The sequence below is a fragment of the Sorangium sp. So ce1504 genome, assembly GCF_051521635.1.
GTDB lineage: Bacteria > Myxococcota_A > Polyangia > Polyangiales > Polyangiaceae > Sorangium > Sorangium cellulosum_B.
Genome location: NZ_CP150365.1, coordinates 10274872 through 10332542, shown reverse-complemented (window position 1 = coordinate 10332542; position 57671 = coordinate 10274872). Strand labels below are relative to the sequence as shown.

26 protein-coding genes (2 of these 26 only partly in view) are annotated in these 57671 nt (G+C 70.6%); 14 read left to right on the top strand and 12 right to left on the bottom strand.

What is annotated here, in order from left to right; all coding sequences use genetic code 11:
* The 5 genes from WMF39_RS38830 to WMF39_RS38810 form a co-directional block, all read left to right on the top strand.
* Positions 1-153 carry the 3' end of an HlyD family secretion protein gene (locus WMF39_RS38830; protein ID WP_437741513.1) on the top strand. 1017 nt of this gene lie to the left of the window's left edge, so 153 of the gene's 1170 nt are visible here — the last part of the coding sequence; its start codon lies off the left edge, out of view; it ends in the stop codon at positions 151-153.
* Positions 154-281: 128 nt separating this feature from the next.
* Positions 282-3131, top strand: a complete 2850-nt coding sequence (locus WMF39_RS38825) for an ATP-binding cassette domain-containing protein (RefSeq protein WP_437741512.1) — start codon at positions 282-284, stop codon at positions 3129-3131.
* A complete protein-coding gene (locus WMF39_RS38820; RefSeq protein ID WP_437741511.1) occupies positions 3128-5386 on the top strand; it encodes an ATP-binding cassette domain-containing protein in 2259 nt (752 codons plus the stop codon). The genes WMF39_RS38825 and WMF39_RS38820 overlap by 4 nt, the downstream gene beginning before the upstream one ends.
* Positions 5387-5734: 348 nt before the next feature.
* Positions 5735-7681: a malto-oligosyltrehalose trehalohydrolase gene (gene treZ / locus WMF39_RS38815; RefSeq protein ID WP_437741510.1), complete on the top strand. Its 1947-nt coding sequence runs from the start codon at positions 5735-5737 to the stop codon at positions 7679-7681.
* Positions 7671-9743, top strand: coding sequence for an amylo-alpha-1,6-glucosidase (locus tag WMF39_RS38810; protein WP_437741509.1), 2073 nt, complete (start codon positions 7671-7673; stop codon positions 9741-9743). Before treZ ends, WMF39_RS38810 begins: the two co-directional genes overlap by 11 nt.
* Positions 9744-9774: 31 nt before the next feature.
* Here WMF39_RS38810 and WMF39_RS38805 read toward each other — a convergent pair whose 3' ends face one another.
* From WMF39_RS38805 to WMF39_RS38790, 4 genes are all read right to left on the bottom strand, one after another.
* Positions 9775-10395, bottom strand: coding sequence for a Uma2 family endonuclease (locus WMF39_RS38805; RefSeq protein WP_437741508.1), 621 nt, complete (start codon positions 10393-10395; stop codon positions 9775-9777).
* Positions 10396-10624: 229 nt separating this feature from the next.
* The gene (locus WMF39_RS38800) at positions 10625-11842 is read right to left on the bottom strand and encodes a cytochrome P450 family protein (RefSeq protein ID WP_437741507.1); all 1218 of its coding nucleotides are present in this window, start codon (positions 11840-11842) and stop codon (positions 10625-10627) included.
* Positions 11843-12011: 169 nt separating this feature from the next.
* Positions 12012-13271 (bottom strand): metallophosphoesterase family protein, encoded by a 1260-nt coding sequence (locus WMF39_RS38795; protein ID WP_437741506.1) that lies wholly within the window; start codon positions 13269-13271, stop codon positions 12012-12014.
* Between the two features lie 146 nt (positions 13272-13417).
* Positions 13418-33529 carry a hypothetical protein gene (locus WMF39_RS38790; protein WP_437741505.1) on the bottom strand — a complete coding sequence of 6704 codons (20112 nt, stop codon included), beginning with the start codon at positions 33527-33529 and terminating at the stop codon, positions 13418-13420.
* An 808-nt stretch (positions 33530-34337) separates the two neighbouring features.
* Between WMF39_RS38790 and WMF39_RS38785 the strand changes: the two genes are divergently transcribed.
* Together WMF39_RS38785 and WMF39_RS38780 are read left to right on the top strand one after the other, a co-directional pair.
* Positions 34338-34763, top strand: coding sequence for a hypothetical protein (locus WMF39_RS38785; RefSeq protein WP_437741504.1), 426 nt, complete (start codon positions 34338-34340; stop codon positions 34761-34763).
* A gap of 510 nt (positions 34764-35273) precedes the next feature.
* Positions 35274-36395 (top strand): DUF4419 domain-containing protein, encoded by a 1122-nt coding sequence (locus WMF39_RS38780; RefSeq protein ID WP_437741503.1) that lies wholly within the window; start codon positions 35274-35276, stop codon positions 36393-36395.
* A gap of 50 nt (positions 36396-36445) precedes the next feature.
* Here WMF39_RS38780 and WMF39_RS38775 read toward each other — a convergent pair whose 3' ends face one another.
* Complete coding sequence (locus WMF39_RS38775; protein ID WP_437741502.1) at positions 36446-38782, bottom strand: AAA family ATPase; 2337 nt, start codon at positions 38780-38782, stop codon at positions 36446-36448.
* 462 nt (positions 38783-39244) lie between these two features.
* Here WMF39_RS38775 and WMF39_RS38770 point away from each other — a divergent pair, with 462 nt between their 5' ends.
* On the top strand, positions 39245-40966 hold the full coding sequence (locus tag WMF39_RS38770; protein WP_437741501.1) for a hypothetical protein: 1722 nt from the start codon (positions 39245-39247) through the stop codon (positions 40964-40966).
* 29 nt (positions 40967-40995) lie between these two features.
* On the opposite strand, the gene WMF39_RS38765 is transcribed toward WMF39_RS38770, so the two are convergent.
* Positions 40996-41541: a hypothetical protein gene (locus WMF39_RS38765; protein WP_437741500.1), complete on the bottom strand. Its 546-nt coding sequence runs from the start codon at positions 41539-41541 to the stop codon at positions 40996-40998.
* A 256-nt stretch (positions 41542-41797) separates the two neighbouring features.
* On the opposite strand from WMF39_RS38765, the gene WMF39_RS38760 reads away from it, so the two are divergent.
* Positions 41798-44308: a PAS domain-containing protein gene (locus WMF39_RS38760; protein ID WP_437741499.1), complete on the top strand. Its 2511-nt coding sequence runs from the start codon at positions 41798-41800 to the stop codon at positions 44306-44308.
* Between the two features lie 22 nt (positions 44309-44330).
* Here WMF39_RS38760 and argF read toward each other — a convergent pair whose 3' ends face one another.
* The 3 genes from argF to WMF39_RS38745 all read right to left on the bottom strand — a co-directional run bounded on the left by argF (position 44331) and on the right by WMF39_RS38745 (position 47709).
* Entirely contained in the window at positions 44331-45266 is a 936-nt protein-coding gene (gene argF, locus WMF39_RS38755; protein ID WP_437741498.1) for an ornithine carbamoyltransferase, read from the bottom strand.
* A gap of 144 nt (positions 45267-45410) precedes the next feature.
* On the bottom strand, positions 45411-46430 hold the full coding sequence (rtcA, locus tag WMF39_RS38750) for an RNA 3'-terminal phosphate cyclase (protein WP_437741497.1): 1020 nt from the start codon (positions 46428-46430) through the stop codon (positions 45411-45413).
* A gap of 52 nt (positions 46431-46482) precedes the next feature.
* Positions 46483-47709, bottom strand: coding sequence for an RtcB family protein (locus tag WMF39_RS38745; protein WP_437741496.1), 1227 nt, complete (start codon positions 47707-47709; stop codon positions 46483-46485).
* Between the two features lie 234 nt (positions 47710-47943).
* Here WMF39_RS38745 and rtcR point away from each other — a divergent pair, with 234 nt between their 5' ends.
* A complete protein-coding gene (gene rtcR / locus WMF39_RS38740; protein ID WP_437741495.1) occupies positions 47944-49596 on the top strand; it encodes an RNA repair transcriptional activator RtcR in 1653 nt (550 codons plus the stop codon).
* Positions 49597-49624: 28 nt separating this feature from the next.
* Here the strand turns inward: rtcR and WMF39_RS38735 are convergent, their stop codons facing one another.
* Both WMF39_RS38735 and WMF39_RS38730 read right to left on the bottom strand, forming a co-directional pair.
* Complete coding sequence (locus tag WMF39_RS38735) at positions 49625-51100, bottom strand: M16 family metallopeptidase (protein ID WP_437741494.1); 1476 nt, start codon at positions 51098-51100, stop codon at positions 49625-49627.
* Between the two features lie 9 nt (positions 51101-51109).
* Positions 51110-52549 (bottom strand): M16 family metallopeptidase, encoded by a 1440-nt coding sequence (locus WMF39_RS38730; RefSeq protein ID WP_437741493.1) that lies wholly within the window; start codon positions 52547-52549, stop codon positions 51110-51112.
* A 405-nt stretch (positions 52550-52954) separates the two neighbouring features.
* On the opposite strand from WMF39_RS38730, the gene WMF39_RS38725 reads away from it, so the two are divergent.
* The 4 genes from WMF39_RS38725 to WMF39_RS38710 all read left to right on the top strand — a co-directional run bounded on the left by WMF39_RS38725 (position 52955) and on the right by WMF39_RS38710 (position 57473).
* Complete coding sequence (locus WMF39_RS38725) at positions 52955-54289, top strand: GDSL-type esterase/lipase family protein (protein WP_437741492.1); 1335 nt, start codon at positions 52955-52957, stop codon at positions 54287-54289.
* A gap of 174 nt (positions 54290-54463) precedes the next feature.
* Complete coding sequence (locus tag WMF39_RS38720; protein WP_437741491.1) at positions 54464-55012, top strand: chalcone isomerase family protein; 549 nt, start codon at positions 54464-54466, stop codon at positions 55010-55012.
* A gap of 22 nt (positions 55013-55034) precedes the next feature.
* Positions 55035-55631 carry a TIGR00725 family protein gene (locus WMF39_RS38715; protein WP_437741490.1) on the top strand — a complete coding sequence of 199 codons (597 nt, stop codon included), beginning with the start codon at positions 55035-55037 and terminating at the stop codon, positions 55629-55631.
* Positions 55632-55703: 72 nt separating this feature from the next.
* Positions 55704-57473 carry a protein kinase domain-containing protein gene (locus tag WMF39_RS38710; protein ID WP_437741489.1) on the top strand — a complete coding sequence of 590 codons (1770 nt, stop codon included), beginning with the start codon at positions 55704-55706 and terminating at the stop codon, positions 57471-57473.
* A 126-nt stretch (positions 57474-57599) separates the two neighbouring features.
* Here WMF39_RS38710 and WMF39_RS38705 read toward each other — a convergent pair whose 3' ends face one another.
* Positions 57600-57671 carry the 3' portion of a nucleotidyltransferase domain-containing protein gene (locus WMF39_RS38705; protein ID WP_437741488.1) on the bottom strand. Its footprint extends 708 nt past the window's final position, so only the last 72 of its 780 coding nucleotides appear in the window; its start codon lies off the right edge, out of view; it ends in the stop codon at positions 57600-57602.

Genomic DNA, 57671 nt, shown 5'->3' with positions numbered 1-57671 from the left:
CTCGGCGTGCGCCCCGATCCCGCGTCGCCGATCCCCATGCAGCACGGGCTCCCCGGCAACGTCGTCATCGAGATGGAGCGCGTCTCGCCGGCGTCGCTCGTGCTGCGGGCAGCAGGGCAGATCGTGAGGGTCCGCGGCGGAGCGGACGGGTGAGCCAGGGCGCCGATCGACGATCTTCGCCACGATCCGCGCCGGAGCGAGCAGCGAGCGCCGATCCCCGCCGCCGGCCGCCGAGCGCGAGGCGGAGGCTCCTCGCGCCGGAGGTCGTGCAGACGTCGGCGATGGATTGCGGGCCAGCCACGCTCAAGTGCGTGCTCGAGGGCTTCGGCGTCGGCGTGAGCTACGGGCGCCTGCGCGAGGCCTGCCAGACCGACGTCGACGGCACCTCCATCGACACCCTCGAAGACCTCGCGGAGCAGCTCGGGCTCGTGGCCCAGCAGATCCTCGTGCCGCCGGAGCACGTGCTCCTCGACGAGGCTCAAGCGCTGCCCGCCCTGGCGATCGTGCGGCAGTCGACAGGGCCGCTCCACATCGTCGTGATCTGGCGCCGGCACGGCGGCCTCGCGCAGATCATGGACCCGGGCACGGGGCGGCGCTGGGTCACGCGACGGCAGCTCGAGGCCGAGCTCTACCGGCACGAGCTGCCCCTGTCCGCGGCGGACTTCCGCGCGTGGGCCGCGAGCGACGGGTTCACGCGGCCGCTCGGGCGCCGGCTCGCGTGGCTCGGCGCAGGGACACGGCCGATCGAGGCGGCGCTGTCGGACCGGGACTGGCGAGCGATCGCCGCGCTCGACGCCGGCGCGCGCCTGGTCACGTCGCTCGTGCGCTCCGGCGGCCTCGGGCGCGGACGCGAGGCCGCGCGCGTGCTGGGCGCGCTGCTCGACCGAGACGCCGAGGCCGACCGGGAGGAGATGATCCCGCCCGGCTTCTGGACGGCGCGTCCGGGGCCGGCCGACCCGCCCGGGGAGGAGATGGTCCTCACGCGGGGCGCCGTGCTCGTGCGGATCCGCGGGCGGCGGCCGCTCGGCTTCGCCCGCGCGCCGGCAGGCCGCGACGGCGCGCCGGGCGCCTCCGCCCCCGAGCCCCCGGTGCACGCCGAGGCGGTCGCTCGCGGTGAGGTGGCTGCTCGCGGTGAGGTGACTGCTGGCGGCGAGACGGCGGCTCGCGGCGAGGCGCGCCTGCCCCCCGACCTCGCAGCTGCCCTCGCGGAGCGCGAGATCCCGCCTGCGCGCGCGCTCCTCCGGATGATCCGCGAGGACGGCCTGCTGACGCCCGCCGTGCTCGCCGGCGCGCTCTTGCTCAGCGTCGCCACGGTGGTGCTGGAGAGCCTCCTCTTCCGGGGCCTGCTCCAGATCTCGAACGATCTCGCGCTGTTCGAGCAGCGCCTCGCCGCCCTCATCGCCCTCGCGGCGTTCCTCGCGGTGGAGCTCGCCCTCGATCTCTCGCTGACCACGGGGATGATCCGGCTCGGGCGCCACCTCGAGGTCCGGCTGCGGATGGCGTTCCTCGCGAAGATCCCGCGCATCGGCGATCGCTACTTCCAGAGCCGCCCGGCCTCGGACATGGCGCAGCGCGGCCACAGCTTGCACGTGCTCCGCGGCCTGCCCGCGTTCGGCGGCCAGATCGCGCGCTCGGCGCTCGACCTCGCGGTGACCACGGCCGCGATCGTCTGGATCGATCCCGGGAGCGCGCGCCTCGCCGTGCCGGGCGCCGCGCTCGCGCTGGCGCTGCCGTTCGCGGGGAACCGCGTCCTCGTCGAGCGAGACCTGCGCGTCCGCACCCACGCCGGCGCGCTCACGGGCTTCTACCTCGACGCGCTCCTCGGCCTCGTGCCGATCCGGGCGCACGCGGCGGAGCGGGCCGTGCGGCGCGAGCACGCGAGCCTGCTCGGGGAGTGGGCGCTCGCCGGCCGCGCCCTCCTCCGCGCCGCCCTCGCCGTCGACGGGGCGCAGGCGCTGATCGGCTTCGCGCTCGCCGCGTGGATCCTCGGCGATTTCCTCGCCCGCGGGGGCGCCCTCTCGCGCGCGCTCCTGCTCTTTTACTGGGCGCTCGCGCTGCCCGCCATCGGGCAGGCGCTCGCGAGCACGCTGCTCCAGTACCCAGGGCACCGCAACACGGCGTTGCGCTTGCTCGAGCCGCTCGGCGCGCCGGAGGAGCTGCGCGCCGGCGCCCCCGTGCGCGCGCCCGCGGCAGCGGCGCCGCTTGCGCAAGGGGCCGCCGGCGGCGCGGGCTGCGCGATCGCCTTCGAGCGCGTGCGCATCCAGGCGGCCGGTCACGTGATCCTCGACGGGGTGGATCTGAAGATCGCGGCGGGCAGCCACGTGGCGATCGTGGGCTCGTCGGGCGCGGGGAAGTCGAGCCTCGTCGGGGTCCTGCTCGGCTGGCACCGGGCGAGCGAGGGCAGGGTGCTCGTCGACGGCCGCCCCCTCGACGGCGAGCGGGTGCGCGCGCTGCGCGAGGAGACCGCGTGGGTCGACCCGGCGGTCCAGATCTGGAACCGATCGTTCCTCGACAACCTCCGCTACGGCGCGCCCGACGACGCGGCCGACTTCGGCGCCGTCGTCGAGGAGGCCGAGCTGCGCGAGGTGCTGGAGCGGCTGCCGGAGGGGCAGAAGACCCTGCTCGGCGAGGGCGGAGGGCTCGTCTCCGGCGGCGAGGGGCAGCGGTTGCGCCTGGGCCGGGCGATGCTGCGGAGCGAGGCGCGGCTCGCGATCCTCGACGAGCCGTTCCGCGGACTCGACCGGGAGCGCCGCCGGGCGCTGCTCGCCCGGGCGCGGCGGCGTTTCCGGCGCGCGACGCTCCTGTGCGTCACCCACGACGTCGGCGAGACGCGATCGTTCGAGCGGGTGCTCGTCGTGGACGGCGGGCGCGTGGTCGAGGACGGGGCGCCGTCCGAGCTCGCGGCGCGCCCCGGCTCGCGCTACCGCGCGCTGCTCGAGGCCGAGGCAGCGGTGCAGCGAGGGCTCTGGTCGAGCGGCGGGTGGCGCCGGCTGAAGGTCGCGCGCGGGCGCATCGCCGAGGCGGCAGGGGAGGGCGCCGAGGCGGCAGGGGAGGGCGCCGGAGCGGCAGGGGAGGGCGCCGGAGCGACGGGGGAGGGCGCCGGAGCGGCAGGGGAGGGCCAGCGGAGGTGACCGCCGAGGCGCAACCCGGGTGGGAAGCCCGGCCGGACGGGGCGGAGGCGCAACCTGGGTGGGGGGCGAGGCCGCAACCTGGGTGGGGGGCGCGGCCGGACCACGCGGTCGATTCGCTCGGCGCCCTCGAGTGGCCGGCGGAGCGCCTCGGCGACGCGCTCGAGGCGCTCGCGACGCAGAGCGGCCTCGGCCCGCGCGCTGTCGCGGCGCCCGTCCCGGCCGCCGGGCACCTCCGCAGCGCGGACGCGCTCGGGGCGTGGATCGATCAGGCCGCGGCGTACCTCGGCGTCGAGGCGGAGCCGATCGCGGCGCGCTACGACGAGATCGGCGAGGCGCTCCTCCGCGTCGCGCCCGCGCTCGTGTGGCTGCGTGACGGCGGGGCGCCCCGCTTCCTCGCCGTCGTGGGGCGCAGGGGGCGGGACCTCGCGGCGCTCCGCGCCGACCGCTCCACGGCGCGCGTCCCGGTCGAGGCGATCGCCGGCCGCATCTGCCGCCCGATCGAGGCGCAGGTGCTCCCGGAGATCGAGCGCGTCCTCGCGCGCGCAGCCGTGCGGCCGCGGCGGCGCGCGCGCGCGCGGCGGGCCCTGCTCGACGAGCGCCTCGGGCCCGTGATCGTCGACGGCATCTGGAGCCTGCGCCTGCCGCCGGGCGCGCCGCTCGCGCGGCAGGCCATGGCCGCGCGGATCCCGCGCCGCCTCCTCGGCCTGCTCGCGGCCCACGCGGCGGCCTACACGCTCTGGATCCTGGTGTGGATGACCGTGGGGCGCAGCATCCTCGACGACCACCTCGACGAGGGGTGGCTCGTCGCCGGCGCGCTGCTGCTCGCGACGGTCGTGCCGCTGCGCCAGCTCATGTCGTGGCTGTCGGGCCTCGTCGCGATCGACTCGAGCGCGCTGGTCAAGCAGCGCCTGCTCTCGGGCGCGCTCGCGCTCGACGCCGAGGAGGTGCGCAGCGAGGGCGCGGGCCGCTTCCTCGGCCGCGTGATCGAGTCCGAGGCGATCGAGGGGCTCGCGATGGGCGGCGGCGTCGCGGCGGTCGCGTCGGCGTTCGAGCTCGCGGCGGCGGCGGCCGTGCTCGCCCAGGGCGCGGCGGGCGCGATCCATGCGCTGCTGCTCGTCGCCTGGGCGGCCCTGGTCGTCGCGCTCTGCGTGCGGTTCTACCGGCGGCGCGCGCGCTGGACCGCCGCGCGGCTCGCGATGACGCACGACCTCATCGAGCGCCTGGTCGGCCACCGGACCCGCCTCGCCCAGGAGCGCCACGGCCGCTGGCATCACGGCGAGGACGAGGCGCTCGCCCAGTACCTGCTGCTGTCGCGCGACATCGACCGGAGCCAGATCGAGATCGGCGCGCTGATGCCGCGCGGCTGGCTCATCGCGGGCATCGCCGGCCTCCTGCCGCCGTTCCTCGCGGGCACCGGCTCCGCCGGGGCGTACGCGGTCGCGCTGGGGGGCGTCCTGCTCGCGAGCCGCGCGCTCCAGGGCCTGTCGGGCGGCCTGTCGAGCCTCGCCAGCGCGGCGATCGCGTGGGAGCAGGTCTCCACGCTGTTCCAGGCGGCCGCCCGCGGCGGCCCGCCGCCGCCGCCGCTGCCCCCCGACGCGGGGCGATCGCCGGCCCGCGCGCGCGAGGGGGACGCCGAGGCCCGCGCGGCGGTCCTGGAGGCGCACGAGCTGTCGTTCCGGCACAAGGGACGGGCGCGCCCCGCGGTCGTCGACGTGTCGGTGCGGATCGCGGCGGGCGACCGCATCCTGCTCGAGGGGCCCTCGGGCGGCGGGAAGTCGACGCTGAGCGCGCTGCTCTCGGGGCTGCGCGCGCCCGACGCGGGGCTGCTGCTGCTGAACGGGCTCGACCGCCACATGCTGGGCGCCGCCGCGTGGCGGCGCCGCGTGGCCGCGGCGCCGCAGTTCCACGAGAACCACGTCCTCGCCGGGACGTTCGCGTACAACCTGCTGATGGGCAGGCGCTGGCCGCCGAGGCCCGACGACCTCGCGGAGGCCGAGGAGATCTGCCACGAGCTCGGCCTCGGCGAGCTGCTCGGCCGGATGCCGGGGGGGCTGGAGCAGGTGGTGGGCGAGACGGGCTGGCAGCTCTCGCACGGCGAGCGGAGCCGGCTCTACATGGCGCGCGCGCTGCTCCAGGGCGCCGAGGTCGTCGTGCTCGACGAGAGCTTCGCGGCGCTCGACCCGGAGACGCTGGAGCGAGCGTTGCGCTGCGTGCTCCGGCGCGCGCGCACCCTCGTCGTCATCGCCCACCCGTAGCCGCGGAGAGCGCGCTTCATCGCCTTCTATCGCAAGGTCGTCAAGCCCACTTCATGGCATCTCCCCATCTCGATGGGTCGACTCCTGTCTCGTTTTATCTCCTTCGTGTTCACGAACACATGCCTTGGGCAAGGAGGAAGCCCAGCGGCGCGCGAGCTTCAGAGCGAGCCCACGTCGCGCAATTTCGCCACACAGACACCGCCGACCTCGATGTCGGTTTGCTCCTGAACGCTCTCAGGCAGCTCCGTAAGGCACGTTGCGCTCGACAACTGAGCAGTGGCAGCGGTAGCGTCGTCATGTGCATATCGGCGCTGGACGTCATCTGTGTTGCGCCTAGAATTCATTTCAATGCTGGAGTTCAAGACGGAGAGGCGGTTGCCCATCGGCGCAGAGGTGCTCGTCGGGAAAGGAGTCCACTTCCGTGTCTGGGCGCCGGCCAGGCGCAAGGTCGAGGTCGTCCTGGAGGCCGGGCCGGGGAGCGGCGGGGCCGCCCCGCTGCGGCCCGAGGAGGGCGGTTATTTCGCGGGGCTCGTCGCGTCCGCGGCGAGCGGCACCCGCTACCGGTTCCGGCTCGACGACGGCGAGGCGCTCACTCCCGATCCCGCCTCGCGGTCGCAGCCGGAGGGGCCGCACGGGCCCTCCGAGGTGATCGATCCCGGCGCGTTCTCATGGAGCGACGCGGCATTCCGGGGCGCCCCGCGGAAGGGGCAAGTCGTCTACGAGATGCACATCGGGACCTTCACCCGGGAGGGCACATGGGAGTCCGCCGCCCGCGAGCTGCCGGAGCTCGCGCGGATCGGCGTCTCCCTGATCGAGCTGCTGCCCATCGCCGAGGTCCCCGGCCGCTTCAACTGGGGGTACGACGGCGTGAACCTCTTCGCGCCGACGCGCCTCTACGGCAGCCCGGACGATCTCCGCCGCTTCGTGGACGCGGCGCACCGCGCCGGGATCGCGGTGATCCTCGATGTCGTCTACAACCACCTCGGCCCGGACGGCAACTACCTCGGCCAGTTCTCCGGGGACTACTTCACCGATCGTCACAAGACGGACTGGGGAGCGGCGATCAACTTCGACGGCCCGCGATCCGAGGCGGTGAGGGAGTACGTCATCGCCAACGCCGGCTACTGGATCGACGAGTTCCACCTCGACGGGCTCCGGCTCGACGCGACGCAGAACATCTACGATGGCTCGAAGGACCACATCCTCGCCGCCATCGCGCGCCGCGTGCGGGAGGCGGCGAAGGGCAAGGAGACGTTCCTCGTGGCCGAGAACGAGTCGCAGGAAGAGTGGCTGATCCGCGCCGCCGAGCGGGGCGGCTACGGGCTCGACGCGATCTGGAACGACGATTTTCACCACAGCGCCAAGGTGGCGCTCACCGGCCGGAGCGAGGCCTATTACGGCGATCACGAGGGCTCGCCCCAGGAGCTCCTCTCCGCCCTGAAGCACGGGTTTCTCTTCCAGGGGCAGCGCTATCACTGGCAGAAGCAGCGGCGAGGGACGCCGGCGCTCGGCGTCGATCCGGCCCGCTTCGTCCTCTTCCTGGAGAACCACGATCAGGTCGCCAACACCGCGCGAGGCGAGCGGCTCTGTCGCATCGTGAGCCCGGGCAGGCTCCGGGCGATGTCGGCGGCCCTGCTCCTCGCCCCGGGGACACCCATGCTCTTTCAAGGGCAGGAGTTCGGGTCCTCGGCGCCGTTCCTCTTCTTCGCCGACCACAACCCCGAGCTCGCCCCGCTCGTGCGCAAGGGCAGGGCGGAGTTCCTCGAGCAGTTCCCGTCCTGCTCGTCGCCGGAGGTCCGCGCTCAGCTCGACGATCCGAGCGACCCGCGGACGTTCGAGCGCTGCAAGCTCGATTTCTCCGAGCGCGAGCGGAACGCGGACATCTACGCCCTCCACGAGGACCTCATCGCGCTCCGCCGGCGCGACCCGGTGATCCGGGCCCAGCGCCCGCGCGGCGTCGACGGGGCCGTCCTCTCGGCCCACGCCTTCCTCCTGCGCTACTTCGGCGACGACGGCGACGACCGGCTGCTCCTCGTCAACCTCGGGCGGGACATCCATCGAGGGTCGTTGCCGGAGCCGCTCTTCGCCCCGCCGCCGGGGCGCCGCTGGGAGACGTCGTGGTCCAGCGAGTCTCCCCGCTACGGGGGCCAAGGCAGTCCACCTGTCATCACCGAGGAGGGCGTCCACATCCCGGGCGAGGCGGCGATCCTCCTCCACCCCGTGGTCGGGACGCCGGTGCCCGAGAAGACGAGCGCGAGCCCGCGCCCAGAGGAGCCCAAGAAGCATGTACGCTGACGAGATCTGCCGGAGGATGGTCTGGTCCCGGGGCGCCGCCCCCACCTCGCAGGACGACGCCGAGCGCGGCTCGGACCCGCTCACGCGGGAATGGCTCGTCACGAACGGCCTCGGCGGTTACGCGTCGGGCACCGTCTCCGGCGCGGTGACTCGCCGCTTCCATGGACTGCTGATCTCCGCGCTGCCGGCCCCCCTCGGCCGCACCATGATGCTCAGCGATCTCTCCACGCGGATCTTCACCGCGGAGGACAGGGTGTACCAGGTGGGCGGTCAGGAGCCCTGGCTCGACGACGGCGCCGCGCAGGTCATCGATCTCGCCGAGTTCCGCCTCGAGGCCGGGCTCCCCGTCTGGCGCTACGAGGGCGCGGGGATGGCGATCGAGCGGCGCCTCCTCATGCCCCACGCGCAGAACACGGTCCATGTCACGTACACGCTCGTCGAGGGGACGGGCCCGGTGCGGATCGAGCTCCAGCCGTGGGTGAATTTCCGGCCGCACGAGGGCGCGCTCGATCGGCCGGTGGCGGGTTCCTATGCGCTCACCGTGGTCGAGGATCGCTACGAGCTCGCGTCGCCGGGCGACCTGCCGCCGCTCCGGCTGAAGGTCCAGGGCGCTCGGGCCGAGTTCAGGATCGAGAGCGCCCGCCTGCGCAACGTGCGCTACCGGATCGAGCAGAGCCGCGGATACGACGCCGTCGGCGAGTTCTACAGCCCTGGCCGCTTCAGCCTCGAGCTCCCGGTCTCCGGCAGCGCGACCCTGATCGCGTCCACGGAGGCCTGGGAGACGCTCAACGCCCTCTCCACGGACGAGGTGCAGCGCGCGGAGCGCAAACGCCGGACACGGCTCCTGCTCGCCGCGACGCCCGAGGTCCGCACCGGGCCGGCGGCGGAGCTCGTCCTCGGCGCCGATCAGTTCCTCATCAGCCCCGCGGGCCGCGTCGAGGACGCCGCCCGCGCCCGGGCCGCCGGGGACGAGGTGCGCACCGTCATCGCGGGCTATCACTGGTTCACCGACTGGGGCCGGGACACCATGATCAGCCTCGAGGGGCTGACGCTCGTCACCGGGCGCCACACCGAGGCGGGCTACATCCTGCGCACGTTCGCCCATTACGTGAAGGACGGGCTCATCCCCAACATGTTCCCGGAGGGCAAGAACGACGGGCTCTACCACACAGCCGACGCCACCCTCTGGTTCTTCCACGCGCTCGATCGCTACCTGGCGACCACCGGGGATCGCGAGACGCTCCGGCTCATCCTCCCCACGCTGATCGATATCGTCGAGCACCACACCCGCGGGACGCGCTTCGGCATCCGCGCCGACCCGCAGGACGGCCTGATCCGCCAGGGGGAAGAGGGGTACCAGCTGACCTGGATGGACGCGAAGGTCGGCGACTACGTGGTCACGCCACGCCGGGGGAAGGCCGTCGAGATCAACGCGCTCTGGTACAACGCCCTGCGCCTCATCGAGCGCTGGGCGCGCGAGTCCGACGGCGACGGCGCGGCGAATCGCTACGGCGCGGCCGCCGAGCAGGTCAAGGCCTCCTTCAACCGGCGCTTCTGGTCCGAGAAGCACGGCTATCTCTACGACGTGCTCGACGGCGAGCAGGGCGCCGACGACGCCTTCCGGCCGAACCAGCTCCTCGCGATCTCGCTGCCTCACCCCGTCCTCGAGCCCGCGCGCTGGAAGGGGATCGTCGATCAGGTGAAGGAGCGGCTCTGGACGCCCGTGGGCCTCAGGTCGCTCGCGCCGGGGCACCCGGACTACAAACCGAAGTACTTCGGCGACCTCCGCGCGCGGGACATGGCCTATCACCAGGGCACCGTGTGGGGGTGGCTCATGGGCCCGTTCATCGACGCCTGGCTGAAGGTGTATCCCACCGATCTCGGCGGGGCGCGGCGCCTGCTCGAGGGCTTCGCGCCGCACCTCGACGAGGCCTGCGCCGGCTCGATCAGCGAGATCTTCGACGCCGAGCCGCCGTTCACGCCCCGCGGATGCGTCGCCCAGGCGTGGAGCGTGGCCGAGGTGCTGCGCGCCTACGCCCGGACGGCCCCCTCGGGAGGCTGAGCGCGTCCTGCCGGCAGGGAGCGCCTCGGCCTCACCTCAGCGCCGCGCGCAGCGCGTGGACCGCCTGGGTCTGCGTCGGCTGATCGAGGAACCCCGCGAGCCACGCAGGATCGAGCTCGGGAAGGAACGCGCTTCGCGCGCGGGGCTCGTACCGCTCACCCGAGAGCGCGAAGATGCGGAGGCCCTCGTCGCGGTCCCGCACCCAGACCTCGGCGACGCCGAGGCCACGGTAGATCTCCAGCTTGTCGAGACCTCCGTGCGTCCAGACGACCTCGAGCGCCAGGTCTGGCACTTCTTTGTTCGTGTCGCCGACGATGTAGCACTCGTCGGGCTCGGCCCCGCGCTCCTTCGGCGCATTGCGGAGCGTCCACGCGCCGTATCCGCTGAGCTCGATGCCGCGCCCATCGCAATAGGCTTCGAGGAGCCGCGCGATGGTTTTCTTGACCCCTTCATGACTGCGGGACGGGCTCATCAGCTCGATCGCTCCGTTCAGGTAGTACATGCGCACGCCGGCCCGGTCCCCACGCACAGCGAGGAGGATCTCGTAGTCCTTCCACGTCATCCCATAGAGGATGACGTGCTGGTCGCTCTCCTCGTGACGGGGCCGCGGTCGCTCGGCCTCGGGTGCGGCGTTCGTCGGGACAGACTGCATGGGCCAGAGGATACCCGATGGTGGAGCCGGCGGCGAGCGCTGGCAGGCGCCGGGCGCTTGCTTCCATCATTGCGTGGCGACTCTGCGTCACCGCTCTCCTCCCGGCGCGCTGATGGCGGGCCGCTCGCGCTTAAAGGGGATTCTCATCACGAAAGCCGCTGCGGCGCAGCAGACCGAGTGACCTGAAAGATGTCCGACAAGTCGGCGTCCAAGGAGCTTTATGTGCTCCTCAGAACACCACAGGCACCGCCGCCGGGCCGCGGATCATGGGCCATTCGCTCCACACGATGTCGCGCGGCGAGGTGGCGAGCTCGATGCGCGGCAGCCTCCGGAGGAGCGTCGAGAAGGCGATCGCCGCCTCGATCCGCGCGAGCATCGCGCCCAGGCAGAAGTGGATCCCGCTCCCGAAGCCGATGTGCCGGTTCGGCGAGCGGCCGATATCGAAGCGGTCCGGATCCGGAAAGTGCTCCGGATCCCGGTTCGCGGCCAGGAGCCCCGCCGCGACCCCTTCTCCCGCCGGCACGCGGGCGCCGAACAGCTCGATGTCCTCGAGCGACCAGCGGATCGTCGAGAGCTCTGCCGGCCCCTCGCAGCGCAGCACCTCCTCCACCGCGGAGCCGACGAGCCCGGGGTCCTCGTCCAGCCGGCGCCGCTCCGCGGGGTGCGAGAGCAGGAGGAACATGCCGCTCGCGATGAGGTGCACGGTGGTCTCGTGGCCCGCGACGAGCAGCAGGAACACCATGCTCGAGAGCTCCGCCGGGCTCAGCTTGTGCTCCTGCTCCTCGGCGAGCAAGAGGCCGCTGATCAGATCGTCGCGCGGGGCCTTGCGGCGCGCGTCGGCGAGCGCCCGGAAGTACGCCGCGAACTCCTCCACCACGGGCTGGGCGCGCTCCACGAACTCGCGATCTTTCGCGGGCGCAAGGAGGATCTTGGTCCACCGGCGGAACCGGCCGCGATCCTCGAGGGGGAGGCCGAGCAGCTCGGCGATCACCGCGGTGGGGAGCGGAAACGCGAAGTCTGCCACGAGCTCCATCCGGCGCCTGTCGATCACCGCGTCGATGAGCCCGTCCGCGATCGCCTGGATGCGCGGGCGCAGCCCTTCCATCATCCGCGGCGAGAAGGCCCGCTGGACGATGGCCCTGAGCCGCGTGTGATCCGGCGGATCGGCGTCGAGCATGTGCTGATCCATGAAGGTCGTCCGGTCGCTGAGCGGGAAATAACGCCTGCGCACCTCGTCGGGGAGCTTGCGGAAGTCGCGGATCAGGCGCGGATCCTTGAGGAGCTCCACGCAGTCGTCGTAACGCGCGGCCACCCAGATGGGCACGTCGAGGCGGGGGTGAATGAGGCGATGCAGGCGCCCCGCGGCCCGCATGCGCGCGTAGATCGCGTGCGGCTCGGCGCGGCTGCTCGGATGGAACAGCTCCGGAAAAGCGTCCTGGTCGACCATGATTCCCCCGTTTCATGGCGTCCGGACGTTCGAGGTGATGCTCGCGTCACGCCGGATCGCGAGGTGTGCATGGTGGAGAACCGCGCTCCGTCAAGCGGCGGTCGGAGGGCTGCGCGCCGTCAGGTCGCGGCGTCGGATCTCGGGCGCGCCGCGGGAGCGCGCCCGACCTTCAGGGCGCGTCGCTCGCGCCGAGCAGCCGAGAGATCAGCGTGTGCTCCACGTCCTCGAGCGCCTCGCGCAGGAACGCCAGGTCGTCGAGGCGGATCGCGTCGTCCCCCTCGCGCGCCTCGACGGGCAGCTTGTTCCTGAGGCTCGCGAACTCGCGCAGCAGCGAGGACAGGCCCGCCTCGTCGTCGCGCAGCGCGCGCAGCGACCGCGTGAGCTGGCCGATCGCGTCGTCCCGCTCCTCGAGCGCGCCCACCTGGAGCGGCGAGATCGTCCGGGAGAGCACGCGCTCGATCCAGAGCGCGCCGCCGAGATCGTTGGCGATCGCGCGGATCTGCCCCGTCCATCGCTCGAAATCGGCGCGGAGCGCGGCGTGCGCCTTCGTCGCGCCGCACAGGAAGACCCGCGCGGCCAGCGTGCGCCCGTCCGCCTCGGCGAGGCGCCGCTCGAGCTCCTCCCGCGTCAGATCCACGATGTCGTCCGCGCTCGCGGCCGGGGAGAGATCGACCTCGCAGGCGCTCCAGCGCACGACGTCGAGGGGGCGGTGCTCGACCGAGGTGATGCGGCCGTCGTCCACCGCGACGAGGAGGGCGCCCTTCTCGCCGGTCTCGCGGGCGTGGCGGCCCTGGAGGTTGCCGGGGAACGCGATGTACGGATCGCGCGAGAGCACCTCCCGGGTGTGCACGTGGCCGAGCGCCCAGTAATCGTATCGCTTCCCGACGAGGGTGTTCAGGCTGCAAGGAGCGTAGTTGTCGTGGCCCTCGCGGCCGCCCAGGCAGGTGTGGAGCATGCCGATGTTGAAGAGGCCTGCCCGCGCGTCCGGATAACCCGCGGCGAGATCGTCGGTGACGGCCTTGGTCGCGAAGCTCTGTCCGTGGACGGCGACCCCGAGCCGATCGAAGACGATGGATTCGGGGCGGCGGGGATCGAGCCGCCGGGCGTTCTCGGGGAGCTCCAGGTGACGCGTGATGTTGCTCTCGGCGTCGTGATTGCCATAGAGGAGCACGACGTCCACCCGGGCGGCGCGCAGGCGGGAGAGCTGCGCGGCGAAGAACAGGCCCGTGCTGTAGTCCTTCCAGTCGCCGTCATAGATGTCGCCCGCGAGGAGCAGGAGGTCGACCTCCTCGGCGAGGCAGAGGTCCACGAGGTTCTCGAGCGCGCGGCGGGTGGCCCCGCGGATCTGCTCGACAGGGGCGCCCGGGTAACGGTCGAGCCCGCGGAGCGGGCTGTCGATGTGGAGGTCGGCGGCGTGGACGAACTTCATGACTGGCGCGGCCCGAGCTTAGCCGCTCGGCGCCGGGAGCGCTGCTCATCCGATGAGGATCGCGCTCGCCTGAAGCGGCCGAGCCGCGCCCTGGCGAGGAGGCAGGCGGAGCGCGCCCGCGGAGGGCGGCTGACGCGGGCGCTGGGCTAACGGACACACGTGCAGGCGGAGTGCTCGGAATCAGGCGTGTCCTTGCCCTGCTCGCCCGCCCTGTCGACGACCCGGGCGTCCATGCCGAGCTGTTGCAGTAACTCGGTCACGAGCGCGATGGCCTCCTGTTTGTCCGCCTGCGTGCGCGGGGAGGACCACGTGTCGCTCTTCGCGACGAGCCTCCTCACCAGGGCGTCGATCGGCGCGAGGATGGCCTTGGCGCCGTCGAGAGCAGCCGGCGCGCCGGTCGCTTGCGTGGCCGGCGTGTCGCCGATTGCGCCGCCTGACTGGGAGCCCCCGCCGCGCGTCATGGCGGCGGCGGTCGCGATCTGCGGGCCGTCGCTCCTGCCGCTCGCGGCGTCCTGGGGCCGGTACCCCGCGCCCACGTCCGCCGGGTTCGTGCGTGCAGCCGTGGGACCTTCCGGGCCGGGGCTCACCGGAGACGGCGGACCCGAGAAGAGCTCTTCACGGCCGAACTCTCTCCGGATCTGCTCGGCCGACAGGACCTTGCCGCCGATGCTCTGGAAGCCGCCGGGGACCTTCGCGAGCTTGTTCACCTCGCTGGGCAGCGGGAAGATGAACTCCGTGCCCTCGTCGACCCGGATCTTCGTCGTCTTGCGGACCGTCTGCTCGCGCGGGTTGACGGGCGTCATCCTGTCGCGGTTGAGCTCGAGGAAGAGGTTCATCAACGCCGGCGTGAAGGTGAAATTGAACCGCTTGCAGTAGCCGTCGAAGACGAGCGTATACGGCGTGGTGTGCTGCCCCGCGTGCCTGCTGGAAGGCGGCCGCGTCCAGCGCAGCACGGCGCGCGACGTCCCTGGGCTCCCGGCCTGCGCGCCTTGCGAGGCGGCCGCGCCCGCCGCGCTGGGCATCGCGCGCACCCCCCACGTCCCGAGCGATCTCTCCGCCGGACCGGGGTCCCACGACTGGAAAGCCCTCCCGTCGAGCTCCGACAGGTTGAGGGTGGCGACGAGATCCGAGGGCGAAAGCGGCTGCTGGAGCGGCCGGCCTTCGAGCGTCTCCCTGAACAGGCGGCGCGCCACGTCCTCGGGTCCGTGCTCGCCGGCTTCCCTGGGCGCTGCGTCGATGTCGGGGTGATCGTGCAGCCTGGCGATGTGGTCCATGCTCGCATCGGTGAGCGGCATGGCAGCGATCGAGTCGAGATCTCCCAGCGTCGGCAGCGCCAGGCTCAGGTCGCGGCGTGAGCTGAGGATCTTCTCGACCTCGGTCTCGCTCGGCGCGTGGTTGAACTCGCTGGCCAGGGATTCTGCCAGCTGCTCCTCGGTCGTCGGGGGCACGCCGAACCCGCTGAACATCTGCTTGCCGGACGCGCCGGCGCGCCCCAGGTACATCGCGTTCTCGCCGCTCCAGAAGCCCTCCGGGTGGCGCCTGACGTAGAGCTCGTGGTTCTTGATGTAGTACCAGCCGCCGCGCTTCGCGGGGCGGGAGCTCGGCGCGTTGCGCGTGTCCGCCTCGCCGTCGCCGGTCATCTCCGCCCGCTCCTCGTCATCCAGCGTCGCGGCCTCGGGCGCGAAGAAGCGCTGCAGGGGGTTCTGGGCGCTGAAGTCGCGCTGCAGCATCAGGCGGTCCTCGTTCGAGACGCTGGAGCCCTCGCCGCCGAACCTCCGGTCGAAGTCCTCGTCTCCGACCGCGCGCAGGAGGGTGCGGTAGTTGATCGCCTGCATCGTCGTCCCGCACTCGGCGATGGTGAGGTGCTCCTCGGGGTCGAAGAACTCCCGCAGCGCCTTGCTCGCGCTCACGCCGGGCTTCAGGCGCCAGGTGAAGCTGCTCTGCTTCTCGAAATGGTCCGGGTTGAGGAAGCCGGTCCGGGCGTCCGCCAGCTCCTCCTGGACGCCGGCGTTCCGCGCGACCGCCGTGAGCGCGTCCAGGCGCGCGCTGGGCACGTTGAACGAGTAGTGGACCTTGCCCGCATGGTGGAGCTGGTTCATCCCCTGGACGTTGGCGCGCGCCAGCCGCGCCGGCTCGGACATCCCAGCGTCGGAGTCCCCGGACTCCGATCGTTCGGACCCGGCGTCCTCCGGCTCTGACGGATCGCCGTCGAGCTGCGCGCGCGCCCACTGGTTGAACTCGTCCTGCGCGCTCTCCCACGCGTCGAGCTGGTCATGGAGGGCGTGGAGCTGATCCAGGTCGAGCGCTCCAGCGTCGGACGCCTCGCCCTCGCTCCGGGCCTGCTCGACCGCCTCGAGCTCGGACAGGAGCTCTACCTCCATCAGCTCGGTATCGGATGGCTCGGATTCCGAGAGCCTCTCCAGCACCTCATTCAGCCTGCGCGTGTCGTTCATGCGGAAGCGGCCGAGCCGGCGCAGCTCGACGCGCGCTGTCTGTGGATGGTCGTCGTAGAGCCGGAGCAAGAGCCTCGCGGCCTCGGGGGAGAGCACGTCGATGGCCCCGCGCAGATCGTGGGGCTGCCGGATGCGGTGGATCTCGCCGAGCCAGGGGCGCACACCCTCGTTGAAGCGGCGCCAGTCCGCACGGCTGTCGAAGTCCTGCACGCGGGGGGCCATGCCGGTCAGCGCGTCATCGGCGCCGCCCGTGGCCTGCGACTTCACCTCGGCGGAGGCGCCCGTCTGCGGCGTCCGCGACGGGGGATACGTGCCATAAGCGAACGCCGCGAAGAGCTTCGGCATGTCCTGCTTGGCCACCCGCACGGGGAACGCTCGCCCCCAGGACTGGATCGGCACGATGAAGGAATCGCCGTGGACCGTGATCGGCCCGTCGATCGCGACCAGGTGGGGGCTCGAGGCGTCGACCTCGCCGAGCCGCGGGATCGTCTCGGGATCCTGGGGTGCAGAGGCGGCCGCCTCGTGCTTCGCCGCTTGCTCCCAGAGCGCCTTGCCGTTCATCACGGTCGCGAGCGCGAACCCCGCCTGATCGGGCTTCGCCAGGGCCTCGTTGATGCGCGCGACGTCGTAGCCGCCGGGGGAGTCGCTGGTCATGAGCTTCGCGTTCGCTCCGAGCGCATCGTTCATGAGGGCCGCGGTCGATCTCGCCGAGACCAGCAGATCGCCTTGCGCCGCGGCGACGCCGGGCTCCTTGGCGCCGTCCGTCTGCTTCTCGAGCACCGCGACGGCCGTCTCCCCGAGCAGCTCGACGAGCCCGCGGGCGAGCAGGTGGTCGAGGAGGTGGCCGTCCAGCTCCTGGGTGGCTGCGCCTTGCCCCTTCAGGCGGTCGCGCTTGGCCTTGGCGGTCTTGAGGCCGTTGAGGAGCGGTCTGTTCGGAGTCGGCCCGTGCGCTGGCAGGACCTCTCCCTTCATCTGGCTCAGGAGGAGCTCCAGGCCGTGGCTGAGCGCACGAGAGCGCGAGCCTTGCTGTCCGAAGGTGCCGGCGCCGGGCGCGCCTGCGAGCCGGCCGAGCGGCCTGCCGGTGAAGAGCGCGACGACCAGGTGCGATGCCGTGGCGAGGTCGTTCTTGAGCGTCGTGTAAAGGACGCTGTGCAGCGCGCAGTTGGTGAAGGCCGATTGCGACAGCGAGGCAGGGTCCTTGATGAGCGTGCTCAGCCGTTCGACGACCGAGCCCCTCACGCCCTGCGCATGGAGCAGCTGGCTCAGGAGCTGGGCGGCCTCCTCCCTGTGCTCGCCGTCCGCCGGGCGGGGCCATGTGCTGCTCTGCTCCTCGATCGTGCGGATCAGATCCTCGAGGGGGCTCCCCTGGGGCTGCGCGGCTTGCTCGGCGCTGGAAGGGCTGCCGGACGTCGTGGCGGCGGTCGGGGCGGCTGCATGATCGCGGCTGTTCGAGGCGTTGTACCCTGCCAGCATGTCCTCCGGGGCATTCCGTGAGACGCTCGCGGCGGGGTTGAAACCGGTGGTGACGGCGCTCGGGCTCGCTGCGCTCGCAGCTGTCGGGGTGCCGGTCCCCGCGGTCGCCGTATCGGCGCTGCCAGCGGCGGCGTCTGCCGGCGTAGCCTTCTTCTCCTGGAGGTCGATACCGAACCCGCTGTCCGCGGAGACGACCCGCCAGGCGGTACCCGCCTTGTCGCGAACCACGATCTCCTCGGAGTAGGGGAGATCGTCGACGTAACCAAGGATCTCGTCGGCCGCGGTTTCGCCGAATTGCTCGACGATTTTCGGTCGTTGGCCGACTTCGAAGGACACCTCTTTCGGCTTCGCGTTCAGCTTCTCCTTGATGCGCTCGGAGGCTCTTTCGAACACGGCGTCGAGCTCGTGTGGCGGAAGCGCTGTGGGCGTCACCTCGATCTCGCGGAAGCGCTTGCCGTTGTGCTCCCGGTCGGTGACCCTGGTGATGGTCATGCGCGAAGGCACCAGGAGGACCTCCTTCTGGTCCTGGTTGTAGGCGATCGGGTCCCCGTCCCGCTGCTGGTCGGGGTAGGAGAACATGACCGTCGGGTAGTGGCTCGTGGTGTTGATCTTCATGACGAGCCCGCCGTCCTTGACCCATTGATTCAAGGCCAGATCGGGGGTCCATGAGGTCGAGCTCGGGAGGATCTCGTCGAGCGTGCCGCCCTCGCTCAACGCGCTGGTGTCGAGATCGTTGATGACCCTGTAGAGGGTGATGTCCTCTTCGTTCAGGTCCTGGGTCGCTGTGAGCAGGTCCTGAGCCACGCGGGAGAAGTCGTCGATCTTGTGGCGAAGGGTGTCCAGCTCGTCCGGGCGCAGAACGGTGCTCAGCTCACCGTCTTCGCCGCGCTTGCTGGTGAACGCCCCTCCGCCAGGGATCCCCCGCATCGTCTGCGCTTCAGGGGTCGTGTTCGACATGTTGCGCATCAAGTCGTGGAGCGCGTCGATGTGCCGGGACGCCAGGAGACCGGTGCCGCTCCTCTCGGGCGCGAGCTGAGACGCCTGCGACGAAGACGAAGAGGAGGGCTGCCCCGAATTCTTGGCTCTCTTGGAGCTCGCTGGGGCGTCTTGCTCGTCGTCACCGAGCGCCTGCGCGGCTTTCCGCTTCGTCGCGCTCTCGGGCGCAGGGGTCTCGTCGGGCAGCATTCCGGTGACGCTCGCGGCTTGGTCCTGGGCTGAACCGGACGTGGCGGGCGCCGTCGCCTGCCCTTGCGCCGTGGCGAACGAGCCGTAGGTAACGACGGTGAAGAGCTTCGGCATGACCTCCTTCTTCACGTCGACGGAGAAGGTCTGCCCCCAGGAATAGATGGGCACGGTGTAGTGCGTGCCGCTGTCCGTGATCTTGCCGTTGATGACGACCTGGTGCGTGCTCGACGCGTCGAATGTACCCGCGTCCTCGAACGGCCTGGACTTCTTCGGATCCTTCGCGAACTCCTTCGCACGTTCGGCGAGCGCCTTGCCGTCGAGGACCGTGGCCAGAACGAACGGGGCCTGGTCGGGCCGCGAGAGCACGTCGTTGATGCGGCTCACGTCGTAGCCGTCACCGGCGACCATGGTCCGGGCGTCGCCGCCCAGGATGTCGTTGAAGAGCGTCACCAGCGAATTGGCCGACAGCAGCAGATCTCCCCGCTTCTTGGACGGGCCGGTGGCGTCCTTGGGCCTCGTGGCTGCCTTGTCGAGGTAGCCGGGGATGGCGCGGGCGGTGTTCTCGGCGTCGGCCTTGTATTGCTCCCGGGCGAGCTTGCTGAGCATCTTGCCCATGCCCCGGGCGAGGAGGTAATCGAGGACGTGCTTGTCGGACAAGGCGCCCCCCTTGCGCTCGACGTCGGCGCGCTTGGCCCCGGCCTTCTTGATGCCGTTCTGGAGCAGCTTGTTGCCGATCGGGGCCTGCTCCAGCGGGATCTCGCCGCGGATGACACGCTGGATGGGATCGGCGACCTTCGAGCTCGTGGCAGCGCCGTCTTCGCCCTGCGCGGGCAGCGAGAAGTCGGCAAGCAGCTTGCCTTTGCGGTCGAAGAGCTTGCCGGAGAACTCGGCCGCGACCACGCGCGCGAACCCGCTCAGGTCGGAGGTGAGCAGCGCGTGGAGCACGCCGTTCAGCGCGCAGATGGCGAACTGCGACTGGGAGAGGGAGTCGGGGTTTTCAATGAGCTCCTCGAGCCTCTGGATGAGCGACTCATCCACGCCCTGGGCTCGCATGAGCTCGCCGAGCAGGGCCGCGGCCTCCTGCTTGTCCTCGTCCGTCGCCGGATGGGACCATTGGGCGCTCTTCTCGTTCAGCGCCTTGAGCTGCGTGTCGATCGATGCCTTGCCGTCGGTCGTGGGGGTGCTGCCGGTCGCGGCGAGGCCGCCGGCGGCCGTGGAAGCGGCGGTTTTGCCTGGAGCTGCGCTTCCGGTGAGAGCGGCACCCTGATTCGCGGTGCTCGGAGCGCCTCCGAGCTGCTTGGTGGTGGCGGCGCCGTCGACCTGGGGGGGCGCGTGGGTCCAGCTGGGCCCCGGGGCCCCGGTCACCGTATCGGCGCTGCCCGCGGCGGCGTCTGCCGGCGCCGCCTTCTTCTCCTGGAGGTCGATACCGAACCCGCTGTCCGCGGAGACGATCCGCCAGGGGGTACCCGCCTTGTCGCGAACCACGATCTCCTCGGAGTAGGGGAGATTGTCGACGTGACCAAGGATCTCGTCGGCCGCGGTTTCGCCGAATTGCTCGACGATTTTCGGTCGTTGGTCGACTTCGAAGGACACCTCTTTCGGCTTGGTGTTCTGCTTCTCCTTGATGCGCTCGGAGGCTCTTTCGAACACGGCGTCGAGCTCGCGCGGCGGGAGCCGTGTGGGCGTCACCTCGATCTCGCGGAAGCGCTTGCCGTTGTGCTCCCGGTCGGTGACCCTGGTGATGGTCATGCGCGAAGGCACCAGGAGGACCTCTTTCTGCGCCTGATTGTAGGCGATCGGGTCCTCGTCCCGCTGCTCGTCGGGGTAGGAGAACATCACCGTCGGGTAATGGCTCGTGGTGTTGATCTTCATGACGAGCCCGCCGTCCTTGACCCATTGATCCAAGGCGAGCTCGGAGGTCCATGACGTCGAGCTCGGGAGGATCTCGTCGATCGTGCCGCCCTCGCTCAACGAGCTGGTGTCGAGATCGTTGATGACCCTGTAGAGGGTCAGATCTTCTCGGGGTAGGTCCTGGGTCCTTGTGAGCAGGTCCTGAGCGACGCGGGAGAAGTCGTCGACCTTTGGGCGAAGGGTGGCCAGCTCGTCCAGCCGCAGGTCGGCGCGCAGCTCGCCGTCTTCGCCGCGCTTGCTGGTGAACGCCCCTCCGCCGGTGATCCCGCGCATCGTCAGCCCTTCAGGGCTCGTGTCCGACATCTGCATCAAGTCGTGGAGCGCCTTGATGTGCCGGGACGCCAGGAGGCCGGTGCCGCTCCTCTCGGGCGGGGACTGAGCTGCCTGCGACGAAGACGAAGAGGAGGGCTGCCCCGAATTCTTGGCTCTCTTGGAGCTCGCAGGGGCGTCTTGCTCGTCTTCGCTCTGCGCCTGCGCGGCTGTCCGCTTCCTCGCGCTGGAGGGCGCGGGGGGCTGCAGGTCGCCCGCATCGTCCTCGCCGTCCAGAGCTGGATTGTACCCTGTCGGCACGTCCGCCGGCGTCGCCTTCTTCTCCTGAAGGTCGATACCGAACATGCTGTCCGCGGAGACGAGCCGCCAGCGGGTACCGTCCTTGTCGCGAACCACGATCTCCCGCTCGCTGGGGTCGGGGAGCTTGTCGACGTGACGAAGGATCTCGTCGGTCACGATATCGCCGAATTGCGCGGCGATGTCCGATTGTTCGTCGAGCTCGAAGTGCTTCTCCTTCGGCTTGGTGTTCTGCTTCTCCTTGATGCGCTCGGAGGCTCTTTCGAACACGGCGTCGAGCTCGCGCGGCGGGAGCTGTGTGGGCGTCACCTCGACCTCGCGGAAGCGCTTGCCGTTGTGCTCCCGGTCGGTGACCCTGGTGATGGTCATGCGCGAAGGCACCAGGAGGACCTCTTTCTGGTCCTGGTTGTAGGCGATCGGTTCTCCGTCCCGCTGCTGGTCGGGGTAGGAGAACATCACCGTCGGGTAATGGCTCGTGGTGTTGATCTTCATGACGAGCCCGCCGTCCCTGACCCATTGATCCAGGGCCAGATCGGGGGTCCACGAGGTCGAGCTCGGGAGGAGCTCGTCGATCGTGCCGCCCTCGCTCAAGGAGCTGATGTCGAGATCGTTGATGACCCTGTAGAGGGTCAGATCCTCTTGGGGCAGGTCCTGGGTACGAGTGAGCAGGTCCTGAGCGACGCGGGAGAAGTCGTCGATCTTCTGGCGAAGGGTGTCCAGCTCGTCCGGGCGCAGATCGGTGCTCAGCTCGCCGTCTTCGCCGCGCTTGCTGGTGAACGCCCCTCCGCCGGGGATCCCGCGCATCGTCTGCGCTTCCGGGGTCGTATTCGACATGTCGCGCATCAAGCCCTGGAGCGCGTCGATGTGCCGGGACGCCAGGAGACCGGCGCCGCTCCTCTCGGGCGCGGGCTGAGCCGGCTGCGACGACGAGGAGGGCTGCCCCGCATTCTTCGCTCTCTTGGAGCTCGCCGGGGCGTCTTGCTCGTCGTCGCTCTGCGCCTGCGCGGCTGTCCGCTTCCTCGCGCTGGAGGGCGCGGGTGTCTCGTCGGGCGGCATTCCGGTCGCGCTCGCGTCCTGGTCCTGGGCTGAACCGGACGCGGCGGGCGCTGGCGCCTGCATGCCGGTGGTGATGGCCGTGGGGTCCACGGGGCGGCCCGCGGGCGTCGCCTTCTTCTCCTCCAGGTCGATACCGAACATGCTGTCCGCGGAGGCGATCCGCCAGGGGGTGCCATCCTTGTCGCGAACCACGATCTCCCGCTCGCTGCGGTCGGGGAGCTTGTCGACGTGACGAAGGATCTCGTCAGCCACGGCATCGCCGAATTGCTCGGCGATGGCCGCTCGATCATCGGCGTCGAAGCTCTTCACCTTCGGCTTCGCGTTCAGCCGCTCCTCGATGCCCTGGGACGCTCTCTGGAACACGTCGTCGAGCTCGTCCGACTCAAGCTCTCTGGGCGTCACCTCGACCTCGAGGAAGCGCTTGCCGTTGTGCTCCCGCGGGGTGACCTTGGTGATGGTCATGCGCGAGGGCACAAGGAGGACCTCTTTCTGGTCCTGATTGTAGGCGATCGCGTCCCCGGGCCGCTGCGCGTCGGGGTAGGAGAACATGACGGTCGGGTAATGGCTCGTGGTGTTGATCTTCATCACGAGCCCGCCGTCCTGGACCCATTGATTCAGGGCCAGATCGGGAGTCCATGAGGTCGAGCTCGGGAGGAGCTCGTCGAGCGTGCCGCCCTCGACCAGCGAGCTCGTGTCGAGATCGTTGATGACCCTGTAGAAGGTCAGATCCTCCTGAGGCAGGTCCTGGGTGCGTGTGAGCAGGTCCCGAGCGACGCTCGAGAAGTCGTCGACCTTCTGGCGAAGGGTGGTCAGCTCGTCCGGGCGCAGCTCGGTGCTCAGGTCGCCGTCGGTGCCGCGCTTGCTGGTGAACGCGCCGCCTCCGGGGATCCCGCGCATCGTCTGCGCTTCAGAGCTGGTGTTGGACATGTCGCGCATCAGGCCATGGAGCGCGTCCATGTGCCGCGACGCCAGGGCCCTCCCCGGCGCGGGCTGAGCCGTCTGCGACGAAGAGGAAGAGGATGGCTCCCCCGTATTCTTCGCTCTCTTGGAGCTCGCCGGGGCGTCATGCTCGTCGTCGCTCTGCGCCTGCTCGGCTGCGCGCTTCCTCGCGCTGGACGGCGCGGGGGTCTCGTCGGGCAGCATTCCGGCGACGTTCGCGGCCTGGTCCTGGGCAGTACCGGATGCGGCGGGCATCGGCGCCTGGCTCTGGGTGAGGTCGTTCGCGGCCGGCGCTCGCGACGGGAGGTAGGTTCCATACGTGAAGACCGGGAAGAGCGACGGCAAGACGTCCTTCTTCACCTTGATGGAGAAGCTCTGCTGCCAGGTGTGGAGCGGCACGACATAATGATCGCCATCCTCGGTGATCTTGCCGTTGATGACGACCTGGTGCGTGCTCGAGGTGTCGATCGCGCGCGCATCCTCGAACGGCCTGGATTTCGTGGGGTCCTTCGCGAACTCCTTGGCACGCTCGGCGAGCGCCTTGCCGTCGAGGATGGTGGCCAGGGCAAACGGCGCCTGGTCGGGCCTCGCGAGGACGTCATTGATCCGGCCCACGTCGTAGTCGGCCCCGGCGACCATGGTCTTGGCGTCGCCGCCGAGGATCTTGTTGAAGAGCGTCACCAGCGAATTGGCTGACAGCAGCAGATCGCCGTGCTTCTTGGACGGGCCGGTGGCGTCCTTGGCCCTCGGCGTCGTCTTGTCGAGGTAGCCGGGGATGACGCCGGCGGCATTCTCGGCATCGTCCTTGTATTGCTCCGGGGCGAGCTTGCTGAGCATCTTGCCCATGCCCCGGGCGAGGAGGTAATCGAGGACGTGCTCGCCGGAGAAGGCGCTGCCCTTGCGCTCGCGGTCGGCGGATCCGGCCTTCGCCTTCTTGATTCCGTTGAGGAGCAGCTTGTTGCCGAACCCGGCGTTCTGCACCGGGAGCTCGCCCCGGAGGACACGGTGGATGGGATCGGCGACCTGCGCGCTGATGGCGGCGCCATTTTCGCCCTGCGCGGGCGGCGAGAAGTCGGCGAGCAGGTCCCCCTGGCGATCGAAGAGCTTGCCCGTGAACTCGGCCGCGACCACGCGCGCGAACCCGCCCAGGTCGGAGGTGAGCAGCGTGTGGAGGGCGCTGTTCAGCGCGCAGATGGCGAACTGGGACTGGGAGAGGGAGCTCGGGTTCTCGATGAGCTCCGCGAGCCGCTCGACGAGCGCCTCATCCACGCCCTGAGAGCGCATGAGGTCGCCAAGGAGCCTTTTGGCCTCCTGCTTGTTCGCGCCCGTGGCTGGATGAGACCATTGGGCGCTCTTCTCGTTCAACGCCTTGATCGCCGCATCGACCGAGGCGTTACCGTCGGCCGCCGGCGGGCTCTGGGTCGCGGCGAGGCCGTCTTTGGTGGTGGAAGCGCGGGGGTCGCCTGGTGCGGGACCGTTCGGCGTCTGGCCTGTCGCCTGCCTGCCGAGCTCTGTCGCTGGGCGCCCGGGCGAGGCTCCGGTCACCGCCTCGGCGCTGCTCCCGGCGACGTCAGCGGGCGTCGCCTTCTTCTCCTGAAGGTCGATACCGAACCGCTCGTCCGCCGAGACGATCCGCCAACGGGTACCCTCCTTGTCGCGAACCACGATCTCCCGCTCGCTGGGGTCGGGGAGATTGCCGACGTAACGAAGGATCTCGTCGGCCACGGCATCGCCGAATTGCTCGACGATCTCCGGTCGTTCGTCGACCTCGAAGGACACCTCTTTCGGCTTCGCGTTCAGCCTCTCGTCGATGCGCTCGGACGCTCTCTGGAACACGTCGTCGAGCTCGTCCGACTCAAGCTCTCTGGGCGTCACCTCGACCTCGAGGAAGCGCTTGCCGTTGTGCTCCCGCGGGGTGACCTTGGTGATGGTCATGCGCGAGGGCACAAGGAGGACCTCTTTCTGGTCCTGGTTGTAGGCGATTGGCTCTCCGTCCCTCTGCTGGTCGGGGTAGGAGAACATGACGGTCGGGTATTTGCTCGTGGTGTTGATCTTCATCACGAGCCCGCCGTCCTGGACCCATTGATTCAGGGCCAGATCGGAGGTCCATGAGGTCGAGCTCGGGAGGAGCTCGTCGAGCGTGCCGCCCTCGACCAGCGAGCTCGTGTCGAGATCGTTGATGACCCTGTAGAAGGTCAGATCCTCTTGAGGCAGGTCCTGGGTGCGTGTGAGCAGGTCCCGAGCGACGCTCGAGAAGTCGTCGACCTTCTGGCGAAGGGTGTCCAGCTCGTCCGGGCGCAGCTCGGTGCTCAGCTCGCCGTCCGTGCCGCGCTTGCTGGTGAACGCGCCGCCTCCGGGGATCCCCCGCATCGTCTGCGCTTGAGGGCTGGTGTTGGACATGTCACGCATCAAGCCCTGGAGCGCGTCGATGTGCCGGGACGCCAGGGCCCTCCCCCGCGCGGGCGGCGCCTGCTGCGACGAAGAGGAAGAGGATTGCTCCCCCGCATTCTTGGCTCTCTTGGAGCTCGCCGGGGCGTCTTGCTCGTCGTCGCTGTGCGCCTGCGCGGCGGTTCGCTTCCTCGCGCTGGCGGGCGCGGGGTCCTGGATGGGCGCCATTCCGGTGACGTTCGCCAGCGCGCCTGCATTGTCCGTGGAGGCGCTGTCGACCTGGGCGTCCGCGTGGACCGCGCTGGGCGCCGGGGCCCCGGTCACCGCCTCGGCGCTGCTCTCGGCGACGTCAGCGGGCGTCGCCTTCTTCTCCTGAAGGTCGATGCCGAACCGCTCGTCCGCCGAGACGATCCGCCAGGGGGTGCCGTCGTTGTCGCGAACCACGATCTCCCGCTCGCTGGGGTCGGGGAGCTTGTCGACGTAACGAAGGATCTCGTCGGCCACGGCATCGCCGAATTGCTCGACGATCTCCGGTCGTTCGTCGACCTCGAAGGACACCTCTTTCGGCTTCGCGTTCAGCCTCTCCTCGATGCGCTGGGACGCTCTCTGGAACACGTCGTCGAGCTCGTCGGACTCAAGCTCTCTGGGCGTCACCTCGACCTCGAGGAAGCTCTTGCCGTTGTGCTCCCGCGGGGTGACCTTGGTGATGGTCATGCGCGAGGGCACAAGGAGGACCTCCTTCTGGGCCTGATTGTAGGCGATCGCGTCCCCGGGCCGCTGCGCGTCGGGGTAGGAGAACATGACGGCCGGGTAGTGGCTGTTGGTATTGATCTTCATCACGAGCCCGCCGTCCTGGACCCATTGATTCAGGGCCAGATCGGGAGTCCATGAGGTCGAGCTCGGGAGGAGCTCGTCGAGCGTGCCGCCCTCGACCAGCGAGCTCGTGTCGAGATCGTTGATGACCCTGTAGAAGGTCAGCTCCTCTCGAGGCAGGTCCTGGGTACGTGTGAGCAGGTCCCGAGCAACGCTGGAGAAGTCGTCGACCTTCTGGCGAAGGGTGGTCAGCTCGTCCGGGCGCAGATCGGTGCTCAGCTCGCCGTCCGTGCCGCGTTTGCTGGTAAACGCGCCGCCTCCGGGGATCCCGCGCATCGTCTGCGCTTGAGGGCTGGTGTTGGACATGTCACGCATCAAGCCCTGGAGCGCGTCCATGTGCCGGGACGCCAGGGCCCTGCCCGGCGCGGGCTGAGCCGCCTGCGACGAAGAGGATGGCTCCCCGGCATTCCTCGCTCTCTTGGAGCTTGCCGGTGCGTCTTGCTCATCTTCGCTCTGCGCCTGCGCGGCTGTCCGCTTCCTCGCGCTGGCGGGCGCGGGGTCCTGGATGGGCGCCATTCCGGTGACGGTCGCCAGCGCGCCTGCATGGTCCGTGGAGGCGCCGTCGCCCTGGGCGGGCGGGCGGGTCGGGCTGGGCGCCGGGGCCCCGGTCACCGTAGCGGCGCTGCTCCCGGCTGCGTCAGCGGGCATTGCCTTCTTCTCTTGAAGGTCGATACCGAAATCCTTGTCCGCGGAGACGATCCGCCAGGGGGTACCGTCCTTATCGCGAACCACGATCTCCCCCTCGCTGGGGTGGGGGAGATTGCCGACGTGACCAAGGATCTCGTCGGCCACGGTATCGCCGAATTGCGCGACGATCTCCGGTCGTTGGTCGACCTCGAAGGACACCTCTTTCGGCTTCGCGTTCAGCTTCTCCTCGATGCGCTGGGACGCTCTTTCGAACACGTCGTCGAGCTCGTTCGACTCAAGCTCTCTGGGCGTCACCTCGACCTCGAGGAAGCGCTTGCCGTTGTGCTCCCGCGGGGTGACCCTGGTGATGGTCATGCGCGAGGGCACAAGGAGGACCTCTTTCTGGTCCTGATTGTAGGCGATCGCGTCCCCCGGCCGCTGCGCGTCGGGGTAGGAGAACATGACGGTCGGGTATTTGCTCGTGGTGTTGATCTTCATCAGGAGCCCGCCGTCCTGGACCCATTGATTCAGGGCCAGATCGGGAGTCCATGAGGTCGAGTTCGGGAGGAGCTCGTCGAACGTGCCGCCCTCGACCAGCGAGCTGGTGTCGAGATCGTTGATGACCCTGTAGAAGGTCAGATCCTCTTGGGGCTGGTCCTGGGTGCGTGTGAGCAGGTCCCGAGCGACGCTCGAGAAGTCGTCGACCTTCTGGCGAAGGGTGTCCAGCTCGTCCGGGCGCAGATCGGTGCTCAGCTCGCCGTCCGTGCCGCGCTTGCTGGTAAACGCGCCGCCTCCGGGGATCCCCCGCATCGTCTGCGCTTCAGAGCTGGTGTTGGACATGTCGCGCATCAGGCCATGGAGCGCATCCATGTGCCGGGACGCCAGGGCCCTGCCCGGCGCGGGCTGAGCCGCCTGCGACGAAGAGGATGGCTCCCCGGCATTCCTCGCTCTCTTGGAGCTCGCTGGAGCGTCTTGCTCATCTTCGCTCTGCGCCTGCGCGGCTGTCCGCTTCCTCGCGCTGGCGGGCGCGGGGGTCTCGTCGGGCGGCATTCCGGTGGCGCTCGCGGCCTGGTCCTGGGCTGAACCGGACGTGGCGGGCGCTGGCGCTTGCATGCCGGTGGTGATGGCCGTGGGGTCCACGGGGCGCCCCGCGGGCGTCGCCTTCTTCTCCTCCAGGTCGATACCGAACATGCTGTCCGCGGAGGCGATCCGCCAGGGGGTACCGTCCTTGTCGCGAACCACGATCTCCCGCTCGCTGCGGTCGGGGAGCTTGTCGACGTAACCAAAGATCTCGCCGGCCACGGTATCGCCGAATTGCGCGGCGATGGCCGATTGTTCTTCGATCTCGAAGTGCTTCTCCTTCGGCTTGGCGTTCTGCTTCTCCTTGATTCGCTCGGAGGCTCTCTCGAACACGGCGTCGAGCTCGCGCGGCGGGAGCTGTGCGGGCGTCACCTCGACCTCGAGGAAGCGCTTGCCGTTGTGCTCCCGCGGGGTGACCTTGGTGATGGTCATGCGCGAGGGCACCAGGAGGACCTCCTTCTGGTCCTGATTGTAGGCGATCGGCTCTCTGCCCCGCTGCTGGTCGGGGTAGGAGAACATGACCGTCGGGTAATGGCTCGTGGTGTTGATCTTCATGACGAGCCCGCCGTCCTTGACCCATTGATCCAAGGCCAGATCGGAGGTCCATGAGGTCGAGCTCGGGAGGATCTCGTCGATCGTGTCGCCCTCGCTCAGCGAGCTGGTGTCGAGATCGTTGATGACCCTGTAGAGGGTCAGGTCCTCTTGGGGCAGGTCCTGGGTACGTGTGAGCAGGTCCTGAGCGACGCGGGAGAAGTCGTCGACCTTCTGGCGAAGGGTGTCCAGCTCGTCCGGGCGCAGATCGGTGCTCAGCTCGCCGTCTTCGCCGCGCTTGCTGGTGAACGCCCCTCCGCCGGGGATCCCCCGCATCGTCTGCGCTTCAGGGGTCGTATTCGACATGTCGCGCATCAAGCCCTGGAGCGCGTCGATGTGCCGGGACGCCAGGAGGCCGGTGCCGCTCCTCGCGGGCGCGGGCTGCGCCGCCTGCGACGAAGACGAAGACGAAGACGAAGACGAAGAGGAGGGCTGCCCCGCGTTCTTCGCTTTCTTGTTCTCGGCGCTCGATCCGGGGCCTTGCTCGTCATCGCTGAGCGCCTGCGCGGCTTTCCGCTTCGTCGCGCTGTCGGGCGCGGGGGTCTCGTCGGGCAGCATTCCGGTGACGCTCGCGGCCTGATCCTGGGCTGTACCGGACGTGGCGGGCGCCTGCGCCTGCCCTGGCGCCGTGGCGAACGAGCCATAGGTAACGACGGTGAAGAGCTTCGGCATGACCTCCTTCTTCACGTCGATGGAGAAGGTCTGCCCCCAGGAATAGATGGGCACGGTGTAGTGCGTGCCGTTGTCCGTGATCTTGCCGTTGATGACGACCTGGTGCGTGCTCGACGCGTCGAACGTGCCCGCGTCCTCGAACGGCCTGGACTTCTTCGGATCCTTCGCAAACTCCGCCGCACGTTCGGCGAGCGCCTTGCCGTCGAGGACCGTGGCCAGAACGAACGGGGCCTGGTCGGGCCGCGAGAGCACGTCGTTGATGCGGCTCACGTCGTAGCCGTCACCGGCGACCATGGTCCGGGCGTCGCCGCCCAGGATGTCGTTGAAGAGCGTCACCAGCGAGTTCGCCGACAGCAGCAGATCTCCCCGCTTCTTGGACGGGCCGGTGGCGTCCTTGGGCCTCGTGGCTGCCTTGTCGAGGTAGCCGGGGATGGCGCGGGCGGTGTTCTCGGCGTCGGCCTTGTATTGCTCCGGGGCGAGCTTGCTGAGCATCTTGCCCATGCCCCGGGCGAGGAGGTAATCGAGGACGTGCTTGTCGGAGAAGGCGCCCCCCTTGCGCTCGACGTCAGCGCGCTTGGCCCCCGCCGTCTTGATGCCGTTCCGGAGCAGTTTGTTGCCGATCGGGGCCTGCTCCAGCGGGATCTCGCCGCGGATGACACGCTGGATGGGATCGGCGACCTTCGAGCTCGTGGCAGCGCCGTCTTCGCCCTGCGCGGGCAGCGAGAAGTCGGCGAGCAGCTTGCCTTTGCGGTCGAAGAGCTTGCCGGAGAACTCGGCCGCGACCACGCGCGCGAACCCGCTCAGGTCGGAGGTGAGCAGCGCGTGGAGCACGCCGTTCAGCGCGCAGATGGCGAACTGCGACTGGGAGAGGGAGTCGGGGTTTTTGATGAGCTCCTCGAGCCTCTGGATGAGCGACTCATCCACGTCCTGAGCTCGCATGAGCTCGCCGAGCAGCGCCGCGGCCTCCTGCTTGTTGTCGTCCGTGGCCGGATGAGACCATCGGGCGCTCTTCTCGTTCAGCGCCTCGAGCGTCGCATCGATCGATGCCTTTCCGTCGGTCGTGGGGGTGCTCTGGGTCGCGGCGAGGCCGCCGGTGGTGGTGGAAGCGGCGGTTTTGCCTGGAGCTGCGCTTCCGGTGAGAGCGGCACCCTGGTTCGCGGTGCTCGGAGCGCCTCCGAGCTGCTTGGTGGTGGCGGCGCCGTCGCCCTGGGGGGGCGCGTGAAGCCAGCTGGGCGCCGGGGCCCCGGTCACCGTATCGGCGTTGCCCGCGGCGGCGTCTGCCGGCGTCGCCTTCTTCTCCTGAAGGTCGATACCGAACCTGCTGTCCGCGGAGACGATCCGCCAGGGGGTACCGTTCTTGTCGTGAACCACGATCTCCCCGGAGTGGGGGAGGTTATCGACGTGACCAAGGATCTCGTCGGCCACGGTATCGCCGAATTGCTCGGCGATGGCCGCTCGATCCTCGACTTCGAAGCTCTTCTCCTTCGGCTTGGCGTTCTGCTTCTCCTCGATGCGCTGGGACGCTCTCTGAAACACGTCGTCGAGCTCGCCGGACTCAAGCTCTCTGGGCGTCACCTCGACCTCGCGGAAGCGCTTGCCGTTGTGCTCCCGGTCGGTGACCCTGGTGATGGTCATGCGCGAAGGCACCAGGAGGACCTCTTTCTGCGCCTGATTGTAGGCGATCGGGTCCTCGTCCCGCTGCTCGTCGGGGTAGGAGAACATCACCGTCGGGTAATGGCTCGTGGTGTTGATCTTCATCACGAGCCCGCCGTCCTTGACCCATTGATCCAAAGCGAGCTCGGAGGTCCATGAGGTCGAGCTCGGGAGGATCTCGTCGAGCGTGTCGCCCTCGCTCAACGAGCTGGTGTCGAGATCGTTGATGACCCTGTAGAGGGTCAGAGCCTCTTGGGGCAGGTTCTGGGTACGCGTGAGCAGGTCCTGAGCGACGCGGGAGAAGTCGTCGACCTTCTGGCGAAGGGTGTCCAGCTCGTCCGGGCGCAGATCGGTGCTCAGCTCGCCGTCATTGCCGCGCTTGCTCGTGAACGCCCCTCCGCCGGTGATCCCGCGCATCGTCAGCCCTTCAGGGCTCATGTCCGACATCTGCATCAAGTCGTGGAGCGCCTTGATGTGCCGGGACGCCAGGAGGCCGGCGCCGCTCCTCTCGGGCGCGGACTGAGCCGCCTGCGACGAAGACAATGGCTGCCCCGAACTCTTCGCTCTCTTGGAGCTCGCAGGGGCGTCTTGCTCGTCGTCGCTCTGCGCCTGCGCGGCTGTCCGCTTCCTCGCGCTGGAGGGCGCGGGGGTCTCATCGGGCGGCATTCCGGTGGCGCTCGCGGCCTGGTCCTGGGCTGAACCGGACGTGGCGGGCGCTGGCGCCTGCATCCCCGTGGTGATGGCCGTGGGGTCCACGGGGCGCCCTGCGGGCAGCTGCGGGGCCGCCTCTGGCCGGGGCTGGCCGGGTCTCTCCGGCGCCTTTTCTTGGGCGCCCTGCGTCGGCAAAGCGCCCGGCTGAGGACTCGAGGCCTCCGGCGCCTTGGCCGTCGTCTGCTCCGGGGCATCACCGGGCAGCTCGCGTGGCTCGTTGTCCTGGGAGGTTTGCTCTGCCCCTCGCGTCGGCTGCTCGGGGGCGCGCTGCTCGGGGTCCTGGGCATCTTCCTTCGGCGACGACGCGCGATCCCCGGGCGGATCGCGGGGCTCGTCGTCCCGCGGCTCCTGATCGGGTCCTCCCGACCGCTGCTCGGAGGCACGCTGCTCGGTGTCCTGGATGTCTTCCGGCGGCAGGGTGCGCGGGCCGACGAGCTCGCCGATCGCGTCTTTGCCCCTTTCCGCCAGGTCATGCTCGAACGTGTCCGCTCGGTCCTTGAGGACCCCGGCCCAGTCGTCGCCGAGCTTGCCCAGGTCGACGGTGCGAGCATTCTTGATCTGGTCGTCACCGATCTTGTCCTGCTTGAGGCCGCCGACGCTGGAGATGGGGTTGGCGGTCTTCTCGGTGGAGCGCCAGTTGTGGATGTAGCCGACGGTGCTGGGCGCGTTGGGCCCTGTCGTCTCGATGCCGATCTGGAGGGCGCCCGGCCTGTCCGACCTGGGCGGCCGGTGGCCGATGAAGATGTGGCCGTGAGCGCCGTCTGGCAGGATGACGTCGCCGTTGAAGTCCTTGAGGCCGAGGCCGCCGATGGCGAGGTTCATGCCGTAGAGCTCGGTGTCATCGAGCTTGGACTTGATGGCGGCGACGTGTCCTCCTTCCTCCTTGAATTTGCCCTTGCCGAGCGCGATGTGGTGCGTCCCGAAGGCGCGCGGGAACACGCCGGCCTTCGGGTTGCCGTGCCCGTCGGTGATGCCGAGGAGCTCGGTCACCGCGTACGGAGGCGTGCCCGCGGGGATCTGGATGTTGACCCGGCCGCCGTGGGAGAGGAGCTTGGCGACGGGGACGTCGCGGAGCGGGACATGGCTCTTTGCGCTGTCGTCGTAGATCTCGGCGCCTTCCTGGAGCAGGTGAAAGACGTTCGTGAGCACCTCGATCGACTGGTTGTACCTGTCGAGGACATCGTCGTTCGAGAGGGTGCCGCTTCCCGTCGGGTTCGGCACGGCGCCTTGCGCGATCGCCTTGGTCGCGTCGTCGTTCGGCGCCGTGTGCTCGAGCGTCTTGGCCCATTCTGCCGCGATGCCCCGATCGATCTCCTGCTTGAGCTCGTCCCGCCTCGCCGGGTCGCTCGCGTGCCTCGCCTCCATCGACAGGGCCACCGCGGCTGGAGGGGTGCCCTCGAAGCGTTGCCCGCCCTCGCCGCTGTTCCTCTGTCGAGAGACGTAGCTCGCGAGGACGACCTTGCTCGGCTTGTGGAGCTGGTGGAAGCCGCGGAATTTCTCGGGATTGTCGTCCTTGTCGTCCGACAGGTACTGCTTGACCTGGTCGAGCGTGAGCATGCCGGAGGCGTTGAGCCAGCGCTGTCCCTGAGGGGTCGAGGAGAGCTGCTCGAAGGCGTTCCACTCGGCTTCGTTGAACAGCGGTCCTTTCGGGAAGCGCTTCCCGAGATCCTTCTTCGCCTGCGCGGGATGGGCGGGGAAGCCGCCGCTGGTCAGCTGGTCGGCGATGCTCGGGAGGCCTCGCTTCGCCTTCTTGCGGCTGCCTCTACCCGTTTGAGTCCTCCATTCGGACTTCTTGACGGCCTTGTCCGCGATCCATGTCACCTTGCCGTCCTGCGCTGGGTCGGCCGTGGTGGACGAGTGTCCCGGCGTCGGTCCCGAGCCGCCGGCCCCCGGCTGCCGGGAGCCCTGCCCCGCGGGCGGTGACTTCGAGGTGGAGGGCTTGGCGGGCGTGGGCTCCGCGGTGGCAGCGGGTTTAGGGGCGGGGGTGCTCTTCGCGCCGGTCTCGCCCGCCTTGGGGGAGGTCTGAGCTGACGTGCTGTCCTTTGCGACGGTCTCCTTCGCGGGTGTCCCTCCGGGCACCTCGCCCCCCTTGGGAGCCGTGCTTCCTGGCTCCGTCGCCTTGGTGTTCCCTTGGGGACCCTTGCCGAGGCCTGGAGATGGCTGGTCGGTAGGCTGGGTGGAGCCCTTGGGGAGGCCGCCATCGGAAGGGGCGGATTGAAGCCTGGCGGTGGGCTCGGTGGTCTGAGGCTGGGTGGAGCCCTTGGGCAGGCCGCCATCGGCGGAGCGAGGCCTGACGGTGGGCTCGGTGGTCTGAGGCTGGGTGGAGCCCTTGGGCAGGCCGCCATCGGAAGGGGCGGATCGAGGCCTGACGGTGGGCTCGGTGGTCTGAGGCTGTGTGGAGCCCTTGGGCAGGCCGCCATCGGCGGAGCGAGGCCTGACGGTGGGCTCGGTGGTCTGAGGCTGGGTGGAGCCCTTGGGCAGGCCGCCATCGGAAGGGGCGGAGCGAGGCCTGACGGTGGGCTCGGTGGTTTGAGGCTGTGTGGAGCCCTTGGGCAGGCCGCCATCGGCGGAGCGAGGCCTGACGGTGGGCTCGGTGGTCTGAGGCTGTGTGGAGCCCTTGGGGAGGCCGCCATCGGCGGAGCGGGGCCTGACGATGGGCTCGGTGGTCTGAGGCTGTGTGGAGCCCTTGGGGAGGCCGCCATCGGCGGAGCGGGGCCTGACGATGGGCTCGGTGGTCTGAGGCTGTGTGGAGCCCCTGGGGAGGCCGCCATCGGCGGATCGAGGCCTGACGGTGGGCTCGGTGGTCTGAGGCTGTGTAGAGCCCCTGGGGAGGCCGCCATCGGAAGCGGCGGATCGAGGCCTGGCCGGATCCTGCAGGTTCCCGGCGTTGGAGAGCGGCGGCCTCGGCGTCGCGGTCGGGGAGCTTGGCGCGCTGGTGGGTGCTCGGCCGACATTGGGGCTGTTGTTGCCGGTCGTCGTGCTCCCGAACTGGCTCCCTGATGGACTGTGCGGCGCGGCCGTCGTCGTGGTCGTCGGGCCGGGCGAGCTCGGTTTGCTGGTGCTCTTCCGCGTGACGGGATCCCAGCCGGAGAAGGGGTCTGGCTTCGGGGTCGGGCTGGGAGCCGCGGCCTGGTTCACGGCGCTGGGCGCGGCCGCGCTGCTCGACGTGCTGCCGGCGTCGGTCAGAGGATGCGCGAAATTGCCCGCGCTCTTTACCTGGGCGCGCAGCCCCGAGCGGACACCTGTGGCTTTCGACGGCGAAGGCGAACGGCTGCGCGAGGAGCTGCGCGAGGAGGGCATGCGCCATGAATGACGCGAAACTCATGCGCTGCCAAGCGCCTCGATCCTCGCCTGGAGGCGGGATATGCCGTGCCATGTCGCCCAGCTCGGCCAGCAGCGAATCTCTCGGGATCCGCCTTGTGGACCGGGAGATCCCGCACCTTCGCGCCATTGTGGCGCTCCGCCGGGACCGAATCCGCGCATGCATCCGGGGCGACGCGGCGACAAGCATCGCGATTGCGGTCGGTCCGCCGAGCAGGTAACCTGGCGCTCCAATTGCACGCACGGATGTGTCAGTTTTACTGAAATGTTCCGTTGTGGGTGAGCGCTCGCTGCCTCTCCGCTCACGCGTCTGGCGCACGGCCGTGCGTCGGCGCGCCCGACGAGGTCGAGGTGCCGCCGAGGCGATTCCAGGGTTGAGCCCGCTCGCTGCGCGGTTGCCGCCGGCGCGAGTTGTCTCGCGCGGCGCGCTTGTGTACGAGGTTCTATCTACGGCAGCGCTGGCCCATGAAGCCGTCGCGCAGGGCCAGGAGGACGAGGAGCCATGAGCGTCACGACGATCGACGTTGCCGAGGTCGCGCCTTCGACGGCGCCCCTGCCCGCGTTCGACGAGGAAGCGACGGTGCAGAGCCTGCTCGTCTCGCCCGTCGAGGCCGCCTACCGCCATCGCCTGCCCCTCGTCGGACGCACGGACGTGCACCCGCTCGTCCAGGCGGCCTACATGGCCTATACCCAGCGTTATCCCCTCGTGCTGTCACCCGACGTGGTCTGGTTCTGCCTTGCCCGGGGGTTCACGCTCCACGTCGCCGCGAACGAGGCGCAGCGGCGTCAGGTCCTCCTCGACGACAGCGACTTCGAGCTGAGGATCGATCGGCCGGATTTCACGCTGGGTGAGGTGAACCCGTGGCCCGTCGCGTTCTCGGATTTCTCCACCCTGATCGCCGCGCGGGTCGGCAAGCTGCGGGAGCTCGTGACAGCCAGTTTCTCCACCACGGGACCGGTGGAGCGCGTGGCGTCGGAGCTCACGGTGATGACGCCGTTCGTGCCGCACTTCGAGTGGCAGCCGCCCTTCCCCGCGGACATGAGCTTTCCGGAACGTGGAATCCCGCGCATTTACCTGCTCGGCACGGCGGACGACTGGCGCTGGGTGCGCCACCGCGCGGCGACGTTCGTCCCCTTCGGGGCGGAGCGCTGGACTGACGTGCTCCTGCCGGTGCTCGACCAGATCGTCGCTGCGGCGGAGGGGCGTCAGGATCCAGCGTTCTGGCGCGCCTTCTTCCGGTACGAGAACTCCGCGGATGAGCTCACCGGGTGGATCCACGTGCTCTTTCCGTACCTGCGCGCCTGGCCGGCCGACCACTTCGTCTGGAATGCGTATCTCGACGGCTGGCTCGATCGCTGGAAGGCCGCGGAGGCCCGGCGCAACCCGCTCTCCGCGCTGGCGGATCCGGAGGGACCCGGGTTCGCGCAGCTCCCGCCGGGGCTGACCAGCGTGCCCTTGCGCTTCATCGATGCGCAGCGCCGGGAGCACCCCCTGGAGTTCGTCAGCGGCCTCATCGGCGTCACGCAGGACCAGCACTCGCTCGCGCTCATTCCGGAGTTCGTGTGGGCCGTCGTGAACGGTGAGCCCGGCCCCGAGGTCGAACAGCCCGCCGGCGCGGGCTGAGGGGCGCAAGGCCGCTCGGCGAGGGCTGCGCCCGCCCCCCTCTCGGCCGGCTACCCGAACCGCACCTCGAGCCCCGCGCCCCCGCCCGCCACCACGATCTCCCTGTCCCTGCACCCCGGATCCTCCGCCATGCGCGCCGCGATCGGCGTGATCACCCGCTCCTCGATCACCCGCTTCAGCGGCCGCGCCCCGCGCCTCGGATCGAACCCCGCCTCGGCTAGCCAGGCCCGCGCCTCGGGCAGCACACGGAGCCTCAGGTTGCGGCGCACGAGCCCGGTGCGCGCCTCGGCCTTGGCCAGCTCGAGATCGACGATCCTGAGCACGCTGTCCCGCCCGAGGCCCCGGAACTGCACGACGTGGTCGATGCGGTTCACGAACTCCGGCCGGAAGTGCTCGCGCACGCCCGCCGGCGCCGCGCGCCGCGCGCCCGGGGGCAGGGCGCGCTCGTCCTCGCCGCCGAAGCCGACCGGCGCCCGGTCGGCGACGCCGAGGTTCGAGGTCATCACGATGAGCACCATCCGGAAATCCACGTGGCGCCCGTCCTCGTCTGTCAGCCGCCCCTCGCCGAGGATCGCGAGCAAGAGGTCGAACACCTCGCGGTGCGCCTTCTCGATCTCGTCGAGGAGCACGAGCGACAGCGGCTCTTGCCGCACGCGCTGCGCGAGCGTCGTCGCGTCCGGCCCCGCCGCGAGCAGGCGCGCCGACGACCCCGGGAGCCTGTACTCGCTCATGTCGAGCCGGATCATCCGCCCCTCGTCGCCGAACATCGACCGCGTGAGCTCCTTCGCGAGCTCCGTCTTGCCCACGCCGGTCGGGCCGACGAACAGCAGCGTGCCGCACGGGCGCTCGGGGTCGTTCATCCCGGCCTTGAAGCGCGCCAGCACCCGCGCCGCCGTGTCGCACGCCTCGTCCTGCCCGATCACGCGCCGCTTCAGCCCGCGCGCGATCGTCTCGGCGCTCGCGGGGATCTCGTCGGCGATGAGCTCGATCGGCAGCCCCGAGTGGCGCGCGTAGGCCTCGGACACGTCCCGCGGGTACAGCACGCGCGCCGGCGCCGCTCCGGCCGCCTCCGCCTCCGCGCCGGCCCGGGCGCCGGCCTCCTGCGCGAGCCAGTCGAAGAAGCGGAACGCCTTGCCGGGGAAGAGCACGTCGCGCCGGAACATCGCGAGGTGCTGCACCAGCCGCTTCTTGCCCGCCGGGTGCAGCCGGACGCGCGTGTCCTTCCGCGCCTCGTACTCCGCGAGCAGCGCCGGCACCGCGGCCGCATCCGGCTCGCGCAGCCGGACGATCTGGAAGCACGCCACGAGCGAGGCCGCGCGGCGCTGGCACGCCTCGAGCTCCGGCTCGGTGCACTCCGCGATGAGGCTCACCTCGCCCGTCCGGAGCGCCGGCAGGAACACGTCGCCGATCGACGCGCCGTCCGGCTGCGGCCGGAGCAGCGGCAGGAGCGCGCCCACGTGGAGCAGATCCCCCTCGTGCGACAGCTCGCTCACGAGCCTCAGGCACCTCGCCTGCCACATGCCGAGGTACTTCATCCCGGCGAGCAGCCGATCGGCCGAGGTGCTGAACAGGCCCGGCGAGCTCGCGCGCGCCTTGTCCCTTCGCCACGCCGCGAACCGCCGCGCCAGGCGGTGGACCCAGGTCGTCTTGCCGACGCCCGGGCCGCCCACCAGCAGGATCGACGGCAGCGACGCGCCGTGCGCGGCGCGCGCCACGTCGAACAGCGGCAGCGCCTGCTCCAGCTCCTCGGACTCGCCCACCGCGAGCGGCAGCCGCTGGCGCGCGGCCTTCTCGACGAGATCCTCGGAGACGGCGTGCAGCGTGGGGCGCTCGTCCTCCGGGCGCCGAGCGGTCCGCCCGGCGCGCTCCATCCGGCGCGGCGACCACGGGCGCACGTACTCGTCTCCCTCCCGGCGAAAATCGAAGAGCGACCGCGGGGACTCGCCGAGCAGCGCGCTCGTGACGAGCTGGCGGAGCACGTCGGGCGCGATCGAGAGATCCTCGAGGACCACGGACCAGCCGAAGCGGGGGAGCATCACGCGGACGCCGCCCTCGGCGAGCTTGCTCGCGAGGTACGTGAGCCGCAGCGGGATCTGGCGCCGGCCGACGACGGCGGTCCGCTTGACCGTGGTCTGCGGGTGGACGTCGACGTCCAGCGAGCGGACCTCGAACGACTCGTCCCACAGGTAGCGATCGAGATCGTCCTCGTCCGTGGCGAGCCTCGCGTGGAGCTCGACCTCGATCGCGCGCAGCACCTCGTCCTCGGAGGCGCCATAGGCGGACGGCGCCGGCCGATCGAAGAGGAATGCCCACGTGCGCAGGAGGATCCCGGTGAAGCGGCCGTCGTGGTGGGCGATGAAATAGACGCGGAGCGATTTCTTGGTCATACGGTGGCGGTGGAAACGCGCAGCCTGAGCGCGCGAGCCTAACACACCCGGGCAACACCCCAGGCCGGGAGCGTCGCTGCGTTGATCGGCCGCGCTGTTGGTTGTTTCGTTGCGCGCGCCGTCGTTTCATTGCTCCGCTATTTCATTGCGCCATTGTGGCGATTCCGCCGCAGTCGTTCGCGCAGCGCCCCGAGGAGGCCTGTCCCGGCGCGAAGTGGAGCGGCGCCGGAATACGCTGACGATCGACTCAACGTCAGAACAACTCCATGCGTCGTGGTGACGGCGTGCGTCAAGACGGCTGCGCGCTGCGACGCAGGAACAACCGTGCTGCATAATTCTGGTGGTGTGGAGATGTGTAATCTCATCCACCCTGGTCTCTTCGGGAGGTGTAGAGTGGTGTTCATGCCGCAAACGCCTTATTTCACGACGCCTCGCCGCCGCGCGGCTCGAGCCGCGTTTTCCTTGTTCCTATCGCTTGCCCCGCTCGCCGGGGCCGTGCCCGCGAGCGCTGCTGTGGAGCAGCTGGACGGCACGGACTTGCCCACGCCGGTCCGCGACAACGAGATTGGCCTCGTGACGGGCCGGGGTTTCCCCAGGGATGCCGTCACGCTCGAGGGGCTCTTCGGGTACCGGGGGGAAGACATCGATCCCGTGGCCGACGCGAGCACGGAGCCAGGCGTGTTCTCGCCGCTCTGCGGGTTCTCGGGAGAGCTCGTGCTGCGCGGGGGCGGGTGCAAGGTCGCGTTCGGCTGGTACAACGCGAACGCGAGCGGCACGCGCCCGCCGGACAACCAGATCTATGAGCTGATCCCCGCTGACACGTCGACGGCGTTCCGGTGCGAGGACAACGATTTCTGCCCGCTGGCCACGATGCAGACCACCCAGGCGGGGCAGCACGACTGGACGCCGCGGCAGTTCTCGGCGGCGGACATCCGGAACGATGCGCGGTACCAGGGCGGCCTGGTCGGCTTCGCGCTGATCGGCAAGGAGGGCACCTACTGCACCCAGACGAAGTTCTCGCAGCGCGAGCTGAACACCGTCTGCACGAGCTGCACGCCGAACGAGCCGTGGGTGACGACGCTGATCTACACGTCCACCGCCGAGCCCGACGCGTTCTATGTCGCCTTCGAGGACCTGCCCGTGACCGCGACGAGCTGGAAGGGGAGCCAGGGCGGGTACGAGAACGACGGCGATTTCAACGATTTCGTCTACTACATCACGGGCGTGACCTGCAAAGGCGGCGGCGAGGTCTGCGACACGGGCCTGCAGGGCGCGTGCGCCGTGGGCAGGACGGGCTGCGCGACCGAGGGCGAGGTCGAGTGCCTGCCCGTGCTCGAGCCCGGCGAGCAGAAAGAGACCTGCGACAACATCGACAACGACTGCGACGGCGAGGTCGATAACGGCGAGGGGCTCTGCGACGAGGGCTTCGTGTGCAACCGCGGGTCGTGCGTGCCGTACTGCGGGCGCGGCGAGGTCGTCTGCGACGCCGGGCTCGTCTGCGACGACGGCTTCTGCGTGGAGCAGGCGTGCGTCGGCAAGGAGTGCACCGGCGGCCAGATCTGCGTCGGCGGCAACTGCGTGGGCGGGTGCGACGGCGTCGTCTGCCCCGCGAACCAGGAGTGCCAGCTCGGGCGGTGCGTGGATCTCTGCGCCCACATCGAGTGCGAGGACGGCGCGGTCTGCGAGCGCGGCATCTGCCAGTCCAACTGCGGCTGCCGCACCTGCCCGACCGGCAAGGTGTGCGGGGGGGACGGCCGTTGCGTCGACACCGGCTGCGACGGCAAGACGTGCGCTGACGGGCAGGTCTGCGTCGCCGGGAGCTGCGCCGACGCGTGCGCGGGCGCCGTCTGCCCCGGCAACGCGCCGTGCGTCAACGGGGTCTGCGGCGAGCCGGTGGTCCACGGCGGCGCCGCCTCCGCCGCGAGCGGAGGGTCGATCGGACCCGACGTGGGGCTCGACGATCCGGTGGATCTGACCACCGGCTCTGGCTCCGGTTCCGGCTCCGGCTCCGGCTCCGGCGGCGCGAGCGGCGGCACGGGCGGCAACAAGCCCGACGCGTCCTGCGCGTGCCGCGCGGGCGCGACCCCGGAGGCCTCGCCGGCCAGGGTCGGCCTGCTCGGGCTCGGTCTCCTGCTGCTCGCCGGCCGCAGGCGCCGCGCGCGCCGCGCCGCGAGCCGCCCGTAGGCCGCGCTCTGGCCCGCCGCGCGCCCGCGTCACCCCGCGGAGCGCGCGGCCATCGCCGCGACGAGGCCCCCCACGACGGCCGCCAGGACCCACGCGAGGCGCGCGCCGTACGGTGACGCGGCCGCGGCGCCGGCGGGCAGCGGGAACACCACCGACCGCACCCGCCGGGACTCCGCGTCGACGAGGAGCACGCCGTCGACGTCGAACGCGACGCGGTACTCGAGCAGCTGCCGCCGCGTCGCGGGCGTGTCGATGCGCGGCGCGAGCCGGCCCGTCTTCACCTCGGCGACATACCGCCTGGGACCGTGCGCCACGAGGTAGTCGGCGCGGAGCCCGACGCTGACCGGCTCGCCGTCGATCTGGACTCCGTACGAGACCGCGACCTGCCGGCCGACGATGGTGTAGCCGAGCTCGCGGAGGAGCGCCTCGGCGCGGGCCTCTCCCGCGGCGCCCTGCTCCCGGCACCGCGAGAGCCGGCGCCGCTGCCATGCGCGCCTCCACGCGAGCCGGAGCGTCTGGACCAGCCCGAAGGAGAGCGCCGCGCCGGCCACGGCCAGGAGGAGCTCGGGCGGCATGTCGCGGAAATCCACGCTGCGCGGGTTTGCTCAGGAATCGGGATACCGGGCCAAGTTTTCTGCGCCGGATCGCCTGCGGCTTGGCTGGCGCGCATGTCCACGCGCTCCTATGACAGGGCCGCAAGAGGCATACCGCCTGCTCGTGCTCTGGTGTGGTGGCGCCGTGTTCCAAGAGCGCGCCCGGCTGATCTGGGCAGGGATGTACACCCATCGTCCGCGAGAGCACCCTCATGCTGCATCCGAGGGTCGTCTGCCTGTGATCGAAGACGAGGAGAGGCACCGTTCGCAGATCCGCGCGCTGACCGAGGCCAGCCGCGCGCTCGCGTCGGCGTGTTCGGCGCCCGCGATTCAAGAGATCGTCCTCTCCGCGGCGACGCGCCTGAGCGGCTCCGGCAGGGCCGTCCTGATCCTGAACGACGAGGACGAGCGTCCGGTCGTGCGAGCGGCGCTGGGGCTCGATCCGGCGCTGCTCGCCGAGCTCTGCGGCCGCCCGCTCCCGAGCGCCGACGACGGGATAGCGCGAGCGCTGGACGGGGCGGCCCACGTCGCCGCCGCGCCGCTGATCGTCAGCGGCCGTGTCTCTGGCGTGCTCGCGGTCGAGCGGGCCGCCCCGGCCTCCGGCGAGGATGCCTGGCTGATCGAGGCGCTCGCCGATCAGGCCGCGGTCGCGCTCGCAGGCCCCGCCGATGGCGCCGCGCACGCAGGCGCCAGGGAGCCGCGCGCGCGCCTGGAGGCGGACGTACAGGACGAGCGCTATCGCCTCCTCGGTCGAGCGATCAAGGACCCGATCTGGGACTGGGATATCCGGACGGACCGGGTCGAGCGCAACGCGACGTTTCACGAGGTCTTCCGCTACGCGCCCGAGCAGATGGCCCCGACCGGCGCGTGGTGGGTGGACCGCGTGCTGCCCGAGGATCGCGACCGCATTGCGCGCGAGTTCGAGGAGCTCATCCACGGGGACGCCGACACCTGGTCGGCGCAGTACCGCGTCTACCGCGGCGACGGCTCCGTCGCCCGCGTGTTCGATCGCGGCGCGGTGCTCCGCGACGCGAGCGGCAAGGCGATCCGCATGGTCGGCGCGGCGGTCGACCTGACCGAGCGGTTCCGGATCGAGAGCGCGCTCCAGGACCGGGAGGATCGGCTACGGCTGGCCACGTGGGCGGCGGACGTGGGCACGTGGCGCGTCGACCTGGAGACGCGGTACGACACGAGGGACGCGAGCCTGAACCGCATCCTCGGCCTGGACGAGCGCGAGACGACGCAGCCCATGGGCGACTGGCTGAGCCGCGTCCACCCGGAGGATCTCGACGCGGTGATCGCCATGCACGAGCGGAGCATCCGCGAGCGGTGCATCTACGACATCATCCACCGCGTCGTCCGCGCCGACGGGTCGATCCGGTGGGTCCACGATCGCGGGCGCCTCGTCGCCGATCGGGACGGCTCCCCGCTGTTCTTGACGGGCGCCGTCGTCGACATCACCGAGCTGAAGCAGCTCGAGCGCGAGCGCACGGAGCTGCTCCGCCGCGAGCAGCAGGCGCTCGCCCAGTCGGAGAAGGACCGCATCCGGGCCGAGGACGCGAACCGCATGAAGGACGAGTTCCTCGCGACGGTCTCCCACGAGCTGCGGACGCCGCTCACGGCGATCCTGGGCTGGGCGCGGCTGATCAGGGACAAGGGCCTCGCCCCGGAGCGCGTCAAGCAGGGCATGGCGTCGATCGAGCGCAACGCCCACGCGCAGGCGCAGATCGTCGACGATATCCTGACGGTCTCCCGGATCATCACGGGCAAGCTGCGGCTCCGCACGATCGCCGTGGATCTCGCCGCGGTCATCGAGGCCGCCGTGGACACCATCACGCCGACGGCGAAGGCGAAGGAGATCGAGATCCGCGTCGAGCCGGGCGAGGGGCTCAGCCACGTGTGCGGCGACCCCGATCGCCTCCAGCAGGTCATGTGGAATCTGCTCTCCAACGCGGTGAAATTCACCCCGAAGCGAGGGCTGGTCACCGTCCGGGTGGGGCGGAGCGACTCCCAGGTCGCGATCTCGGTCATGGACAACGGCAAGGGCATCGCCACGTCGTTCCTTCCGTATGTGTTCGACCGCTTTCGCCAGGGCGACTCCTCCCCGACGAGGGCTCACGGCGGGCTCGGCCTGGGGCTCGCGATCGTCCGCCACCTCGTCGAGCTGCACGGCGGCACGGCGGAGGCGGAGAGCCCGGGCGAGGGGGGAGGAGCGACGTTCACGGTGACGCTCCCCCTGCCCGCGGCGCCCTCCGCCGCGCACGAGGGGCCGCCGTCCGCGCCGGGGCGCGCCCCGCTGCGGAGCGGGGAGCCGTCGCCGCTCTTCGGCGTTCACGTCCTCGTCGTCGAGGATGAGCCGGACGCCCGGGAGATGCTCGCGTTCTTGCTGGAGGGAGCGGGCGCGCGGGTCACCACGGCCGGCTCGGCGAGCGAGGCCATGAGCGTCCTGGAGCGGCTGAGGCCCGATGTCCTGCTCAGCGACATCGGTATGCCGGGGGAGAGCGGCTATGCGCTGATCCACCAGCTGCGCGCGGCGGGCCGGGACGAGATCCGGCGTATCCCCGCCGTGGCCCTGACCGCCTATGCCCGGATCGAGGACCGGAGGAGGGCGTTGGCGGCCGGCTTCCAGAAGCACGTCGCCAAGCCGATCGACCCTGCCGACCTGGTGCAGGTCGTCGCGGACCTCACGGGCCGCTCGGGCGGCGACGGGGCCCCCGCCCGGTCCCGGCGCGGCGCGCTCCTCGGTTGACCCCGCGCGGCGCGCGCCCGCTCTAGGCCAGCTCGACGCCGAGCAGCCACAGCATGAGTGCCTTCTGCACGTGCAGCCGGTTCTCGGCCTGATCCCACACGCGCGAGCGCGGCCCTTCGAGCGTCTCGTCGTCGATCTCCTCGCCGCGGTGCGCCGGCAGGCAGTGCAGCACGATGGAGTGCTGCGCGGCCTTCGCCATCACCCTGGCGTCCACGGTCCAGCCGGCGAACGCGGCGCGGCGCTTCTCCGCCTCGGCCTCGTGTCCCATGCTCGCCCACACGTCCGTGTTCACCACGTCCGCGCCCGCCGCGCCCTCGCGCGGGTCGTGCACGATCGTGACGTGGCCCGTCTTCCGCGCGCGCTCGACCTCGTCGGCGGGCGGCATGTACCCCTCGGGCCCCGCGAGCACGAGGTGGAAATCGAAGAGCTGCGCCGCCTCGAGCCACGAGCGCGCCATGTTGCTCGCGCAGTCGCCGAGGAACGCGATGCGCCGGCCGGCGATGCCGCTCCTGTCCCCGCTCGCCGCGAGCGCCTCCTGGATCGTGAAGATGTCGCTGAGCACCTGCACCGGGTGGCCGTCGTCCGAGAGCGCGTTGAGCACCGGCACGCTCGCCTCCGCCATCTCGAGCAGGCGCGCGGTCGACGACGTGCGGAACGCGATCGCGTCGCAGTACCGGGCGAGCACGCGCGCCGTGTCGCGGATCGGCTCGCCGCGGGCGAGCTGGCTGCCCTGGGTGCTCAGCACGACCGGCTGGGCGCCGAGCTGCGCGATGCCGACCTCGAACGACACGCGCGTGCGCGTGCTCGCCTTCTCCAGGACGACCGCGATGGCCCGGCCGGCGAGCATCGTCGTGCGCCGCCCTTTCGGCTCCTCCTTCAGGCGAGCGGCGAGCCTGAGCACGCGGTGCGCTTCGGCCAGGGTCGTGTCCGTGATCTTGAGGTAATCGCGCTTCGCCATTGTCCCGCCTTCCGCGTCGCCGCCGTCCGGGCGCGCCGTCGTGCCGCGGGCAGCCCGCGACGCAGGGCGCGCCGTACGCCCGTCGTGATGTGGCACAACCGGGACACCGCCGTCAATCGGCCGTGGATCCGCCGTGGACAGCGCTCAGCGCCAGATCTCGATCTGCCACGCCGCGTCCGAGATCTGCTCGACCGACGCGCGGATCCCGAGGAGATCTCGGAGCAGCCCGAGGTGGGTTGTCGTGTGGGATGACGGGCGCACGGTCCGGAAGGCGCCGCGGCCCGCGAGGGCGATCGGCAAGAGCAGCTGATCGGCCAGGTGCTCGCCCACGGGGACGCCCGCCGCGAGGTAGTCGCGCGCCTCCTCGGCCGCCTTCGTGGCGACGGACTCCGCGCGCACGCCCTTCACCCCGAACCCGGTGAAGACCTCGGTCACGTGCTCGCTCTCGACGGCGATGGTGAGCACGTTGCCTGGGCCGTTCCCGCCCCTCAGCACGCTGGGCTCGAAGCAGCCCGGCTCCCAGCCGAGCACCGCCGCCGCCGCGTCGAGCTCGCGCACCGCGATGGCGCCCGGGAGGTTCGACACCGTCGCGACCGCCCGCCGGGCGCGGATCTCCCCGCGCTCGAGGAGCTCGAGCGGCGCGAGCGCCGGCGCCGGCGCGATCGAGACGCGGGCCAGCCCGCCGCCGGCCGGGTAGAAGCCGGGCGTCACGAGCGTCGCGGTGACGTCCGGCCCCATCCTCCGCACGAGCGGCAGGTAGGCGAGGTCCAGGAAGTCGAACGGCGGCGCCAGCGGGTTGTGCGTGCCGCCCTCGAGCGTGAGCGCCGACGGCGCGGGCGCGCGGAGCAGCGCGGGCAGGACGGTCTGCAGCACGAGCGTCGTGCTCCCCGCGCTCCCGACCTGGAACGTGTGCTCGCCGGGGACGATCGCGGCCGGTCGAAACACGATCTCCTGCGAGCCGAGCGACGCGCCCGACACCTCGGCGCGGCCGATCTGGGCCGCGGCCCGGACCGACGTCAGGTGTTGCCGCATCAGGCCCGGGCGCGCGCGGCCCTTGCGGATCGAGGTGATACGGACGGGCGTCTGCGTGATCAGCGAGAGGCCGAGCGTCGTGCGGAGGATCTGGCCCCCTCCCTCTCCGATGGATCCATCGATGGTCAGCATGGCGGTCGGCTCTCCCCTGGATCAGCGATATCACGGCGCCGGGGCGCGGGGCTCACCCCTTCACGCAGACGACCTGCCGCAGGGTGTGGACGATGTCGACGAGATCCTTCTGCGCCCGCATCACGTCGTCGATCGGCTTGTAGGCCGCCGGCGTCTCGTCGATCACGTCCTCGTCCTTGCGGCACTCGACGCCCGCGGTCGCGGCCTCGTGGTCCGCGACGGAGAAGCGGCGGCGCGCCTCGCCCCGCGACATGACGCGGCCCGCGCCGTGGCTCGAGCTGCAGAAGCTCTCCGGGTTGCCGAGCCCGCGGACGATGAACGAGCGCGCGCCCATGCTGCCCGGGATGATCCCGAGATCACCCGCCTGCGCGCGGACGGCGCCCTTGCGGGTCACGAGGACGTCCTTCCCGTAGTGGTGCTCGCGCGCCACGTAGTTGTGGTGGCAGTTCACCGCCTCCACGGTCGCGTCGAAGGGCGGCAGCTCGCCCGAGCCGCGGAGCGCCTCGACCACCTGCGCCATCATCAGCTCGCGGTTCACCGCCGCGAAGTCCTGCGCCCACGACACGGCCTGCATGTAATCGTGGAAGTGCCTCGTCCCGTCCGGCAGGTACGCGAGGTCGGCGTCGGGCAGGTTGATGAAGAAGCGCCTCATCTCCTGCTTGGCGAGCTCGATGAAGTAGCTCCCGACCCGGTTGCCGACGCCGCGCGACCCGCTGTGCAGCATGACCCAGACGCGGTCCTCCTCGTCGAGGCAGAGCTCGATGAAGTGGTTGCCTGTCCCGAGCGTGCCGAGGTGCTCGATGGCGTAGCCGCGCCCGATGCGCGGGTGCTTCTCGACGATCTGCCGGTACCGCGGCTCGAGCTCGGCCCACGCCGCGACCTGGGCGGGGGGCGGCGAGCGCCACGCGCCGCGGTCGTTCTTCCCGCCGTTGTCGGTGCGGCCGTGCGGCACGGCGCCCTCGATGGCCGACCGGAGCCCGCGCAGCGCGTCCGGCAGCTGCGACGCGGAGAGGCTCGTGCGCGCCGCCATCATCCCGCAGCCGATGTCGACGCCCACCGCCGCCGGGATGACCGCGCCGCTCGTCGCGACCACGCTCCCCACGGTCGCGCCGATGCCCTGGTGCGCGTCGGGCATCACGGCGATCCACTTGTGGATGAACGGCAGCGCGGCGAGGTTCTTGAGCTGCGACTCCGCGGCGGTCTCGAACGGCACGCCGACCGTCCACGCCTTGATGGGCACGCCCGAGTCCGTGGGGATGACGTTGTAGCTTCGCTCCATGGCAAGATCTCCGGTGAGGGGTCGAGCCGTCCGGCGCGCGCCGCGACGCTCGTTCGCGGCGGGGCCCGTCGGTCTCCGTCGGTCTCCGTCGTTTCCGTCGTTTCCGTCGGTCTGTCGCTCCGTCGGTTCGGCGTTCCTGCGTATCGCACGGCGCGTGCCACTCGAAATCCAGGCGGTCACGGGCCGCTGGCCCTGCGGATTAGACCTGTGTATAAAATGGTTAGAGAATATTCTATGACGCGCAAGACGACCGTGGTCCTCGGCATGCTGGGCCCGACGCTGGACACCGGGAAGACGGCGGAGCGCTGGTCGCGCTGGCGCCCGAGCGTGGCGCTGTGCCAGCACGAGGACCTGATCGTCGACCGGTTCGAGCTGCTCTACCAGCGCCGCTTCGAGGGCCTGGCCGAGACGGTGATGGGCGACGTGCGGCGCGCCTCGCCGGAGACGGACATCCGCGGTCACGTGGTCGAGGTGGACGATCCGTGGGACTTCGAGGCGGTGTACGGCGCGCTCCACGACTTCGCGAGGGCGTACCCGTTCGCGCCGGACCGGGAGGACTACCTCGTCCACATCACGACGGGCACGCACGTCGCGCAGATCTGCCTGTTCTTGCTCACGGAGTCGCGGTACTTCCCGGGTCGGCTCATCCAGACGTCGCCGCCGAAGCGCGACCGTGAGGAGCTCGCGGCCGGGTCGTTCACGATCATCGATCTCGACCTCTCGAAGTACGATCGCATCGCGTCGCGCTTCCAGAAGGAGCAGCGCGAGGGGGTGTCGTTCTTGAAGAGCGGCATCGACACGCGCAACGCGGCGTACAACCGGCTGATCGAGCGGATCGAGCACGTGGCGATCGCGTCGCGCGCGCCCATCCTGCTGATGGGCCCGACGGGGGCGGGCAAATCGCAGCTCGCGCGGAAGATCTACGACATCAAGAAGGGGCGCCGGCAGGTGGGCGGCGACTTCGTGGATCTGAACTGCGCGACGATCCGCGGTGACGGGGCGATGTCGGCGCTGTTCGGGCACACGAAGGGGTCGTTCACGGGGGCGCTCCAGGACCGCCCGGGGCTCTTGCGCAAGGCGCACGAGGGGGTGCTCTTCCTCGACGAGATCGGCGAGCTCGGCGCGGACGAGCAGGCGATGCTGCTGCGGGCGATCGAGGAGAAGGCGTTCTTGCCGGTCGGCTCGGACAGGGAGGTGAGGAGCGAGTTCCAGCTGCTCGCCGGCACGAACCGGGATCTCGCGCTGGAGGTTTTGGCGGGGCGCTTCCGGGAGGACCTCCTGGCGAGGATCAACCTGTGGACGTTCCGGCTCCCGGGCCTCAGGGAGCGGGTCGAGGACATCGAGCCGAACCTCGATTACGAGCTCGACGCCTCGGCGCGGCTGCTCGGCGTGCGGATCACGATGAGCCGCGACGCGCGCGCGCGGTTCCTCGAGTTCGCGACGTCGCGAGAGGCGGTGTGGCCGGGCAACTTCCGGGACTTCAACGCGGCCGTGACGCGGATGGCGACGCTCGCGCCCGGGGGGAGGATCGGGGTGCCGATCGTGGAGGAGGAGATCGGGCGGCTGGTGGAGGCCTGGCGGCGAGCGCCGGCGGCGGGCGGGCGAGCGCCCGCCGCGGGCGGCGCGGCGGGGGAGGGGAGCGACGGGGAGGATCTCGTGGTCGCGGCGCTCGGCGCGCGCCGGGCGGCGGCGCTCGACCCGTTCGACCGGGTGCAGCTCGCCGAGGTGCTGCGGGTGCTGAGGAGCGCGCGGTCGCTGTCGGAGGCGGGACGGGTGCTGTTCGCGGCGTCGCGGGCGAAGAAGAAGAGCGTCAACGACGCGGACCGGCTGCGGAAGTACCTGGCGCGGTTCGACATCGACTGGAGCGAGGTGGCGGGGGGCGGGTAGATCCCTGACGTACAGGAGGTGGTGGTCGTCACTTCGTCGTCTTCAGCATCGACCACTGGACGTCGCCGAGGCTCACGAGCTGGTCGTGGAGCAACCGCGGGGGGCCATAGACGGCGACGCCGATCTGGGCATCAAAGTATCGCGACGCGGCGCGCTGCAGCTGCTCGGTGCCGATGGCGCGCACCCGGCGCTCCAGCGTCGCCAGGTGGTCGAGCGGCAGCGCGTTCAGATAGAGGTCCGCGAGAGCCCCGGCCAGACCCGGCGTTGACGACACAGCAGCGGCCGTCTGGCCGAGGAAGCGCATCTTCGCCGCTTCTAGCTCGGCCAGCGTCACCGGAGAGCTCTTGAACCGCCGGATCTCCGTCAGGATCTTCTCCAGGCTCTCACCTGCGCGATCGAGATCGGCGCTGAGCTCGATCAAGAATTCGCCAGCGGTCCTGCGTTGATAACACGCGGCGTGGACCCCATAGCTGATTCCCGTGTCGTGCCGGAGCGTGGCTGCAGAACGCGACACGACGAGCCCGCCGATCAGCATGGCGATGAGATCGAAAGCGAGGGCGTCCGGGTCTGACAAGCCGGCGCATGGCAAAGCGACGACCAGGCTGGCGTCAGACGTGCCACCCGCAATCGCACCGATCCGGATCTCCCGGTCGCCGCGGGGGATGACCGCTGGCGGCGCTGGCTCAGGCGGCACCTGGCCCTGCGCAGGGGACCATGCGCCAAAGTGGCGGCGCGCGAGCGCAAAGATCGCCTCGGCTTGCACGGCGCCCACGGCGATGAGGGCGCTGTCGCGCGGGCCGTATTGCCGCGAGTAAAAGCTCCTCACCTGATGCCCGGAGAAACCCATGAAATTGCTCCCAAAGGCCTTGAATGGCAGCGCCAGAGGGTGATCAGGGCCATACAGCCCCTCGAGGGCGAGCTCGTTCAGCTGGGAAGAGATACCGAGGGAGCGGCTGAACAGCGCCTGGGACTGCGCGCCGCGCGCGCTCTCGAGCGAGTCGGCGTCAAAGACGGGGTGCTGGACGAGTCGTGCCAGAAGCCACGCCGCCTTCTCGGCGCCAGACGCCAGCGTCGTGATCGCGATCGCGGTTCCGACGGAGCCCACGCTCCACCTGGGGAGCTCGCCGCTGATGCGGAGCTGGCGCAGGACCTCGCCGTTCTCCAGCCGCGTCCCCTCGTTCAACATCCGGGCCGTGAGCTCCGCGAGCCCGGCGTGGCTCGGCGCTCCATCGTCGCGGGCCGCGCGATTGACGTAGATCAGCGTCACGAGCGGCAGCTCGGGCCGCTCGACGACGAGCGTCGTCATGCCGTTCTCGAGCTCGGCCGAGCGGACGTCGTGGACTCGCAGCGTCGGCTCAGCCGCGAGCGGCGGCGCGTTCGCGCGGAACTCGGCGTCCGGGGTCGGCGTGAGCGGCGGCAGGGGAGGAGGCAGCTCCACCCGCGAGCCGCAGCCCGCGAGCGCTGCACCGAAGAGCGCGGCCCACCCCATGCTTGCTCGTCTCATGCGGACACCTCAGCGTGGATCGACGGTCAACCTGCCCTCACGGGACGCGAGATCCTCGGGTTCCACGCGGACGAGGCGGGCGACGAGGCGCCGATCCGTCGTGAAGTAGCCGCGCAGGCGCAGCGCGTCGTCGGGGGTGACGCCGCGGATCTCAGCGATCCGCCGTGCCACGTCGAAAGGTCGCGACGTGGAGCGCAGCGACTTCAGGTGTCGTAACGCGCGCCCCATCGGCTGATCATGCGACATGAGCTCGCGGACGATCGCGGTCTGTTTCAGCTCCGGTAGCAGGGCGCCCCAGTCCATGCTCCACATCTGGCGGATTTCCCGCTCGATCGCCGCCTCGACGCCGGCGTGGGTCGCGTGCTTCGTCAGGGTCGCCGAGACGGAGAACACCGATCCCAGGTCCCGGTCGTCGATGTCCGCAGCGACGTGCGACAGGGGCCCCTGATCGCCGACGAGGCGCGTCCGGAGCGACTCCCCCAACGCGTGGGCGACGAGCCCCGCCGCGACCCGCTCGCGCGACGAGGCGAGCGGTGCCGCCCAGCACATCTCGATCCGCTCACGATAAACCGCGTTCTCGAAGGTCAGTCGCCGCGCCGCGGCGAAGGCGGCCGGGGCCGTCCGTCGGCGCACGAACGGCGTCTTCGGATTGACCACCGGGCCGAAGTACCGCTCCACGAGGGCGCGGGTCGCCCGTGGATCGATGTCGCCGACCAGGATCAGGCGCGCGTTGCTCGGACGGTAGCCTTGCTGGAAGAACCATTGCGCGTGCCGGAGCTCGATCGCCGCCAGATCGTCGAGAGGGAGCTCTGAGCCCGAGTAAGGGTGGTCCTGCCCGAAGATGGCACGCCAGGTGTGGCGCTGGAACATCTTCTCGATGCCATCGTTCATCAAGAGCTCGTTGCGCACGATCTTCTGCTCGAGCGCGAGCGCCTGTTCGTTGAAGCGCTCGAGCGTGAATGCCATGCGCTCGCTCTCGATCCACAGCGCGAGGGGGAGCGCGGCCGCTGGCGCGAGCGCGTAGTAGGCGGTGTAGTCGGGGCTCGTGACCCCGTTCATGCGGTGCACCCCCGCTCGCTCGAGCAGGCTCAGGGCATCGAACGGCTTCATGTGACGCGAGCCCCGGTACGTCATGTGCTCGACGAGGTGCGCCAGCTGGCTATAGCCCCGCGGATCATCGCGGCTGCCGATCTCGTACGCGACGACGACGGCGACCGTCGGCTGCCTGTGATCTTCCTCCAGGAGCACCTCGAGGCCGTTCGCCAGGCGGAAGTGGGCGGCGCTCTGAGCCAGGCCCTCGATACCTCCCGCCGCCGATCGGGCGCCCGGAGCTACCGAGGGGTCCGCCGCTGCCGCGAGGGGCATGGCGACCGCCAAGAGCCCCGCGACCAGCCCTGCCGCCCGCGCTCGCCCCGGCGCCCGCAGTCTCGGCTCGTTCTTGGCGTTCAATGGTTCACCCCTCGCGTGCTGTCTCCTGACGCATGGACGCTGGAACTGTCGGGCGTGTCAAGCGCGCCGTATGGGGCGGTGTCGCCGGAGCGCCCCCTGACGGCACCGCTCGTGGCTCGTCTGGCGTCGTGCGTGCTGGCTTGTGTGAGAGCGCTCTACGTGGATGCCGTCCGCCGCGAGGACCTGCCGTCCCGCCGGCGCCACGGAGAACATCTCTGGATATTTACCGTTTCAGTTGATAATTTCTCCCGCCGGCGCATTGTCCTGAGCTGCTGCGAGCCGTGATGCAGCGAACAGGACTTTACCGGTTCACTTCGTCGGCGTGGATCGATGACGGAGGTCGCCTCCGCTGTTGATCGTGGCGCCGAACTGCCCCAGAGTGCCCGGCGCTGGAGGTCAGTTTCGATGGCTTTTCGTTCATTTCACCAGTCACCTTTCCTGGCCCTTACGCTGGGGGCGGTAGTCCTCCTGTCGGCCTGCTCGGATGACGATGGCGGCGGCGGCTCGTCGGCGAGCTCCGGGGGCACGGGCGGCTCGTCGGCGAGCTCCGGGGGCTCGGGGAGCACCACCGCGCAGGGCACGGGCGGCGCGGGCGGTGGTACGGGCGGCGCCGGGGACACGGGTGGCGGCGGCACCGGCGGCGGCGACACGGGCGGCGGCGGCACCGGCGGCGGCACCGGCGGCGGTGCGGACGCGCAGGGGATCGTGCCCAATCCCATCGTGTCTCGCGGCAAGCCGGCCTTCGCCTCGGCGGGGACGGCGTCGGTGATCAACGACGGCAAGTACAGGTCGGCGGGGACCTGGATCGCGGGCAAGCCCACCTCGGCCGCGCCCGCCTGGGTCGCCATCCAGGTCGGCACCGGGTACGAGCGGCTGCTCCTGAGCTGGACGGCCTCGTACAACTACAACTACACGGACGTGCAATACGGGGCGCCGGGCGCCTACCGCGTGGAGACCTCGAGCGACTCCACGAACGGCTCGGACGGCACCTGGACCCAGGTCGCGGAGGTGACCAACAACCCGGTCCGCACGCGCGCCCACAGCTTCGATTTCGGCGGCAAGAGCTGGGTCCGGCTCGTCGTGACCGCGGCCCCCGCGACGACCGACGACACCGGCGTCCAGCTCGACGAGATCGACGTGCACGACATCTCGAAGGGCGCGGAGGACACGTGGTTCTTCCTCGGCGACAGCATCACGGCGTTCGCCTATGACCGCGACACCCCGGCCACGCAGCCGAGCTTCGCCGAGAACGTGCACGCGGCGCACCCGGCCCACTATCCGGCGATGATCAACGGCGGCATCGGGGGAGAGCTCACCAAGAGCACCGACAAGCCCAGCGCGCTCGATCGCATCGATGACGTGCTGGAGATGAACCCCGACTTCCACTACTTCGCGATCGGCTACGGCACCAACGACTCCTGGGACCAGACCGACCCGAGCACCTTCAAGGCGAACCTGCAGCAGCTCATCGACAAGATCGAGGCAGCGGGCCGCGTCCCGGTGCTCGCGCATATCCCTTTCTCGCCGGACGGCCACCACAACGCCGTCCCGGCGTTCAACCAGGCGATCGACGCGCTGACCGAGGAGAACGGCCTCCCTCCTGGGCCGGATCTGTATGCGTGGTTCGAGGACCATCCCACCCAGTTCACCGACAAGGTGCACCCGGATCCCGCCGGGCGGGTGGCCATGAACAAGCTCTGGGCCGACGCCGTGGACGGCCTCTACCCGGCCCAGCGGTAGCGCGACCCGACGCCGGGCGACACGCGACCACGCGACCGAGCGCGCTCGCGGCGCCGGCGCGAGCCTTGACTCCACGCGGCCGCGGGGGCTAGCTCGATCAGGCGCACGAACGGCGGCCCGGGGAGCAGTGCCCTCGGGGGGTTCGGCCGGCCCGCGCCCTCCAGGGGGTCTCCGATGAAGCTCATTCCCAAGAAGCTCATGGTCCTGGTCGCCGCCCTCGCGGCCCTCTTCACCTTCGCCGCCGCCGCCCCGGTCAGGGCCGACGACTGGGCGCTGACGGGCACCGGCGTCCGCGTCAAGACGATCGCGTTCATCGACATCGACGTCTACGAGATCAGCCATTTCATGAAGCAGGCGCCCGCGTCGCGATCGAAGCAGGCGGTGATCGACGCCGACGTCCCGAAGAAGTTCGTCTGGAAGATGCTGCGCGACGTGGACAAGGAGAAGATCCACGACGCGCTGACAGGCGCCTTCGCGATGAACGGGTACACGGATCAGGCGAAGATCAAGGCGTTCGTGGGCGCGTTCCAGGGGGAGCTGAAGGAGGGGGCGCGCATCACCATCCAGTACGATCCGGAGAAGAAGAGCACGACCGTCGCGGTCGGCGGCAGCAGCGCGAGCGTCCCCGGCGTGGACTTCATGAAGGCCGTGTGGAGCATCTGGCTCGGGAAGATCGATCAGCCCAAGCTGGGCGATCAGCTCATCGGCCGGCTGAAGAAATAGCGGGCGCCGGAGCGGAGCCGTGATGGACGACGATCGGGACGAGCGAGAAGAGGAGGACACGAAGCGGGACATCGCTCCCTACGTGCCGCGCCGCCCCGTGATGGCGGTGATCGGCAACGGCCTCGCGGTGGACGCGGCGACCGAGGTTGTGTGCGTCGAGCTCGGGCGGCGCGCCGTGGAGGCGGGGTTCCGGCTGGTCACCGGGGGGCTGGGGGGCGTCATGGCCGCCGTGTCGCGCGGCGGGCGCGAGGCGGCGACGTGGCGCGACGGCGATATCCTGGGGATCCTGCCAGGGTACGAGGCGTCCACGGCCAACCCGTACGTGGACATCGTCGTCCCGACCGGCATGCAGATCGGGCGCAACATCCTGGTCGTCGCCATGGCCGACGTGGTCGTGGTCGTCGGCGGCGGCGCGGGCACGCTGAGCGAGATCGCCGTGGCCTGGCAGCTCGGCAAGCCGGTGCTCGCGCTCGCGACGAGCGGGGGCTGGGCGAGGCAGCTCGCCGGGGGGCGCGTGGACGACCGGCGCTCGGATCGGATCGTTTCGGTCGCGAGCGCGGAAGAGGCGGTGGCGAGGGCGTGGGAGGCGGCGGGCCGCGGTCGCGGCCGGGGGTCGTGACAGGGCGCTGCGCGCGCGGCGCGGCCTCCGCGCGAGCCGGCCGCGCGGCAGCCCGTGCTAGCCTCCGCGCCGATGTCGGAAGCGGAAGAGGACGAGATCCAGCGGCTGAGAGCCCGCGTCGGGACGATCCTCCACGGAAAATGGCGGATTGACGCGCTGATCGGGGCGGGGGGGATGGCGGCCGTCTACGCGGCCACCCATCACGTGGGGCACCGCGTGGCCATCAAGATCCTGCACCCGGAGGGCGCCGTGTCCCGGGAGCTCCGCGCCCGCTTCGAGCAGGAGGCGCTCGCCGCCGCGCGGCTCGGGCACCCGGCCGCGGTGCAGGTCCACGACATCGACGTGACCGAGCGAGGAGAGCCGTTCCTGGTCATGGAGCTGCTCGACGGAGAGAGCCTCCGCGAGCGGGTGTTGCGGCTCGGTACGATCGATTCGACCGAGCTCCTCGCCCACATGGATACGCTCCTCGAGGTCATCAAGGCAGCGCACGACGCCGGGATCGTCCATCGGGACATCAAGCCGGACAACCTCTTCGTGACCCGCGATGGGCGGCTCAAGGTGCTCGATTTCGGGATCGCGCGCATGAAGCAGGGCGGCTCGGGGCTGAAGACGCGGACAGGCGCGGTGCTGGGCACGACGAGCTACATGGCGCCCGAGCAGATCCTGGGGAGGAACGTGGACGGGCGGGCCGACCTCTACGCCGTGGGCGCGACGATGTTCACCGTCCTCGCGAACCGTCGAGTCCACGACGACGATGGGCTCACCGAGGGAGAGCTCCTCGTGAAGAGGGGCACGACGCCGGCTCCTCCGCTGTCGACGGTGGCGCCGGGCGTGGATCCGCGGGTCGCGCGCGTCGTGGACCGCGCGCTCGCCTTCCAGGTCGAGCGGCGCTATCCGGACGCGCAAACGATGCTCGCTGACGTGCGCGCGCTGCGACGGGGCGAGGAGCCGCCCTTCGCGACGGGGGAGCTGGCCAAGATGGACGAGCGCACGCGCGCGTACGGCCGGGCCATCCCCGACGGGCCGCCGGTGGGAGCGCAGTTCCCGAGCGCGAGCCCGCCGGGGGGGGTGATGCCGGCGGCGGTGGCCGCCTCGACGGGGGCTCCTCCGGGCCAGCCTTATCCGGGGGCGGGGGCCGCGCCCCGGGGGCGGGGGCCGCGCGCGCCGGGAGCGACGCAGATCGCGGTCGTCGGCGGGGTGGGGGCGCTCCTCTTCTGCGTGGGAGTCGGGATGGTGCTGCTGCTCTGGCCCTCCCGCGACCAGGGCGCCGGCGACGCTGGCGACAGCGGCGCGCCGGTGTCCCTCCCGGATGCCGCGCGGGCCCGGAGCGCTGCGGCGCTCGCGGTCGACCCCGCCGGCTGCCCGCCGGGCGTGCCTTGCACCTGCCCGGGCGGCAGTCCGGGAAACGTGCCGGTGAGCTGCCTGCTGACGTGCGGCGACGCGCCCGGCTGCAGGCCGAGCTGCTCCGATCGAGAGAGCTGCGCGAGCCACTGCGCCGGTGACTGCCAGTCTTCCTGCGCGAGGAGCAAGGGGTGCAGCACGACGTGCGCCGACGGCTGCTCCACCGACTGCCGCAACGCGGAGACGTGCCAGGTCACCTGCGGCGCGGGGTGCTCGATCACCTGCGAGGACGTCAACAAGTGCGCCCACGTCGTGGGCGACAGGAGCGTCGTGAGGTGCAATCGGGTCGGAGGGTGCCAGGTGATGTGCATGGGCTCGTGCGCGGTGGCGTGCTCCAATGCCGGGGGAGGATGCCCGGTGACCTGCGTGGGGCAGGGGCGCGCGGTGAAGTGCGGCGACGGCCGCAACGCGTGCGGGGACGGCTGCTCGCTGCCGCGGTGAGGCCGGGCTGGCCGGGCATGCGCCGCGGGAACGAGCGTGGAGCGGCCCTGGGCCGTCCGGGGATCGGCGCTCCGGCGTGCCCGTGTGCGCACGTCGGTGGACGCGCCTGCGAGCCCTCGCCGCGCCTCAGAGCCGCGCCTTGCGCAGCGCGAGCAGCCAGTCGTCGAGCTCTCCCTGGTTGGGCGGCTCCTCCGGCAG

Bases quoted from the DNA above. Each gene is read 5' to 3' on its own strand.
- argF (WP_437741498.1), bottom strand. From the start codon at position 45,266: ATGGCGAAGCGCGATTACCTCAAGATCACGGACACGACCCTGGCCGAA.
- WMF39_RS38725 (WP_437741492.1), top strand. From the start codon at position 52,955: ATGGCTTTTCGTTCATTTCACCAGTCACCTTTCCTGGCCCTTACGCTG.
- rtcR (WP_437741495.1), top strand. From the start codon at position 47,944: ATGACGCGCAAGACGACCGTGGTCCTCGGCATGCTGGGCCCGACGCTG.
- WMF39_RS38800 (WP_437741507.1), bottom strand. From the start codon at position 11,842: ATGGTCGACCAGGACGCTTTTCCGGAGCTGTTCCATCCGAGCAGCCGC.
- WMF39_RS38745 (WP_437741496.1), bottom strand. From the start codon at position 47,709: ATGGAGCGAAGCTACAACGTCATCCCCACGGACTCGGGCGTGCCCATC.
- rtcA (WP_437741497.1), bottom strand. From the start codon at position 46,430: ATGCTGACCATCGATGGATCCATCGGAGAGGGAGGGGGCCAGATCCTC.
- WMF39_RS38710 (WP_437741489.1), top strand. From the start codon at position 55,704: ATGTCGGAAGCGGAAGAGGACGAGATCCAGCGGCTGAGAGCCCGCGTC.
- WMF39_RS38795 (WP_437741506.1), bottom strand. From the start codon at position 13,271: ATGAAGTTCGTCCACGCCGCCGACCTCCACATCGACAGCCCGCTCCGC.
- WMF39_RS38825 (WP_437741512.1), top strand. From the start codon at position 282: ATGGATTGCGGGCCAGCCACGCTCAAGTGCGTGCTCGAGGGCTTCGGC.
- WMF39_RS38735 (WP_437741494.1), bottom strand. From the start codon at position 51,100: ATGAGACGAGCAAGCATGGGGTGGGCCGCGCTCTTCGGTGCAGCGCTC.
- WMF39_RS38715 (WP_437741490.1), top strand. From the start codon at position 55,035: ATGGACGACGATCGGGACGAGCGAGAAGAGGAGGACACGAAGCGGGAC.
- WMF39_RS38720 (WP_437741491.1), top strand. From the start codon at position 54,464: ATGAAGCTCATTCCCAAGAAGCTCATGGTCCTGGTCGCCGCCCTCGCG.
- WMF39_RS38810 (WP_437741509.1), top strand. From the start codon at position 7,671: ATGTACGCTGACGAGATCTGCCGGAGGATGGTCTGGTCCCGGGGCGCC.
- WMF39_RS38780 (WP_437741503.1), top strand. From the start codon at position 35,274: ATGAGCGTCACGACGATCGACGTTGCCGAGGTCGCGCCTTCGACGGCG.
- WMF39_RS38805 (WP_437741508.1), bottom strand. From the start codon at position 10,395: ATGCAGTCTGTCCCGACGAACGCCGCACCCGAGGCCGAGCGACCGCGG.
- treZ (WP_437741510.1), top strand. From the start codon at position 5,735: ATGCTGGAGTTCAAGACGGAGAGGCGGTTGCCCATCGGCGCAGAGGTG.
- WMF39_RS38775 (WP_437741502.1), bottom strand. From the start codon at position 38,782: ATGACCAAGAAATCGCTCCGCGTCTATTTCATCGCCCACCACGACGGC.
- WMF39_RS38765 (WP_437741500.1), bottom strand. From the start codon at position 41,541: ATGCCGCCCGAGCTCCTCCTGGCCGTGGCCGGCGCGGCGCTCTCCTTC.